This is a genomic window from Sphingomonas sp. BAUL-RG-20F-R05-02, assembly GCF_022662305.1.
Classification (GTDB): Bacteria; Pseudomonadota; Alphaproteobacteria; order Sphingomonadales; family Sphingomonadaceae; genus Sphingomonas.
This window is the reverse complement of the sequence record NZ_JAKNQH010000003.1, coordinates 55,432-110,373: the sequence shown is the minus strand read 5'-3', so window position 1 is coordinate 110,373 and position 54,942 is coordinate 55,432. Positions and strand designations below refer to the sequence as shown.

General features: G+C 66.8%; 62 protein-coding genes and 1 pseudogene (1 of these 63 only partly in view). 29 read left to right on the top strand and 34 right to left on the bottom strand.

Annotated elements, in window-relative coordinates; all coding sequences use genetic code 11:
* Positions 1-87 precede the first annotated feature (87 nt).
* Positions 88-594 carry a thioredoxin family protein gene (locus L8F97_RS08580; RefSeq protein WP_277924846.1) on the top strand — a complete coding sequence of 169 codons (507 nt, stop codon included), beginning with the start codon at positions 88-90 and terminating at the stop codon, positions 592-594.
* A gap of 111 nt (positions 595-705) precedes the next feature.
* Here the strand turns inward: L8F97_RS08580 and L8F97_RS08575 are convergent, their stop codons facing one another.
* Positions 706-2,298 (bottom strand): cisplatin damage response ATP-dependent DNA ligase, encoded by a 1,593-nt coding sequence (locus L8F97_RS08575; RefSeq protein ID WP_242148529.1) that lies wholly within the window; start codon positions 2,296-2,298, stop codon positions 706-708.
* Positions 2,299-2,364: 66 nt separating this feature from the next.
* On the opposite strand from L8F97_RS08575, the gene L8F97_RS08570 reads away from it, so the two are divergent.
* Positions 2,365-3,195, top strand: coding sequence for a metallophosphoesterase (locus L8F97_RS08570; protein WP_242148527.1), 831 nt, complete (start codon positions 2,365-2,367; stop codon positions 3,193-3,195).
* A 28-nt stretch (positions 3,196-3,223) separates the two neighbouring features.
* On the opposite strand, the gene L8F97_RS08565 is transcribed toward L8F97_RS08570, so the two are convergent.
* Positions 3,224-3,715: a Dps family protein gene (locus tag L8F97_RS08565; protein ID WP_242148525.1), complete on the bottom strand. Its 492-nt coding sequence runs from the start codon at positions 3,713-3,715 to the stop codon at positions 3,224-3,226.
* A 99-nt stretch (positions 3,716-3,814) separates the two neighbouring features.
* Complete coding sequence (locus L8F97_RS08560) at positions 3,815-4,369, bottom strand: TMEM165/GDT1 family protein (RefSeq protein WP_242148523.1); 555 nt, start codon at positions 4,367-4,369, stop codon at positions 3,815-3,817.
* Positions 4,370-4,567: 198 nt separating this feature from the next.
* On the opposite strand from L8F97_RS08560, the gene rpmG reads away from it, so the two are divergent.
* Positions 4,568-4,735, top strand: a complete 168-nt coding sequence (gene rpmG, locus L8F97_RS08555; RefSeq protein WP_069203621.1) for a 50S ribosomal protein L33 — start codon at positions 4,568-4,570, stop codon at positions 4,733-4,735.
* 78 nt (positions 4,736-4,813) lie between these two features.
* Here rpmG and L8F97_RS08550 read toward each other — a convergent pair whose 3' ends face one another.
* Positions 4,814-5,182, bottom strand: coding sequence for a response regulator (locus L8F97_RS08550; protein ID WP_242149065.1), 369 nt, complete (start codon positions 5,180-5,182; stop codon positions 4,814-4,816).
* A gap of 42 nt (positions 5,183-5,224) precedes the next feature.
* Between L8F97_RS08550 and L8F97_RS08545 the strand changes: the two genes are divergently transcribed.
* The 3 genes from L8F97_RS08545 to L8F97_RS08535 are packed head-to-tail and all read left to right on the top strand — an operon-like array spanning position 5,225 to position 6,628.
* Positions 5,225-5,509, top strand: coding sequence for a DUF3572 domain-containing protein (locus tag L8F97_RS08545; RefSeq protein WP_242148521.1), 285 nt, complete (start codon positions 5,225-5,227; stop codon positions 5,507-5,509).
* Positions 5,506-6,129: an HAD family hydrolase gene (locus tag L8F97_RS08540; RefSeq protein ID WP_242148520.1), complete on the top strand. Its 624-nt coding sequence runs from the start codon at positions 5,506-5,508 to the stop codon at positions 6,127-6,129. Before L8F97_RS08545 ends, L8F97_RS08540 begins: the two co-directional genes overlap by 4 nt.
* Positions 6,130-6,163: 34 nt before the next feature.
* Positions 6,164-6,628 carry a RidA family protein gene (locus L8F97_RS08535; RefSeq protein WP_242148518.1) on the top strand — a complete coding sequence of 155 codons (465 nt, stop codon included), beginning with the start codon at positions 6,164-6,166 and terminating at the stop codon, positions 6,626-6,628.
* Positions 6,629-6,668: 40 nt separating this feature from the next.
* Here L8F97_RS08535 and L8F97_RS08530 read toward each other — a convergent pair whose 3' ends face one another.
* On the bottom strand, positions 6,669-7,307 hold the full coding sequence (locus L8F97_RS08530; RefSeq protein ID WP_242148516.1) for a TlpA family protein disulfide reductase: 639 nt from the start codon (positions 7,305-7,307) through the stop codon (positions 6,669-6,671).
* Between L8F97_RS08530 and argH the strand changes: the two genes are divergently transcribed.
* The 4 genes from argH to L8F97_RS08510 are packed head-to-tail and all read left to right on the top strand — an operon-like array spanning position 7,306 to position 10,957.
* Positions 7,306-8,694, top strand: coding sequence for an argininosuccinate lyase (argH, locus tag L8F97_RS08525; protein WP_242148514.1), 1,389 nt, complete (start codon positions 7,306-7,308; stop codon positions 8,692-8,694). The two genes, L8F97_RS08530 and argH, sit on opposite strands and share 2 nt — an antisense overlap.
* A complete protein-coding gene (locus L8F97_RS08520) occupies positions 8,691-8,930 on the top strand; it encodes a hypothetical protein (RefSeq protein WP_242148512.1) in 240 nt (79 codons plus the stop codon). Before argH ends, L8F97_RS08520 begins: the two co-directional genes overlap by 4 nt.
* Before the next feature lie 12 nt (positions 8,931-8,942).
* A complete protein-coding gene (gene lysA, locus L8F97_RS08515) occupies positions 8,943-10,205 on the top strand; it encodes a diaminopimelate decarboxylase (protein WP_242148510.1) in 1,263 nt (420 codons plus the stop codon).
* Positions 10,202-10,957, top strand: coding sequence for a bifunctional precorrin-2 dehydrogenase/sirohydrochlorin ferrochelatase (locus L8F97_RS08510; protein ID WP_242149063.1), 756 nt, complete (start codon positions 10,202-10,204; stop codon positions 10,955-10,957). Before lysA ends, L8F97_RS08510 begins: the two co-directional genes overlap by 4 nt.
* Positions 10,958-10,963: 6 nt before the next feature.
* Here the strand turns inward: L8F97_RS08510 and L8F97_RS08505 are convergent, their stop codons facing one another.
* The 18 genes from L8F97_RS08505 to L8F97_RS08420 form a co-directional block, all read right to left on the bottom strand.
* Positions 10,964-11,362 (bottom strand): flagellar protein FliS, encoded by a 399-nt coding sequence (locus L8F97_RS08505; RefSeq protein WP_242148509.1) that lies wholly within the window; start codon positions 11,360-11,362, stop codon positions 10,964-10,966.
* Positions 11,359-12,870: a flagellar filament capping protein FliD gene (fliD, locus tag L8F97_RS08500; RefSeq protein ID WP_242148507.1), complete on the bottom strand. Its 1,512-nt coding sequence runs from the start codon at positions 12,868-12,870 to the stop codon at positions 11,359-11,361. The genes L8F97_RS08505 and fliD overlap by 4 nt, the downstream gene beginning before the upstream one ends.
* A gap of 65 nt (positions 12,871-12,935) precedes the next feature.
* The gene (flhB, locus tag L8F97_RS08495; RefSeq protein WP_242148505.1) at positions 12,936-14,069 is read right to left on the bottom strand and encodes a flagellar type III secretion system protein FlhB; all 1,134 of its coding nucleotides are present in this window, start codon (positions 14,067-14,069) and stop codon (positions 12,936-12,938) included.
* On the bottom strand, positions 14,069-14,848 hold the full coding sequence (fliR, locus tag L8F97_RS08490) for a flagellar biosynthetic protein FliR (RefSeq protein WP_242148501.1): 780 nt from the start codon (positions 14,846-14,848) through the stop codon (positions 14,069-14,071). Before fliR ends, flhB begins: the two co-directional genes overlap by 1 nt.
* Positions 14,845-15,114, bottom strand: coding sequence for a flagellar biosynthesis protein FliQ (gene fliQ / locus L8F97_RS08485; RefSeq protein ID WP_242148499.1), 270 nt, complete (start codon positions 15,112-15,114; stop codon positions 14,845-14,847). Before fliQ ends, fliR begins: the two co-directional genes overlap by 4 nt.
* Positions 15,115-15,118: 4 nt before the next feature.
* Positions 15,119-15,985, bottom strand: coding sequence for a flagellar type III secretion system pore protein FliP (gene fliP / locus L8F97_RS08480; protein ID WP_242148498.1), 867 nt, complete (start codon positions 15,983-15,985; stop codon positions 15,119-15,121).
* Positions 15,982-16,242, bottom strand: coding sequence for a flagellar biogenesis protein (locus tag L8F97_RS08475; protein WP_242148496.1), 261 nt, complete (start codon positions 16,240-16,242; stop codon positions 15,982-15,984). The genes fliP and L8F97_RS08475 overlap by 4 nt, the downstream gene beginning before the upstream one ends.
* 7 nt (positions 16,243-16,249) lie before the next feature.
* Entirely contained in the window at positions 16,250-16,540 is a 291-nt protein-coding gene (gene fliN / locus L8F97_RS08470) for a flagellar motor switch protein FliN (protein WP_242148494.1), read from the bottom strand.
* Positions 16,537-17,484, bottom strand: coding sequence for a flagellar motor switch protein FliM (locus L8F97_RS08465; protein ID WP_242148491.1), 948 nt, complete (start codon positions 17,482-17,484; stop codon positions 16,537-16,539). The genes fliN and L8F97_RS08465 overlap by 4 nt, the downstream gene beginning before the upstream one ends.
* A 6-nt stretch (positions 17,485-17,490) precedes the next feature.
* Positions 17,491-18,090, bottom strand: a complete 600-nt coding sequence (gene fliL / locus L8F97_RS08460; protein ID WP_242148489.1) for a flagellar basal body-associated protein FliL — start codon at positions 18,088-18,090, stop codon at positions 17,491-17,493.
* Positions 18,091-18,104: 14 nt separating this feature from the next.
* Positions 18,105-20,351, bottom strand: coding sequence for a flagellar hook-length control protein FliK (locus L8F97_RS08455; protein ID WP_242148487.1), 2,247 nt, complete (start codon positions 20,349-20,351; stop codon positions 18,105-18,107).
* 72 nt (positions 20,352-20,423) lie between these two features.
* Positions 20,424-20,849 carry a hypothetical protein gene (locus tag L8F97_RS08450; RefSeq protein ID WP_242148485.1) on the bottom strand — a complete coding sequence of 142 codons (426 nt, stop codon included), beginning with the start codon at positions 20,847-20,849 and terminating at the stop codon, positions 20,424-20,426.
* Positions 20,850-20,859: 10 nt separating this feature from the next.
* Positions 20,860-22,185: a FliI/YscN family ATPase gene (locus L8F97_RS08445; protein ID WP_242148483.1), complete on the bottom strand. Its 1,326-nt coding sequence runs from the start codon at positions 22,183-22,185 to the stop codon at positions 20,860-20,862.
* Complete coding sequence (locus tag L8F97_RS08440; protein WP_242148481.1) at positions 22,185-22,958, bottom strand: FliH/SctL family protein; 774 nt, start codon at positions 22,956-22,958, stop codon at positions 22,185-22,187. The genes L8F97_RS08445 and L8F97_RS08440 overlap by 1 nt, the downstream gene beginning before the upstream one ends.
* Positions 22,951-23,964 carry a flagellar motor switch protein FliG gene (gene fliG, locus L8F97_RS08435; RefSeq protein ID WP_242148479.1) on the bottom strand — a complete coding sequence of 338 codons (1,014 nt, stop codon included), beginning with the start codon at positions 23,962-23,964 and terminating at the stop codon, positions 22,951-22,953. The genes L8F97_RS08440 and fliG overlap by 8 nt, the downstream gene beginning before the upstream one ends.
* Complete coding sequence (fliF, locus tag L8F97_RS08430) at positions 23,961-25,703, bottom strand: flagellar basal-body MS-ring/collar protein FliF (RefSeq protein ID WP_242148477.1); 1,743 nt, start codon at positions 25,701-25,703, stop codon at positions 23,961-23,963. The genes fliG and fliF overlap by 4 nt, the downstream gene beginning before the upstream one ends.
* Before the next feature lie 3 nt (positions 25,704-25,706).
* Positions 25,707-26,057, bottom strand: a complete 351-nt coding sequence (gene fliE / locus L8F97_RS08425; protein WP_242148476.1) for a flagellar hook-basal body complex protein FliE — start codon at positions 26,055-26,057, stop codon at positions 25,707-25,709.
* The gene (locus L8F97_RS08420; protein ID WP_242148475.1) at positions 26,054-27,358 is read right to left on the bottom strand and encodes a sigma-54 interaction domain-containing protein; all 1,305 of its coding nucleotides are present in this window, start codon (positions 27,356-27,358) and stop codon (positions 26,054-26,056) included. The genes fliE and L8F97_RS08420 overlap by 4 nt, the downstream gene beginning before the upstream one ends.
* A gap of 293 nt (positions 27,359-27,651) precedes the next feature.
* Here L8F97_RS08420 and L8F97_RS08415 point away from each other — a divergent pair, with 293 nt between their 5' ends.
* Both L8F97_RS08415 and L8F97_RS08410 read left to right on the top strand, forming a co-directional pair.
* Complete coding sequence (locus L8F97_RS08415; protein WP_242148474.1) at positions 27,652-28,473, top strand: flagellin; 822 nt, start codon at positions 27,652-27,654, stop codon at positions 28,471-28,473.
* 259 nt (positions 28,474-28,732) lie between these two features.
* Entirely contained in the window at positions 28,733-29,554 is an 822-nt protein-coding gene (locus L8F97_RS08410; protein ID WP_242148472.1) for a flagellin, read from the top strand.
* Between the two features lie 468 nt (positions 29,555-30,022).
* Here the strand turns inward: L8F97_RS08410 and L8F97_RS08405 are convergent, their stop codons facing one another.
* The 8 genes from L8F97_RS08405 to L8F97_RS08370 form a co-directional block, all read right to left on the bottom strand.
* Positions 30,023-30,769, bottom strand: coding sequence for a FliA/WhiG family RNA polymerase sigma factor (locus L8F97_RS08405; protein ID WP_242148471.1), 747 nt, complete (start codon positions 30,767-30,769; stop codon positions 30,023-30,025).
* Positions 30,766-32,844, bottom strand: a complete 2,079-nt coding sequence (flhA, locus tag L8F97_RS08400) for a flagellar biosynthesis protein FlhA (protein ID WP_409929020.1) — start codon at positions 32,842-32,844, stop codon at positions 30,766-30,768. Before flhA ends, L8F97_RS08405 begins: the two co-directional genes overlap by 4 nt.
* Before the next feature lie 9 nt (positions 32,845-32,853).
* Complete coding sequence (locus L8F97_RS08395; RefSeq protein WP_242148469.1) at positions 32,854-33,705, bottom strand: lytic transglycosylase domain-containing protein; 852 nt, start codon at positions 33,703-33,705, stop codon at positions 32,854-32,856.
* A 65-nt stretch (positions 33,706-33,770) separates the two neighbouring features.
* Positions 33,771-34,088: a flagellar protein FlgN gene (locus L8F97_RS08390; protein WP_242148468.1), complete on the bottom strand. Its 318-nt coding sequence runs from the start codon at positions 34,086-34,088 to the stop codon at positions 33,771-33,773.
* On the bottom strand, positions 34,085-34,366 hold the full coding sequence (gene flgM / locus L8F97_RS08385; RefSeq protein WP_242148466.1) for a flagellar biosynthesis anti-sigma factor FlgM: 282 nt from the start codon (positions 34,364-34,366) through the stop codon (positions 34,085-34,087). The genes L8F97_RS08390 and flgM overlap by 4 nt, the downstream gene beginning before the upstream one ends.
* Before the next feature lie 62 nt (positions 34,367-34,428).
* A complete protein-coding gene (locus tag L8F97_RS08380) occupies positions 34,429-34,950 on the bottom strand; it encodes a flagella basal body P-ring formation protein FlgA (RefSeq protein WP_242148465.1) in 522 nt (173 codons plus the stop codon).
* Positions 34,950-35,552, bottom strand: coding sequence for a flagellar motor protein MotB (locus tag L8F97_RS08375; RefSeq protein ID WP_242148464.1), 603 nt, complete (start codon positions 35,550-35,552; stop codon positions 34,950-34,952). The genes L8F97_RS08380 and L8F97_RS08375 overlap by 1 nt, the downstream gene beginning before the upstream one ends.
* Complete coding sequence (locus L8F97_RS08370) at positions 35,549-36,226, bottom strand: motility protein A (RefSeq protein WP_242148463.1); 678 nt, start codon at positions 36,224-36,226, stop codon at positions 35,549-35,551. Before L8F97_RS08370 ends, L8F97_RS08375 begins: the two co-directional genes overlap by 4 nt.
* Positions 36,227-36,439: 213 nt before the next feature.
* Between L8F97_RS08370 and flgB the strand changes: the two genes are divergently transcribed.
* The 15 genes from flgB to L8F97_RS08295 all read left to right on the top strand — a co-directional run bounded on the left by flgB (position 36,440) and on the right by L8F97_RS08295 (position 49,645).
* The gene (gene flgB, locus L8F97_RS08365) at positions 36,440-36,790 is read left to right on the top strand and encodes a flagellar basal body rod protein FlgB (protein ID WP_313931946.1); all 351 of its coding nucleotides are present in this window, start codon (positions 36,440-36,442) and stop codon (positions 36,788-36,790) included.
* Position 36,791: 1 nt separating this feature from the next.
* Positions 36,792-37,199, top strand: a complete 408-nt coding sequence (gene flgC / locus L8F97_RS08360) for a flagellar basal body rod protein FlgC (protein ID WP_242148461.1) — start codon at positions 36,792-36,794, stop codon at positions 37,197-37,199.
* Between the two features lies 1 nt (position 37,200).
* Complete coding sequence (locus tag L8F97_RS08355) at positions 37,201-37,890, top strand: flagellar hook assembly protein FlgD (protein ID WP_242148460.1); 690 nt, start codon at positions 37,201-37,203, stop codon at positions 37,888-37,890.
* Between the two features lie 33 nt (positions 37,891-37,923).
* Entirely contained in the window at positions 37,924-39,186 is a 1,263-nt protein-coding gene (locus tag L8F97_RS08350; protein ID WP_242148459.1) for a flagellar hook protein FlgE, read from the top strand.
* 7 nt (positions 39,187-39,193) lie between these two features.
* Complete coding sequence (flgF, locus tag L8F97_RS08345) at positions 39,194-39,943, top strand: flagellar basal-body rod protein FlgF (RefSeq protein ID WP_242148458.1); 750 nt, start codon at positions 39,194-39,196, stop codon at positions 39,941-39,943.
* A 12-nt stretch (positions 39,944-39,955) separates the two neighbouring features.
* A complete protein-coding gene (gene flgG, locus L8F97_RS08340) occupies positions 39,956-40,744 on the top strand; it encodes a flagellar basal-body rod protein FlgG (RefSeq protein ID WP_242148457.1) in 789 nt (262 codons plus the stop codon).
* A 5-nt stretch (positions 40,745-40,749) separates the two neighbouring features.
* A complete protein-coding gene (locus L8F97_RS08335; protein ID WP_242149060.1) occupies positions 40,750-41,439 on the top strand; it encodes a flagellar basal body L-ring protein FlgH in 690 nt (229 codons plus the stop codon).
* Positions 41,440-41,501: 62 nt separating this feature from the next.
* The gene (locus tag L8F97_RS08330; protein ID WP_242148455.1) at positions 41,502-42,611 is read left to right on the top strand and encodes a flagellar basal body P-ring protein FlgI; all 1,110 of its coding nucleotides are present in this window, start codon (positions 41,502-41,504) and stop codon (positions 42,609-42,611) included.
* Positions 42,608-42,943 carry a rod-binding protein gene (locus tag L8F97_RS08325; protein WP_242148454.1) on the top strand — a complete coding sequence of 112 codons (336 nt, stop codon included), beginning with the start codon at positions 42,608-42,610 and terminating at the stop codon, positions 42,941-42,943. The genes L8F97_RS08330 and L8F97_RS08325 overlap by 4 nt, the downstream gene beginning before the upstream one ends.
* On the top strand, positions 42,940-44,280 hold the full coding sequence (gene flgK, locus L8F97_RS08320) for a flagellar hook-associated protein FlgK (RefSeq protein WP_242148453.1): 1,341 nt from the start codon (positions 42,940-42,942) through the stop codon (positions 44,278-44,280). The genes L8F97_RS08325 and flgK overlap by 4 nt, the downstream gene beginning before the upstream one ends.
* 10 nt (positions 44,281-44,290) lie before the next feature.
* The gene (gene flgL, locus L8F97_RS08315; protein ID WP_242148451.1) at positions 44,291-45,202 is read left to right on the top strand and encodes a flagellar hook-associated protein FlgL; all 912 of its coding nucleotides are present in this window, start codon (positions 44,291-44,293) and stop codon (positions 45,200-45,202) included.
* A 102-nt stretch (positions 45,203-45,304) separates the two neighbouring features.
* Positions 45,305-46,168 (top strand): flagellar motor stator protein MotA, encoded by an 864-nt coding sequence (gene motA / locus L8F97_RS08310; RefSeq protein WP_242148449.1) that lies wholly within the window; start codon positions 45,305-45,307, stop codon positions 46,166-46,168.
* 40 nt (positions 46,169-46,208) lie between these two features.
* Entirely contained in the window at positions 46,209-47,114 is a 906-nt protein-coding gene (locus tag L8F97_RS08305) for a flagellar motor protein MotB (protein WP_242148447.1), read from the top strand.
* A gap of 17 nt (positions 47,115-47,131) precedes the next feature.
* Positions 47,132-48,496, top strand: coding sequence for a glycosyltransferase (locus L8F97_RS08300; protein WP_242148445.1), 1,365 nt, complete (start codon positions 47,132-47,134; stop codon positions 48,494-48,496).
* 57 nt (positions 48,497-48,553) lie between these two features.
* Positions 48,554-49,645 (top strand): GNAT family N-acetyltransferase, encoded by a 1,092-nt coding sequence (locus L8F97_RS08295; protein WP_277924860.1) that lies wholly within the window; start codon positions 48,554-48,556, stop codon positions 49,643-49,645.
* A 10-nt stretch (positions 49,646-49,655) separates the two neighbouring features.
* Here the strand turns inward: L8F97_RS08295 and L8F97_RS08290 are convergent, their stop codons facing one another.
* The 3 genes from L8F97_RS08290 to L8F97_RS08280 are packed head-to-tail and all read right to left on the bottom strand — an operon-like array spanning position 49,656 to position 53,985.
* Entirely contained in the window at positions 49,656-51,254 is a 1,599-nt protein-coding gene (locus L8F97_RS08290; protein ID WP_242148441.1) for a hypothetical protein, read from the bottom strand.
* 10 nt (positions 51,255-51,264) lie between these two features.
* Positions 51,265-52,713, bottom strand: coding sequence for a hypothetical protein (locus tag L8F97_RS08285; RefSeq protein WP_242148439.1), 1,449 nt, complete (start codon positions 52,711-52,713; stop codon positions 51,265-51,267).
* Between the two features lie 51 nt (positions 52,714-52,764).
* Positions 52,765-53,985, bottom strand: a complete 1,221-nt coding sequence (locus L8F97_RS08280; protein WP_242148437.1) for an argininosuccinate synthase — start codon at positions 53,983-53,985, stop codon at positions 52,765-52,767.
* Positions 53,986-54,116: 131 nt separating this feature from the next.
* On the opposite strand from L8F97_RS08280, the pseudogene L8F97_RS08275 reads away from it, so the two are divergent.
* Together L8F97_RS08275 and L8F97_RS08270 are read left to right on the top strand one after the other, a co-directional pair.
* Positions 54,117-54,716 (top strand): annotated as a pseudogene (locus tag L8F97_RS08275) (helix-turn-helix domain-containing protein); the annotation flags it as partial.
* A gap of 157 nt (positions 54,717-54,873) precedes the next feature.
* Positions 54,874-54,942 carry the start of a hypothetical protein gene (locus L8F97_RS08270; protein ID WP_242148433.1) on the top strand. It continues 381 nt past the right edge of the window, so only the first 69 of its 450 coding nucleotides appear in the window; the start codon lies at positions 54,874-54,876; its stop codon lies off the right edge, out of view.

The following is a 54,942-nucleotide window of genomic DNA, read 5'->3' as shown; positions in this document are numbered from 1 at the left end:
CGTGCTTTAGGGCGCGCCGGGTTTTTGTATGTTGGCTTGGGCGCAAGCAATCCCGATATCGATGCTAGGATATTTCGGGAGCTCATCATGATCCGCCGCGCTGTTGCAACTGCCGCCTTGTTGTTCGCCGCCCCTGCCTTCGCGGCACCCGCGCCGCACATGCCGATCACCAGCTTCGAACAGCTCGCCAAGCCGCTGCCGCTGCCATATGACGAACAGGCCAATGCCAGGGCGGCCGTCGCCGCCGCGAAGGCGCGCGCGAAGGCGGGGCACAAGCTGCTCATCATCGATCTCGGCGGCAACTGGTGCCTTGACTGCCGCATCCTCGCCGGCACGATGGACGTACCGACGCTCAAGACGTGGCTCGCGCGGCATTATGAGATCGTCACGGTCGATGTCGGCCGCTTTGACAAGAACCTCGATATCCCGGCGCATTACGGCATCACCGATCGTTTGAAGGGCGTGCCGAGCCTGCTGGTGGTGGACCCGAAGACCGATAAGCTGCGCAATGCCGGCCGCACCGCCGCGCTCGCCGACGCGCGCTCGATGAATCCGCAAGGCCTCGCCGACTGGCTGGCGAGCTGGACCCGCTGAGGCGGATCAACCTAAGCGGCGGAACTCACGCGCCCAGGTCCACGAACGGCTAAGAACGATGCGCCGGGCGCCCTTACGCCTAGGCACCGGCGCAATGGGCGCGAGCCGGCTTCACGTGATGAGCTTGCGCAACCCCGCCACGGTGTCCGCCTCTGCGGCCGGCTTGTCGGTGCGAATCCGGGCGATGCGGGGGAATCGCATCGCCACGCCGGATTTGTGTCGCTTCGATTCGTGGATCGAATCGAACGCAATCTCCAGCACCATCGTCTTGTCGACTTCGCGGACCGGGCCGAACCGCGCGGTGGTATGCGCCCGCACGAAACGGTCGAGCATCTTCATCTCGTCATCGGTGATGCCGGAATAAGCCTTGCCGACCGGGAGCAGTTCGCCGTCTTCGGTCCAGCAGCCAAACGTATAATCCGAGTAGAACGACGATCGCCGCCCGTTGCCGCGCTGCGCATACATCATCACGCAATCGGCGGTGAGCGGGTCGCGCTTCCACTTGTACCACAGGCCGACTCGCCGCCCCGATACGTAGGCCGAATCGCGCCGCTTGAGCATGACGCCCTCGATGGCGCCGTCGCGCGCACCGGCGCGGATCGCCTCCAGCGCGGTGAAATCGGGCGCGGCGATCACCGTGCTGACGTCGAAACTCTCCGCCGGCAGCGTTTTCGCGAACGCTTCCAGCCGCGTACGCCGCTCGGTCCACGGCCGGTCGCGCACATCCTCGGTGCCGTCGAACAGAATATCGTACAGCCGCACGAACGCTGGCGACTCGGCCAGCATTTTCGCCGAGACGATCTTGCGCCCGAGTCGTTGTTGCAGCGCGTTGAAGCTGGCCGCGCCCCCCTCTTCAGTGGCATGGCCCTGCGCATCGCCCTTCACCATCAACTCGCCGTCGAGCACGCCTGGCACGACGAAGGCGCGCGTCACCTCGGGGAAACTGCGCGTGATGTCGTCGCCTGCGCGGCTGTAGAGCCGTGTTTCGCCCGCGACATGGACGATCTGAACGCGAATGCCGTCCCACTTCCACTCGGCGGCATAGTCGGCGAGATCGACGCGCCCGTCCTCCAGCGGATGCGCGAGCATGAACGGGCGAAACACCGGCGTGTCGGCAGCGGTCGGCTGCGCACCCTCGCCTTGCGCCCACGCGAACAGCGTAGCGTAAGGCGGATCGATCCCGTGCCACAGCTCCTCGATCGTATCGATCTCGAGATCGAACGCCTGCGCCAGCGCGGTCTTGGCGAGCCGTCCCGAAACACCGATCCGCAGTGCCCCCATTGCCATCTTGAGCAACGCGAATCGCTCGTTCGCATTTAGCCGGTCAAGCATCGCCGCGAGCGCCGCCGGTGCGTCAGTGCGCGACAACGACCCGAGTCGCGTCACCACCGCCGAGAGTGACAGCGCACCGGTGTCGCGCGGCGGCACGAGCGGGTCAGGCCACAGCAACGACACGGTTTCGGCAGTATCGCCGACATAGTCGCGACTCATCGCGAACAGCACCGGATCGACACGTTCTTCGACCAGAGTGCGGATCAGCGCGGGCTTGATCGCAGGCAGGTCGAGATCGCCGGTCAGCACCGCCATCGCCCAGCCCCGATCGGGATCCGGGGTGGCGCGCAGATAATCCACGATCAGCTTGAGCTTCGCGTTGCGCGACCGCGTGTAGATCAGCGAATCGAGGAGGTGCGCGAAAGCTTGCATGGCGGATCAACCCTGCGCGCGGCGTGCGGGTTCCGCCAGCGCTTTGCGCCTGTTAGCAGGTGCAGCATGCGCCGCCTGCTCTTCGCCCTGTCGCTGCTTGTCGCCGTTGGGTTGACGGTGGCGGCCTACGCCTTTGCCGAAGCCCGCCGCGATCCGGTGGTGCGACGCGCGACGATCGCACTGCCGTTGTGGCCAACGGGCGAGCGGCCGATTCGCGTTGCACTGCTCAGCGACCTTCATCTTGGTTCGGCGGCGAGCGACGCAGCACGACTGCGCCGCATCGTCGCACAGGTCGATACGTTGCGACCCGATCTGATCCTGATCGCGGGCGACTTCATTTTTGGGGACCGCGAGGATGGGGCCGTCCTGCACGGCCCGGCAATGATCGCGCCGCTGCGCGCGCTACGTGCCCCGCTCGGCGTGATCGCGGTACTGGGCAACCATGATTATCACACCGGCGCCGAGGTGGTGCGGCGCCAGCTACAAGCGGCGGGCATCCGCGTGTTGAGCAATCAGGCGGCACGGGTCGGGCCGTTGTCGATCGGCGGGATCGATGATTCGGTCACTGGCCACGCGAAGGTGGTGGCGGCGGCGAACCTGACGCGCAAGACACCCGGCGCGCGCGTATTGCTGACGCATTCGCCCGACGTGGCGCGTTTCCTCGCACCGGACATGACGCTGCTGCTCGCCGGGCACACGCATTGCGGGCAGATCGTGCTGCCGCTGATCGGCCCGATCGCGGAGGTGTCCGCACCACGATACCGGTGCGGCATCGTGCGCGAAAAAACACGCACGGTGATCGTGACCGCCGGCATCGGCATCAGCGGCGTGCCGTTCCGGCTCGGCGCGCCGCCCGATCTGTGGCTGCTGACGCTAGGACCAAAAGCAGCGCGGTAACCGTCGGGCGGTACCGCGCCGGTGCGGGTCAGGCGTTGCGGCTGGCCTCGAACAGGAACCAGGCGCGCTCCTCGGCCTGATCGGTCCAGTCGTCGAGGATGCCGCTGGTCGCGTTGTCCTTGGCCTCGTCGACGATATCCTTGGCTTCACGCAGCTTCTCGACGAGCTTGAGGTTATCCTCGCGCAATTCGATCAGCATCCGTGCGGCCGGCACGAAGTCCTCGTTGTTGTCCTGGATCGACTGATGGCGCGAAATGTCGCCGATCGAGCGCAGCGTGGTATTGCCGGTCTTACGCACGCGTTCCGCGATTGCGTCGGTCGTGCCGATGATCTGCGCAGCCTGATCGTCGAGCATCAGGTGGTAATCGCGGAAATGCGGACCGGACACGTGCCAGTGGAAATTCTTGGTCTTCAGGTACAGCGCGAACGAGTCGGCAAGGATGCCGTTCAGGGCCTCCGCAACCGTCTTGGCGGCGTTGCTCTTGATATCGGTCGGGGTTTTTAGCGCTTCGTCGGTCACGGACGGCTCCTGTAAGGTGATGATTGTTGCGGTAACGGTTCGATAACCGAAACGCTCCGTTCCTATCGCCGCAAGTTTGCGATCGCCGTGATCGAGCGATCAGATCAATCGCAGCGCTGACAGGCCGGAGACAATGCCGACCGCACAAAGCAATACACCGGTGCCAAAGCGGATGGCGCGAATCGGCAGTCTCGCCCGCACGGCCTCGCCCGCCAGCACGGCAGCAGCGCTGACCAGGCCGGCGCCGAGCGTCGCGCCGACCGCCGCCAGCACCGGCGCATCGCTGCGCGCGGCGAAGGCAAGCGTCGCGAACTGGGTGCGATCCCCGAAGGCGAGGATGCCCATGCCGAGCAGGCTGGTGGCAAACGCCCCGATTCGCCATTTCTCCAGCCGATCGGGGGGCTTGAGGCGCCCGAACGCGCCCGCGCCTGCCGAGATCAGCGCCATTGCCAGCAGCAGCGCGCGCGCGTTCGGCGTCAGGTGCGCGGCGACGATGCCGCCGCCATAGCCTGCGATGCCGTTGCCGATCGCCAGCGCGACCAGGCTCGCGACGATCACCGTGCCGCGCCGTTCGAATCGGTCGCCGAGGATCGCGGCGAGCCACGGCGTCCGGTCGCCAGCCTCGATCAGGATCGCGGCGACGAATGCCGCCATCAGCGCATCCATACGCGGTTCAGCCTCGGATTATCGGGGTCGTCATGGCCGCCTGGCTGCACCGCGCAAGGTATCGGTGGCGTTAACGCACCCGCATCCGCTTGACATTTCGCCGACGCTCCGTCATCGGGCTTCGCCTGAGGGGCGGCCCATGCGGCCGCCTTTGATCGTTTTACCGTATTTGCAGGATTAGGGCTCATGGCCAAGCCGACCACCGTCAAGATCAAGCTCATCAGCTCGGCTGACACCGGCTTCTTCTACGTCACGAAGAAGAACCCGCGCACCAAGACCGAGAAGCTCAGCTTCAAGAAGTATGACCCGGTCGTGCGCAAGCACGTCGAGTTCAAGGAAGCCAAGATCAAGTGATCTGACGGACGGTCGCATGGCCGCTTGAGGATTGACATTGCGAGCCGCGGGGTTGCCTCCGCGGCTTTCTTCGTGCGCTTAGGGTGCGATCAGCGCGTTGACCGCTGCCACGAATCGCATCAGCGAGATTGGCTTGGAAATATACGCGTCCGCTCCAGCGCTGCGGATCCGCTCCTCGTCCTCGCGGCCTGCATAGGCCGTCACTGCCATGATCGGGATTTCACGCAGCGCCTCGTCGGCCTTTAGCTGGGTAATGATCTCGAAACCGCTGACATGTGGCAATTGGATGTCGGTAATGATGAGGTCTGGCGCGAACGCACGCGCGCACGCCACCGCCTCGCGTCCGTCGCGCAGTCCCTCTGTCACGAAGTCGTGGGCGCGCAGCAGATCGCAGAAAAGTTTGAGGTTGAGTTCGTTGTCCTCGACAACGAGCACCCTTTTTGCCACGTCCCAGCCCACCTCAACCGAATTGAAAGCGCTGGTTACTGAATGCGCGCGCCCGATACAAACCCTGACGCCACCCAATTGGCGCTGCAAGCGCTGGTGTGGACGCTCGCCGAACCCGACCGGGCGCTCCGGCTGCTCGAAACCACCGGCCTGATGCCGGCCGATCTACGCGCGCGCGCCGGCGAACCTGCCGTGCTGGCGGCGGCGCTCGGCTTTCTTGAGGCACACGAACCCGATCTGATCGCCTGTGCCGAGGGCCTTGGCGTAAAGCCCGAGGCGATTGTCGCCGCGCATGCCGAACTCGAAGGCGGGTGGTTCGAGGCATGAGCCGCCCGCTGCTCATCACCGATTGCGACGAAGTGCTGCTGCACATGGTGCGGCATTTCGGCACGTGGCTGCGCGAATCGCATGACGTGACGTTCGACTATAGCGGACCGGACATGTTTAACGCGATGACACGCGCCAATGGCGAACGGCCCAGCACCGAGGAGATGTGGGGCTATCTCGGCGGTTTCTTCCCGGCCGAAATGGAGCGGCAGACGCTCGTGCCGCATGCGCGTGAGGCGCTCGTCGCGCTCGGGGCGGTAGCCGATATCGTCGTACTCACCAACTTGCAGGATCATGTCCGCGAGGCACGGATCGAGCAACTTGCCGGTTTTGACATCAACCTCCGCGTCGTGACCAACCAGGGTGGCAAGGGCGATCCGGTCGGTCGACTGGTGGCGGAATATGTTGCGAACGTCGCGGTGTTCGTCGACGATCTCGCCGTGCATCATCAATCGGTCGCGGCCCACGCGCCGCACGTCCACCGGCTGCACATGATCTCCGAACCCGATCTCGCGCCCAACGTGCCGCCAGCGCCGCACGCCAACGCCCGCATCGATGACTGGCGCGAGGCGCAGGCGTGGATCGCCGCTCGCTTCGCCGCCGGCCTGCCCGCTTCCTGACCCACCCGCTCCCTGACACCACGAGAGACCGACCATGACCGACGTTATCGACCGCAAGCTCGCCGAACTGAACCTCACCCTGCCCGCCGCCGCCGCGCCGGTCGCGGCTTATGTCCCGACGGTCGAAGCGGGCGGCATGCTGCATGTGTCCGGCCAGCTGCCGTTCGATAACGGCGCGCTGATGACCGGCCGCTTGGGTGAGGATCGCGACGCCGCCTATGGCGCAGACGCCGCGCAGAAGTGCGCGCTGATGGTGGTCGCGCAGATCAAGGCGGCGCTCGGCGGTCTGCACCGCGTCGAGCGGATCGTGAAGCTCGGCGTGTTCGTCAATTCGGCGGCCGACTTCACCGATCAGCCCAAGGTCGCCAACGGCGCGTCCGAGCTGATGGTCGCGCTGTTCGGAGAGGCCGGCAAGCACGCCCGCAGCGCGGTCGGCGTGCCCGTCCTGCCGCTCGGCGCGGTGGTCGAGGTCGACGCGATCGTGAAACTCGCCGACTGATCGGACGGGATCGCCCCGGCGCGGAGCCGGGGCGGCCCGCTTATTTGGCTTCGGCCAGCAGTACCTGTGCGCTCGGCGTTGTCCAGTCCATCCCGCCGACCATGCGCCACACTTCGTGGCCGGTCGAATCGTACAGGATGCTGGTCGGCAGGCTGGCGTTGAACGCGATGCTCAGGCCAACCTTGGCATCGAGATAGGGTTGGAGGTGGCGGAAACCGTTCTTGAGGAAGAACGCGCTGACCGCCGCACGGTCCTTGTCTTGGCTGATCGCGGCGACGCGCATTCCCGCCGCCGCCTTGTCGAGCGTCGGCATCTCCGCGACGCACGGGCCGCACCATGTCGCCCACAGGTTCACCAGCACCGGCTTGCCCTTGAACGCGGCGATCGTCATCGGTGTGTCGTGCGCGTCGACGAAGCTGACGGTGGGTGCGGCCTCGCCCTTGTGGCTGCGGTCGATCGTGCCGATCGTGTCGACCGGCACCTTTTCACCCTCCTTCGGCGCGGACGTCGTATTGGCGTCAGCTCCCGGTTGCGCGGCGGCGGGCAGCGCGGCGGGGGTCGCCGAGGGGTCGGCCTTCGGGACGGCTTGCCCCCGGGTGGAGTCTTGCTTATCGCCGCAAGCGGCCAAGCCTAGCAGCGCCACGGCAGGGAGCAGCACGATCGTCGAGCGTAAGGACATGAAGGACGCATCCAATGCGATGTGGGGCGGCCGTTTCGCGGAAGGGCCCGCGGCGGTCATGCGCGAGATAAATGCCTCGATCCCGTTCGACAAGCGCTTGTGGCGTCAGGACCTCGCCGGATCGCGCGCGCATGTCGCGATGCTGGGCAAGACCGGTATCGTCGCAGCGGAGGATGCCGCCGCGATTTCCGCCGGGCTCGACACCGTCGCCGCGCAGTACGAAGCGAACGGCGTCGCCGAGGATATGGTCCTCGAAGACATTCACATGCAGAGCGAGGCACGGCTCGCCGAGGCGATCGGCCCGGTCGCGGGGCGGCTGCACACCGCACGCTCGCGCAACGATCAGGTCGCGACCGATTTCCGGCTGTGGGTGCGCGATGCGATCGATCAGGCCGATGCCGCGCTGAAGGGCTTTCAGTTGGCGCTGCTCACCCGTGCCGAGGAGCATGCCGACAGCGTGATGCCCGGCTTCACCCATCTGCAAAGCGCGCAGCCGGTCACGCTCGGCCATCACCTGATGGCGTATTTCGAGATGACCGCGCGCGACCGCAGCCGCTTTGCGGACGCACGCGCGCGCGGCAACCGCAGCCCGCTTGGCTCGGCGGCGCTGGCCGGAACGGGCTTCCCGATCGACCGCGACATGACTGCCGCCGCACTGGGGTTCGACGGGCCGACGCGCAATTCGCTCGATGCCGTGTCCGACCGCGACTTCGCGATCGAATATCTCACCGCCGCCGCGCAGGTGTCGCTGCATCTGTCGCGGCTGGCCGAGGAGTTCATCCTGTGGGCGTCACAGCCGTTCGGTTTCGTGTCGCTGTCGGATCAATGGTCGACCGGCTCGTCGATCATGCCGCAGAAGCGCAACCCCGATGCCGCCGAACTGGTGCGCGGGCATAGCGGGCGGATCATCGGCTGCCTCACCGCGCTGATGGTGACGATGAAGGGCCTGCCGCTGGCGTACTCAAAGGACATGCAGGACGACAAGCCGCCGGTGTTCGAGGCGCATGATCTGCTCGGGCTTTCGATCGCGGCGATGACCGGGATGGTCGAGAGCGCGACGTTCCGCACGCCCCGCATGCGCGCCGCTGCCGAAGCGGGCTTCTCGACTGCGACCGACCTTGCCGACTGGCTGGTGCGCGAAGGCGGCATTCCGTTCCGAGAGGCGCATCACATCACCGGCCGCGCGGTAAAGCTGGCGGAGGAACGCGGCATCGCGCTCGACGCGATCCCGCTCGACGACCTCAAGGCGATCGATGCACGCATCGACGATCGCGTATTCGGCGTGCTGTCGGTGGATGCCTCGGTCGCCAGCCGCACCAGCTTCGGCGGCACCGCCCCCGCCCGTGTCCGCGCGGCGATCGCGGCAGCGCGGGAGACGCTGGCATGAAGCGGCTCGTTCCTCTCGCGGTGCTGATAATGCTCGGCGGCTGCGGCGCCGCCAACGATCTGCGCCCGACCAGCACGCAAAAGCCGCTCGTCACCCCCTATGGCGCGCGCACCACGCCGACCGCGACACAGTTGCTCACCCCGTCGAGCCAGGAACGCCCCGAACGCAGCGACGAACTGCTCAAGAAATCGGATACCCGACGCGGCGACGAGTTCGACCTTCCACCCCACAACTGAACGGCAAACCCGATGGATCATTTCGCGCTGGTCGATGGCGCCCTGCACTGCGAAGGCGTGTCGCTGGAGCGCATCGCGGCGGAGGTCGGCACGCCCGTCTACGTCTATTCCGCCAGCGCCTTCACGCGCCAAGCCGAGGTGTTCCGCGCCGGCCTTGCGGGGGTGAAGCGCAAGCACCTCGCCTATGCGATCAAGGCCAATCCCAACCTCGCCGTGCTGCGGTTGCTCGCCAACGCCGGCTACGGTGCGGATGTGGTGTCGGGCGGCGAACTCGCGCGCGCGATCGCGGCGGGCATTCCGGCATCCGACATCGTGTTCTCGGGCGTCGGCAAGACCGTGGGCGAACTGACCAAGGCGCTCGATGTCGGGCTTGGCCAGTTCAACCTGGAGCTTGAGGAGGAGGGCGTCGTGCTCGCGCAGATCGCCGCCGCCGGTGGCACGGTTGCGCAAGCCGTGCTGCGTGTGAACCCGGATGTCGACGCCGGCACGCACGCCAAGATCTCGACCGGCAAGGCGGAGAACAAATTCGGTGTGCCGATCAGCGAGGCGCGCGCGATCTTCGACCGGCTGGCCGGCCTGCCGGGCCTGAACCTGCGCGGCGTGGCGATCCACATCGGCAGCCAGTTGTCCGACCTCGCCCCGCTCGAGGCCGCCTATCGCCGCATCGGCGCGCTGGTCGCGGAGCTGCGCGGCGCCGGGCACACGATCACCCATGTCGATCTCGGCGGTGGTCTCGGCGTGCCCTACAAGGCGGGCGACGTGTTCCCCAGCCCCGAGGCGTATGGTGCGATGGTCGCGCGCGTCACTGATGGTTGGGACGTGACGCTGATGTTCGAACCCGGCCGCGTGATCGCGGGCAATTCGGGCGTGCTGCTCACCAGAGTGATCTGGGTCAAGCCCGGCGTCACCAATCCGTACGTGATCGTCGATGCCGCGATGAACGACCTCGCGCGCCCGGCGATGTACGACGCGTGGCACGATTTCGAAGCGGTACGCCCGACTGGCGAACGCATGACCGCCAACATCGCCGGGCCGGTGTGCGAGAGCGGCGACACATTCGCGATGGCGCGCGACATCGACGTGGTGAAGTCGGGCGATCTCGCGATCTTCCGCACCGCCGGCGCCTATGGCGCGACGATGGCGAGCACGTACAACAGCCGCGCGTTGGTGCCCGAGGTGCTGGTCAGTGGCGATCGTTACGCGGTGGTGGCGGACCGTATCCAGCCCGAGACGATCCTCGCCGCCGAACGCCTGCCGGAGTGGCTGACCGCGTGACGCTCGCCAGCCTGCCGATCTTCGTCGCGGCGCGCGGTCGGGCGGTGATGCTGGTGGGGAGCGGCGAACCTGCGGCGGCCAAGCGCCGCCTGCTGGAGCGCGCCGGTGCGGTACTGGTCGGCGAGGACGGGACGGCGGCCCTCGCCATCGTAGCGATCGAGGATGATGCGGAGGCGCACGCGACGGTCGCGCGGCTGAAGGCGCGAGGCATCCTCGTCAACGCGGTCGACCGGCCGGCGTTGTGCGATTTCACGCTGCCTGCGATCGTCGATCGCTCGCCGGTGATCGTCGCGATCGGCACCGGCGGCGTCTCGGCGGGGCTGGCCGCGGCGCTGCGCCAGCGGCTGGAGGCACTGCTGCCGCCGACGCTCGGGCGGCTTGCCGAGGCGCTGTTCGCCGCCCGCGCCGCGATCCGCGTTCGCTTCCCCGATGCCGGCGCGCGCCGCATGGCGCTGGGTGCGGCGTTTGCGGAAGGTGGCGCGCTCGATCCGTTGGCGGCGAACGCCGGCGTGGACGCTTGGCTCGATCAGGCGGCAGAGGCCAGCGGCGGCACCGTGCACATCCGGCTGCGTTCGGATGATCCCGACGACCTAACGTTGCGCGAGGCGCGCTGGCTCGCGCAGGCGGAGCGGGTGGTGGCGGACGGCGACGCGCCCGAGGCCATTCTCGCCCGCGCCCGCGCCGATGCGTCGCGAATGGATGCGCCGCCCGGCGAGGAACAACCCGGGCTGACGGTGATCGTCACGCGCTAGCGTGCGTTACTGCGCGCGCACCGATCGCCATGCCTCGGCAATGTCTTCCATCGTATCGGCCACGCTTCGGAACGGCGCGGGATCAAGGCCGATGCTGGCGTCGATGATTGTTTTCCGCGCACCCGCATACACCCGTGACAGTGTCTTCGCGACATCGCCACCGGCATCGAAGTCCAGCCCCGCCTCCAGCGCGAACAGGATCGCGGTGGCCTGTGTCACCTTGCGGCTGCGCATCTCCAGGTTGCGCGCCTCGACTGCCCACGCGACGCTGCGCAGCGCGCGCACCAGTTCTTCATAAAGCAACTGCACCAGCGCCGGGCCGTCGGCACCGCCAGCGCGGCCGACCACGTCGATCTGCCGGTACATCGCCTCCGGGTCGCGCCCCAACGTCGTCGCGTACATCATCCGTTGCTCTGCGCATTCCACGCCGCAATCTGCGCGCTGAGGAAGGTCTGGGTGGATTTGTACGCGGCAACTTTCGAATCCATCGCGGCGAACTGCTGTGTCAGCCGTGTCTTCATCGTCGCCGCGTCGTTGGTCGCCTGCGTCTCGGCGGTGGTAACCGTCGTCTTGGCGGCGGTATAGGTCTTGGTGCTGGCGGCGAGACCATAGGTGCTGCTCTGCGCCGCGAGCGTGATCGACTGGAACGCGGCGTTGAGGCCGTCGCCGCTCGACAGCACGCCGGTCGAGAACATCGCCTCGACCGCATCGGGATAGTTGGTCATCGCGCTGGAAAGTTGCGTTGTGTCGAGCGTCAGCGAACCGTCGCGATTGGTGGCCACCCCCAACTCGGCGAGCGTCGTCGGCGTGCCGGCCGGCTGGTTCCGCAACATCGGCAACAGCGTGAGCCCGCGCAGCGACTGCCACAGCGCGTTGGTGGCGGTGTCGTTCTTGAGCGGCCCGGTGATTGGGTCGAGCTGCGTCTTCAGTTCGGTCTGGATCTGGTTGTAGGTGGTGACGAAATCGCTCATCGCCTGCTTGATCGCGGCGGTCGGCTGCGTGGCTCCGAGCGTCACCGGATTGCCGATCGACGCGGAGGCGAGGTTCAACTGCACGCCGTCGATCAGGTCCGACACGGTGTTGCTGGCACGCTCGACGCTCACGCCGTCGAGCTTCAGCTGGGCGTTGCCGGCGGCGCTGTTGATGGTCGTGCCGCTCGGATTGACCCCGACGTTGAACTGCTGGAGCGCGGGCGAATCCCCCGACACGGTGAAGGCGCTTGCGGCGCCGGTCGCGCCCTTGATGCTCAGCCGCGCGGTCCCGTCGACATCGGTGATGACGCTGGCGGTGACGCCGGTCTTGGCGAGGTTGATCGCCTTGGCGATACCGTCGAGCGTGTTGTTGCTGTCGTCGATCGTGACGTTGATCGCGGCCGCGCTGCCGGCGGTGAACGCGCTCATCGCGCCATTCGCGACGGTGGCGGTACCAAGCGTGATGGTCAGCGTGCCGGTACCGACGGTGGCGGTGCGGCTGGCGAACGTGGTGTTGCTGATCGCGGATTGTGCGGTGGCGAGCCGGTCGACCTCGACCGTCGCCGAGAGGTCAGCGAGTTTCGCACCCGACAGCGCGGTCGCGGTGAGCACGCTGCTGTTGGTGCTGGTCGGCTGCGCGGCGAGCGTACCGCCCTTCACCAGCGCATCCAGCGACGAAGCGAAACCGGTCATGTCGCTCTGCAACTGCGCGATCGAGGAGATCTGCGTGGTGAGCGCGTCTTCCTTGGTCTTCAGCGTGGCGTTCTTGGCGGCGAACGATGCCTGCACCAGCGAGTCGACCAGCGCACCGGTATCGATTCCCGACCCGCCGCCGAGCGTCTGAACGATCGAGGAACCGTTGAAACTGCTCGACGTCGAACTGGTGGAGTTCGTCGTGCTCGCCGTACTGGTCGAGCTGGTGCTGCTCGTCGTCGTGGTCACGCTTTACTCCCGGTGCCGTACTCCATCGTAGAACGACCGGCGGCAGCGAAAGCTTAGCGGTGTTCTCACCCCTGCTTGACGCCATTCTCGTCGAAGCGTGCGCTTGGCGGCACCAGCACATGCGGCGCGGGCGCGGTGCCGCCGGCTTGCGTGTTGAGCCGGAACACGAACGCCAGGATCGTCGCGATCGCATGGTACAGATCGTCGCGCACCTCCTGCCCCTCGCGGCTGGTGTAGTAGACCGCGCGCGCGACCGAGGGGTATTCCAGCACCGGCACGCGCGCTTCCGCCGCCAGTTCGCGGATCGCCAGCGCGGTGACGCCGCGCCCCTTCGCCACCACCACCGGCACCTGATCCTTGCCGCTGTCGTAGCGCAAGGCGACCGCGAAATGCGTCGGGTTGGTCAGCACGACATGCGCCTCGCTCACCGCCTTGCGCATGCTGCGGGTCGCCATCTGGTGCTGGCGGGCGCGCAAAGCGTGCTTGGCCTCGGGCGAGCCTTCGGTTTCCTTGTTCTCGTCCTTGATCTCCTGCTTCGACATGCGAAGCTTGCCGAGCAGTTGGATGATCTGGATCGGCACGTCGACGCCGGCGATCAGCACCAGTCCGAACGCCATCGCGAACAAGATGCCCATGAACGTGCCGCCGAGCGCGCCAATCGCGGTGGCGAAATCGGACGACACCAAGGCGATCGAGGTCGAGCGTACCGACCACAGCATATATACGCCGATCGCGCCGAGCAGCGCGACCTTGAGCAGCGACTTGCCGAGTTCGATCCACCCCTTTGGCCCGAGGATGCGCGCGAGGCCGGAGGCAGGGTTCATCCGTGACGGCTTGGGCGCGAACAGGCTGGCGTTGAAGCGCAGCGAGCCCAACCCCGCCGAACTCGCCACCGCCGCGACGATCGTCATCGCGAACAGCGAGATCAGCGCGGGTGCCAACTGCCAGCCGCTCGCCTCGAGCGGCCGCCACGGTTCGAAATCGTCGATATCGGCGCGGCCGAAGGCGAGGCTGGCGGTCATCACGCCCTTGCACGCGCCCACCAGCGAGGGGCCGAACAGCATCAGCCAGCCGCAGCCGGCGAGGATCACCAGCGCCGTTGCCAAATCGCGCGAGCGGAGGACGTCGCCCTTTTCGACCGCGTCCTTCTTGCGCTTTGCGGTTGGTGCTTCTGTCCGTTCGCCGGCATCCTCCGCCATCAGCCGAGCACCAGAGTCTGCATCGCGCGGAGTGCCTCGTCGATGATGACCTGCATGTAGTCGCCCATCGCCGGGAACGCGATCGCGAGGCTGATGACACCGACCAGCAGGCTGGCGGGCAGCCCGATCGCGAACAGGTTGAGCGCCGGGGCCGAGCGCGACACCATGCCGACGATCAGGTTGAGGCAGAACAGCAGGAAGCCGACCGGCAACGCCAGCAACAGCCCCGCCGCAAAGATATAGCCGCCGAAGAACACGATATTCTCAAGCTGCGCCGGCGTCAGCCACGCATGACCGGGCGGCAGCACCGTATAACTCCGCACCAGCAACTCGACGAGCACGAGGTGGCCGTTCATCGCCAGAAACAACAGCGTCAGCATCATCGAGAAGAACTGGCCGAGCGCGGGCGTGGAATGGCCGTTCTGCGGATCGATCGCACTTGCGAAGCTGATTCCCATCGACGTGCCGATCAACTCGCTGGCGAGAGTCGGCGCGGCAAACGCGATCTGCAACACGAAGCCGATCGCAAGGCCGACCAAAGCCTCCGCCAGCACGGCAAGAATGGTTACGGCCGAAAAGATGTTGGCGGGTGGCGTCACCGGGTGCGCGGCGAGCACCAGCACGCCGATCGCGCCGGACAGCGACACACGCACGATCAGCGGGATCGACACCGCGCTGAACACCGGCGCGGCGATGAACGCCGCGCCAATGCGGATCATCACGAACAGCAGCGCCCACAGCTGCGGTTCGATCGAAAGGCCGAACCCGAGCTGGCTCATCGTACGAGGTCTGGGATCCGCTCGAAGATGCTGATCGTGAAATCGCTGATGAGGCCAAGAATCAGCCCGCCGAAAATCGCGATCGCCACGCCGACTACAATCAGCTTGGGCACGAACGACAGCGTCGCCTCGTTGATCGAGGTCGCAGCCTGAACCATGCCGGTGATAAGGCCGGCAAGCAGCGCCGGCACCAGGATCGGCGCGGAGGCGAGCGCGATCACCCACATCATCTGGTTCGCAACGGTGAGGAAGTAATCAGCGTCCATTGGTTCAACTCACGAACGAATTGGCGAGGCTACCCATCGTCAGCGCCCAGCCATCGACCAGCACGAACAGCAGCAGCTTGAAGGGGAGCGAGATGATCGTCGGCGACAGCATCATCATGCCGAGCGCCATCAGCACCGTCGCGACGACGAGATCGATCACGATGAACGGCAGGAACACGAGGAAGCCGATCTGGAACGCGGTCTTGAGTTCACTGGTGATGAACGACGGCAGCAGCACCGAGAAGGGAATGTCGTTGGCGCTCTGGTACGGCCCGCTCTTGGCGATGCCCGCGAACATGGTGATGTCCTTCTTGCGGGTCTGTTTCGCCATGAAGCTGTGCAGCGGCACGGCGGCGCGCTTGATCATCTCGGTCGCGCTGATCTGGCTGGCGGCGTAGGGCTGGATTGCGGTGGTGTTCATCTCGTTGATAACCGGCGCCATCACGAAGAACGACAGGAACATGGCGAGGCCGACCAGCACCTGGTTGGGCGGCGTCTGTTGCAGCCCAAGCGCCTGCCGCAGGATCGATAGCACGATGAGGATGCGCGTGAAGCTCGTCATCATCAGCAGGATGCCGGGCAATACCGTCAGCAGCCCCATGATGATGAGGATCTGCAAGGAAAGCGCGAGCGGCGCGTTGCCGCCGCCAAGGTCCTTCAGCGCATGATCCACCGCATCGCCCGCGCCGGGGACGGCGGGCGGCGTCACCGCCGGCAGCGTTTGCGCAAAGGCGGGATGCGCGACGATCAGCGTGAACACCATGCCGAGCACGACCAGCAGCAGCTTGGCGAGCAGTCCGCCCTTGCGGGCCGGAGTTGCCGTCTTGAACAGCGCCGGTCCTTTGCCCTTGCGCGTCACCGTCACGCTCATTTGGTCACGTCCCCGCGATCCACCAGCGCGACGCCCGCGCGGCTGACCGAGACGAGCAGCTTGCGGCCCTCGAACTCCAGCACGGCGAGTTTGACGGTGGGGGAGATCATCATCGTCTCCTTGACCGCCAGCATCCGGTTGGCGGGTTGGCCCGGCATCCGCGATTCGAGTTTGCGCCACAGGTACAGGCAGCCGACCATCAGGCCGCATACCAGCGGCAACAGGATGACGAGCTTGAGGATGTAGGACCACATCATGACTGGATCAGGCCCGCTTGTCCGGGGAGACCAGCTCGGTCATCCGCACGCCGAAGCGGTCGCCCACCGTCACCACCTCGCCGCGCCCGATCAGCGTACCGTTGACCAGCACGTCGAGCAGTTCGTTGGCGTGGCGATCGAGTTCGATCACGCTCGATTCGCCGAGCGCGAGCAGTTCACGCAGCGTCAGGCTGGTCGAGCCGATCTCGACCGTCAGCTTGACGTCGACATCCTGCAACAGCCGGAAGTTGGCGGCGACGCTCGCCTCGGCGGCAAAGGCGCCGGTCATGTCGTTCATTGGTCTTCCTCGTGAAATGCGCGAAGGGTGTTGAGGCGGATCGCCGCCTTGCCGTTGGAGGTGCCGACCGTGCCGGTGCCGAGGCAGTCGCCACCGACCATCACCGGCACTTCCGCGCCGACGCTGATCGGGATGACGTCACCCGCCTTCAATTCCATCAGCACCGCGAGCGAGATCATCGGCTCGGCCAGCACGGAGCGGATCGGAAAACGCACGTTCATCGCCGCGCGGGTCAGACCGGCGCGCCACGTCGGGTCAGGCTCGGCGGTCTTGCCGTGGACCTTGCCGGTCAGCGACGGCGCGAACGGTTTGAGGCCCGACACCGGATAGAGCAGGTCGATGAAGATCGGCTTCTCGCGCCCCGAGGCAAGCCCGAAGCGCGTGACGACGACCGCATCGTCGCCATCGAAATCGTGGATCAGCGAGGGGTTCGCCTCTGGATCTCCGGCGGCGAACTCAAGTCTGGCGAGTGGCTCCCACGCCTGCCGCAGCGGCTCGGCGAGCATGTCGCCGATGCGCGCGACCAAGGCCTCGGCGGCTGGGGTGAACTCGCTCGGCATCTCAGCCGGCGCGCTGCCGGTCCCGCCGAAGAACAGGTCGAGCAGTTCCAGCACGAACCGCCCGTCGAACACGGCGAGCGCCTGTCCGGCCGCCCCCCGCACCGACGTCATCGCCAGCGGCTGCCACGCGGTCAGCCCGTCCGGCCGCTCGGCGCGGTAATCGGTGAAACGCTGCACCACCAGCGGCTCCGCCCAGGTGCGAAGCTCCCGGCGGAGCAGCGGCTCCAGCACCCCGCCCAACCCCCGCGCCAGCCGCGCGGAGAGATGCTGCAACGTGTGCAGATCGCCGAACGGGTTGAGGTTCGCCGACCCCAAAGCGCCGTGATCCGCCGCACGCGATCGCTCGCGCCGTTCGCTTGTCAGGGGTGAAGAGCCGTTAACCATGCATCTTCACTGAACAACAAAATTGGTAAAGTAGACGTTACCAATCCCGCCGAATCCCTCTTTTTGCTGCAATGTATCGTTAATTGCCTTGGCCAGCCGCTTCTGGAGCTGCTGTTTGCCCGCACTGGTGAACACCTGCTCCTCGGTCGTGTCGCCAAGCGCCATCAGGATCGCCGATCGCACCGCGATCTCGTTGGTTTTCAAATTCGCGATCACGCTGTCGTCGTACGGCGTCGACACCGCGAGGCCGACCTGGATGAAATGCGTACTGTCCTGGAGGTTGGAGGTGAACTCCTTGTCCATAGCGTAGTAATTTGACGCGTATTTGTCGCCGCCCTCGCCCGTAGGGGGTGCGTTGCCGCTCGATCCACCCTCCTTTGCGTCGCCACTTGCACTGACGCGCTTCTGCTCGCTTTTGGGAACGAGCTTGGGGCCGGCCGGCTCGGCCCTCGCCGCAGCGCCGCCGAAGAACCCGGCCTTCGCCGCGAACAAGCCGCCTGCCACGCCGCCGCCGACCAGCACCAGCAGTCCGACGCCCAACATCAGCATCTTCATCATGCCGCCCTTCTTCTTGGGCGCCTTGTCGTCGGCCTTTGCGTCACTCATCGGTCAAGCTCCTGTCAGGCGAGCCGGGCATCTTCGCCGGCTCCCTCAATTGTGGTGGGAATGAAAACATTGGCGGTGGCTGGAGCCTGGCGCTGCGGCTGGGGCTGCTGCCCGCTTCCGCTACCCGCGCCGCCGGTGCCGCTATCCACGGTTGCGCCCGCGATCCGCACGCCGCGTTGATCCGCGAGCTCGACCAGACGCGGCTGCGCCTCGGTGAGCAGCGCGCGCGTGGCCTCGGTTTCGGCGGTGAAATGGACGTGCACGGCATCGCCCGAGCGTCGCACCGCCACATCAACCCCGCCCAGCGCGTCGGGCACCAGCCGGATGTGCGTGTCGTTCGCATTCGCGTCGTCCCGCAGCGTTTCGATATGGTCGATCATTTTTTGCAGACCGGTATCTCCGCGCAGATCGAGCGGCACATGGCGGGTCTCGCCAGTCGGCTGCACCACGTTCCGCAACGCGACTTCGGTGGTCAGCCCCGTTTGTGGAACGATTGGATCGGCAGCCGCCTTCTTGCGATCGTCATACTTGATCGGATCCATGCCAAGCGCGGCGACGTCGACGGAAACCGTTGGCGTGGCGCCCCGCGCAGGCTGCGGCTGGGCCTGTATCGCCACCGGCGCTACCGCGACGTGCAGCGCTGCGCCGTGGTCCGCGGCGCGAAACAGGTCAGATGGCGTGGCGCGAAGCGCGGCGTCACCGACCACCGCTGTATTCGAAACGTCGGAAGAGCCGATGCCCCCTGATACGGGATCACGCACGACGATCGCGGGCTGCGGGTCGGCCATCGCCGGCGCGCCAAGCGCGCCGATGACCGGGGCCGGCTTGGCGATACCCACCTGGACCGCCGCTGGCGCGACCGGCGCGTTCGGCAACAGCCCGGTAGGCAACCACAACAGTCGAGGGTCGAGGGTCGACGGGCTGGCCGGGCGCTGCGGCTGGGACTGCCGCCCGCTTTCGCTACCCGCGCCATCGGTGCCACTATCCACGCTAGCGCCGGCGATCCGCACGCCGCGCTGATCCGCGAGCTCGACCAGACGCGGCTGCGCCTCGGTGAGCAGCGCGCGCGTGGCCTCGGTTTTGGCGGTGAATTGAACGTGCACGGCATCGCCCGAGCGTCGTACCGCCACATCCACCCCGCCGAGCGCCTCGGGCGCGAGCCGGATGTGCGTGTCGTTCGCATCCGCGTCGTCCCGCAGCGTTTCGATATGGTCGATCATCTTTTGCGGACCGGTATCGTCGCGCAGATCGAGCGGCACATGGCGGGTGTCGCCGGTCGGCTGCGCCACGTTCTGCAACGCGATTTCGGTAGTCAGCCCTGTTTGTGGAACGACGGGATCGGCGGTCGCCTTCTTGCGATCCTCATGCTTGGTCGAGTCCGTGCCAAGCGCGGCGACGTGGACGGAAACTGTCGGCGTGGCGCCCCGCGCAGGCTGCGGCTGGCCCTGTGACGCCACCGCGACGTGCAGCGCTGCGCTGTGATCGGCGGCGTGGGACAGGTCAGATGGCGTAGCGTGCACCGAGGCATCGCCGATCACCGTCTTAGCAGCCATTTCAGGGATGCCGGTGTGGCCCAACACGGGATCGCGCGCGACGATCGCCGGCTGCAGGCCGGCCGGCACCGGCGCGCCAAGCGTCTCGGCAGCCGGCGCTGGCTTGTCGAAACCCACCGGGACCGCCGCTGGCGCGACCGGCGCGAACCGCGCGTTTGGCAATAGATTGGGTAACTTGGTGCCAACCGCGGCGGCGGCCACCGCCGCTTTACGCGCGCTGACAAAAATGCCGGTGTTATCCGAGACGGGATCGCGCACGACGATCGCCGGCTGCAGGGAGGCCGGTGCCGGCTTCGCGCTACCCGCCGGAACCGCCGGAACCGCCGTGAACCGCGCGTTTGGCAACAGATCGGGTAACTTGGCGCGAACCGCAGCGTCGCCGACCACTGCCTCACGCGCGCTGCCGGAAACGCGGGTGTCGTCCGACATGGGATCGCGCGCGACGATCGCCGGCTGTAGATCGGCCGGCACCGGCGCGCTCGGCGACAGCCCGGCAGGCGACCACCGCAGCGATTCGAGCATCGCCGGGGCGGCAGGATCAGCAGCGGTACCCGGCAAGGCCTTGCCGCCGTCGGCTTCGTCTTGCCGTTGCGGCGGTGCGACCAGGTTGCCGTCGTCATCACCACCGCTCAGCGCGGCCAGCGCCAGCGCGAAGCTGCCATCCGCATCCCCACGCGGCGCGCGGCGACCATCGGCAAGCGCGGACATAGTTTGACTGACAGGCGAAAGCGCGACCATTGACCCCCCGATACTCCACGCCCGCAGGCGCTCAGGCGTGGATCAGCAAGGATCGTGCCGGATTTTGCGCGACGGCGGTGCCGCTTCCAGGGCGCGGATCTCCTTGAGCGCGGCCTCGGCGGCGGCACGCTCCATCAGCTTTTCGATCGCGCTCTGGTCGCGCTTGGCCTCGCGTGTCGCCTCGGCCGCGCGGGCTGCCACCGCCTGCGCCGCGCGCACGCGGCCCTCGGCGGCTTCGGCGCTATGGTGCAGTCGCTCGCGGAAGTGCGCGGCCGCGACGAGCGACACACCGGCGGTAGGCGTCGGACTTGACGTAGGCGCGACGTCGCCGGCAAGCTGCGCAATGCGCGCGCGTAGATTCGCCTCGCTGGCGACGCGGGCGTGCGCCTGCGCCTCATCGGCGCGCACCAGGCCGAGTTGCAAGGTGCGGACGCGCAGCAGGCGTTCGAGTTTCTTCTTATCGGCCATTCAACGCAGCCTAACCGTCACCGAACACGCCCGTCAGTTCCCCCACCGCATCGGCCAGCGGCACCATCTCATCCGGGTCCTGCTTCACATATTCCATAATCGCGGGATGACACGCGAGCGCTGCGTCGATCGCCGGATCCGCTCCGGCACGATACGCGCCCATCAGCACGAGGTCGCGGTTCTCCTCATAAGTGGCGAGGTGTCGCCGGAGCGTCCGCGCCGCCTGCTGGTGCGGCTTTGGCGTGATGTCGGTCATCACCCGGCTCACCGAGGGACCGATGTCGATCGCGGGATACACGCCACGCTCGGCAAGCGCGCGCGAGAGCACGATATGCCCATCAAGGATCGAGCGCGCCGAATCCACCACCGGGTCGTTGCCGTCGTCACCATCCGCCAGCACCGTGTAGATCGCGGTGATCGAGCCGCCGCTGTGCACGTCGGTGCCGGCACGCTCGATCAGGTTGGGCAGCATCGCGATCGCCGAGGGTGGATAGCCGCGCGCCGACGCCGGTTCACCCAGTGCTAGGCCGATCTCACGCCCGGCGTGCGCCACGCGGGTAAGGCTGTCCATGATGAGCAGCACCTGCTTGCCCTCGGCGCGAAACGCCTCGGCGATCGCGGTGGCGCGCAAAGCCCCACGGATGCGCAACACCGGCGAGTGATTGGCCGGCACCGCGACCACGACGGCGCGTTTACGCGCTTCCCCCGCTACCTTGGTTTCGAGGAAGTCGGCCACTTCCCGGCTGCGCTCGCCGATCAGGCCGATCACGATCACGTCGGCCTTGGCGGCGCGCACGATCATGCCGAGCAGCACCGATTTGCCGACGCCCGATCCCGCCATGATGCCGATCCGCTGCCCCTGCCCGACCGTCAGCAATCCGTTGATCGCCCGCACGCCAACGTCGAGCGGCTGCAGCACGCGGCCACGATCGAGCGGGCTTTGCAGCTTGCCCGCCAATGGCCAGCGCCCGGCGCCCCGGATCGGGCCGAGCCCGTCGATCGGCTTGCCCGCACCGTCGAGCACCCGCCCGAGCAGCGCCGCGCCGACCTCCGCCTCGCCCGGTTCGCCGACCGGTCGCACCGGCATCTGCGGCAACAAAGGCGCGGGGCCACCAAGATTCATCAGCAAGGTACGACCGTTTCGGAAGCCAATCACCTCGGCCTCGACGCCCACGCCTTTCGCGCCGATCTGACACACCGTCCCGACCGGCAATGACAGTCCGACCGCCTCCATCAGCAGCCCGTCATACGACGCCAGCCGCCCCGACACTTTCGGCGCGGGATCAAGGGCAAGACCGAGCGACTCGAGATAATCGCCGGTAAATCGGTTGAGCATCAGGTCTCATCCCCCGGGACGGCGACCCGTTCGATTGCGTGGGCAAGCTGTTCGAGCCACAGTTCCGGCCCGTCCTCGACGATAGTCGAGGCGGCCTCGAGCACGAAGCTGCCGCGCGCGACGCCAGCATCGCCGACCGCGAACACGCTGGCCGGCAGCTTGCCCTCCAGCAGCGCGACGTCGCCGGGGTTGACGCGCAGCATAGCCGATTCGGTTTGGTCGCTCAGCAGGTCGGTGGCGGCGGTGATCCGCTTGGCCAGCCGCTCCGGCGCGACGCCAATCTCGCCGACCAATTGCGTGACGAGATACAGCACCGTCTGCCGCAGCCGGCGCGCGACCGCCTCGCGGTCAAGCCGGCTGCCCGCCTGCAACGCCGCGCCGAGCTGCGCCAGCAGCGTCTGGTCGCGATCGGCTACCGCGCGCGCCTCGGCGAGCGCATCGGCATACCCCGCGTCATAACCGGCACTACGCGCGACTTCGACCGGATCGACGAAGAGGCTCGGGCCGATGGGCTCGGCCTCCGGCTCGAACGGGTCCCAGCCCTCGGTGGGATCGGCGGCGGGGTCGGCTGGTGAGAAGTGGCGTGGACCGTCCGGCGCGGAGACGCCGTGTGCGACCGCCTCGTCACGCGCGGTAAAGGCGGCGGTATAGGCCGCCGCGATGCCGCGCGCTTCCGCCGCCGCAAAGCCCGGCATGACATCAAACGCGCGTTGCAACGCTTCGCCAAGGGCATCGTGACGCGCGGTAGCAAGGCCGGAGATGAAGTTAGACATAATCGTCCTCGCCTCCGCCCATCTGGATCGTGCCGTCCTTGGCAAGATTGCGCGCGATCTGGATGATGACCTTTTGCGCTTCCAGCACTTCGGAGAGCTTCATCGGCCCGCGCGATTCCATTTCGTCGCGAATACCGTCGGCGGCGCGCGCCGACATGCAGCCCAGGAACCGGTTCCGCGCCGCCTCGTCCACGCCCTTCAGCGCCCGGGTCAGCACATCGCCGTCGATGTTGCGGATCAGCGTGCCGAGGTTCTTGTCGTCGAGGTCGAGCAGGTTGTCGAACACGAACATCGCCTCCTCGATCGCCTTGGCGACTTCGCGGTCGATCTTGAACAATTTGGGCATCACGCGCTGCTCGGTGGTTTTGCGCGCGGACGACATGATCTTCGCCGCCTCCTTGGTGCCGCCGAGCGTGACGCCCGCGCCGCCCTGGGTCTTGCCCGAACGCTTGGCCAGCACGGTGCGCAGGGTATCGACCGCCTCCGGCGTGATCGGCCCGAGCCGCGCGATGCGGTGCAGGATGTCGGGCTGCACCGCATCGGGCAGCAACTCAAGCACCTGCGCGGCGACGGCGGGATCGAGGTTGGCGATCAGCACGGCGGCGATCTGGGGATGCTCCTTCTCGATCGTCGCGGCGATCTCGGGCGCGTCGAGCCAATCGAGCAGGTCGATCTGGCAAGCATCCTGCGCCGGCACGATCCGCGCCAGCACGCTGTCGGCCTTTTCGCGGCCGAGCGCCTTGGTCATCACCGATTCGATCTTGGGGCGCGGATCGAAGCCGATCGTGGTACGCTCGCGCGCCTTGTCGATGAAGTCGTCGAGCACGCTCTCCACCTCGGCCTCGCTCACGTCCGCCACCGCGAACATCGCCTTGCCAAGCTGGCGGACTTCCTCGGGTTCGAGCTTCTGGAGGATGGCGGCGGCTTCTTCCTCGCCGACCAGCATCATCAGCACGGCGGCACGCTCGACACCGGTATAGGTGCGCATCGGGGTCATCGCATTCATGATTTCGCATCCGCCCTGATCATGTCGCGCACCGCCAGGGCCGCGCGCGCCGGGTTGTCGCGGGTGAAGCCGCGCACCATGTCGATCCGGTCGTCGTAATTGACCGCACTCTCCAACTCGCCGATCGACACCGGCGCAGGCGGCGTGACGACCTCATCCTCCTCATCGACCCCGCCGTCGGTCGGCGTGCCATCGGCGCGCACCGCCAGCCTCGCGTCCGGATCGATCGCCGCGTCCGGCTTCTTGAGCAGCGCCTTGGCGAGCGGGCGTACGCCGAGGAACAGCACCAGCAGCGCGATGACGATGGCGGTGACGTTGCGGGCGATCACCGGCAACCAACCGGCATCGTACCACGGCTGCTTGGCGTCGAGTTCGGCCGAGCCGGCGAACTTGCGGCTGATGACGACGACCTGATCGTTGCGGCTCTGGTCAAAGCCGACCGCCGTCCGCACCAGTTGGGTGATCTGCTGGATCTCCATTGCCGAGCGCGGCTTGGCGCCATCGGGATCGCGCAGCAGCACCGCCACCGACAGCCGCTTGATGCCGCCGGGCGCACCGCGCGTCACCGACACTTCCTTGCCAAGATCATAGGCGCGGGCGAACTGGTCGCTCTGCTTCATCGCATCGGTGATCGGGCCGCCGGGCGTCGTCGTCGCGCCGGGCGTGGCCGCGCCGGGCGCGGCCCCCGCCGCCGGGGTCGGCTGCGGCTGCGGCACGCTCAGTTGCGATGCGGGCGGCGGCGTGTTCGACAGCGCGCCGGGGATTCCGCCGGGCGCGGCGGTGTCCTTCTGGTTGCCGGTCCACTGGCCCTGTTCGGCGCGGAGCGTGCCGGTCTTGTCGTAGCTTTCACGCGTCGCCTGAGTCTCGTCGAGATCGACATCGGCCTGAATCTCGGTGGTGAAATTGCCCGCGCCGACCAAAGGCGTGAGCAACTGCATCACCTGCGCGCGGTACTTCTCCTCGACGGTACGCTGGAACCGCACGCGCTCGTCGGTAGCAGCACCAGCGGCGCTCTGATCGCCCTTGGTGAGCAGCCCGCCCATCTGATCGACGATCGTCACCGCATCCGGCTTCATCCCCGGCACCGACGAAGCGACGAGGTTGACGATCGACGACACCTGCGCATCGCCAAGCGAGCGGCCCGGCTGTAGCTTGACGATGACCGAAGCCGAAGGTGCGGCATTGTCGCGCACGAAGACGGAGGCTTCCGGCATGGCGAGATGCACCCGCGCCTCGGCGACCGCGTCGATCTCCTGGATCGAACGCGCCAGCTCGGTCTCGCGCGCCTGCCGCAGCCGCTCGCCCTCCACCGCGCGGGACACGCCCATCGGCAACTGGTCGAGGATCGCATACCCGCCCGGCGCTGCCTTGGGCAGGCCCTGTCCGGCAAGCAGGATACGCGCGCGCGAATAATCATCCTCGTTAACGGTCAGCGCACCGGTGCCGCCGTCGATGTGCGACTTGATGTTGGCGGCATCCAGCGCCGCCGTCACCGACGCTTTGTCGGCATCGGGCAGCGCTTGAAACAGCGTCTTCTGCGTCGGCGTGGCGAGCATCAGCCACGCGAGTCCGGCGGCGACGACAAGGCCGACCAGCAGCGCCATCGGCAGGCTGCGTCGAACCGCCGGCTGCGCTAGCAGGCCCTGCATCTGCCGCAGCGGATTGGCGAAGCGTTCCGGCACGAGCGCGGCGACGGGGTTCGCAATCGTCTGATTGGGGGGGGTAAGAGCGTTGCTCATCGTTTATACCGGCATGCTCATGATGTCCTTGTAAGCGGACAGGATCTTGTTGCGGACCTGCAAGGTCGCCTCGAAGCCGACCGACGCCTGCTGGCGGGCGAGCATCACCTTGGCGATGTCGACCGTCTCGCCGCGTTCGTAGGATTCGCTGATCTTGGCGGCGTCGTTCTGGCCCTGGTTGACCGCCTTCAGTGCGTCTTCCATCGTCGAGCTGAAACTCGCCGACTTGGCCTCCGTCGCCGGCGCCGCCGCGTCGGTGGCACTCGCGCGGGACAGCGCCTGATTGCGTTCGAGGATCTGCGATCGGAGCGCCATCACCCGGTCGACACCCATCGCGCCGGAAATCGCGGTCATGCGCTCATCACCCGGGCATGTGCACGGGTGATGTCCTCACCCTGCTCGCGCGCCTTGGCGAGGCGGTAGCGCAATGTGCGTTCGGAAATGCCGAGCCGCCGCGCCGTCTCTATCCGGCTGCCGCCGCATGCCGCCAGCGTGTCACGGATCGCCTGGAACTCATGCATCTGCACGATGTTGCCGAGCGTCGCCGGCTGTGCTGGCGCTTCGCCTTGCGCGACCGGAAAGGCGATGACCGGCACGGGCGTCGGATTGGCGGGCGCGCTCGGCCGATCGAACAGGATGTGCTGTGCCGCGATCGTGTCGCCGCCGGCGAACAACAGCGCGCGCTGGATCACATTCTCCAGCTCACGCACGTTGCCGGGCCAGGCATGATCCATCAGCACCGCGATCGCGGAAGGGTCCAGCCACGGCACCGTCTTGCGGTTGCCGGCATGGCGCAGCACCAAGGTTGCGGCGAGCGCGGGGATATCCTGCGGGCGATCGGCCAGCGGCTTGGTGGTGAGCGGGAACACCGACAGGCGGTAATAGAGGTCGGCGCGGAACCGGCCCGCCGCCACCTCGTCCTGCAAGTCGCGGTTCGCGCAGGCGATCACGCGTACGTCGACCGGGATCGGCACCGATGCGCCAATCGGCACCACCTCGCGTTCCTGAAGCGCACGCAGCAACTTGGCTTGAAGCTGGATCGGCATCTCGGCGATCTCGTCGAGCAGCAAGGTGCCGCCATGCGCCGCGCGGAAGAACCCCTCGCCGCCCGACGATGCACCGGTGAACGCACCCTTCTGGTGGCCGAACAGCATCGCCTCCAGCATCGCTTCGGGCAGCGCCGCGCAGTTGATCGCTACGAATGGCTTGTCGCGCCGTTCCGAGGCGAGGTGGATGGTGCGCGCCAGCACCTCCTTGCCGGTACCGGTCGGGCCGTTGATGAGCACGGTGATATCCGCCTGTGCGACCCGCTCCGCCAGCGCATACAGCGCGAGGCTCTCGGGATCGGCGGCAGTCGGCGCTTCGGCTTCCGCCACCAGCGCCCGTACGAAGGCGTTGCCGACCGCCGCATCGCTGCTGTCATACCCGACGCGCGCCGGCGCACCATCGCGCGAGGGGGTCACATACCGGCCGTCCTCTCCCAGGATCACGGTGCGCGCCGGCGCAGCGACCGGTTCGCCGTCCGCGACGAGATAAATTTCGCCCGGCTGCGGCTTGCCGCCGGCAGCGGCAACATTGAACCCTTGCGCACGCAGCGACGAAACGAGCGTGAATTTCTGCCGGAGCACGGCGGCCGACGGAACGATGGAGCGCATGAACTTCCCCTTTGACGGGACATGAAATGCGTCAATTCTGGTAAACGACCGGTTAAGCACTTTGCCGCCCGGCAAGATATTTCCGCGCTTACGCGTTATTTCCGGGCGCGCCCGCGTAGAACGGTTGCCGCCAGTTCGGAGGTTTGCCCGGCAAAAAACGGCAACCGGCAAGGCGTCGCCGCCGATCGGCATTTTTTCGCCTAAAGCTCGGCAAGGTCCTGCCGTTTCTCCTCTTGTCAGCTTGGCTCTCCGCATCGGGTGGGGGCGGTGAAGCGGCAATGGAGTTTTAGCAAATGACCGTCATCGGAACCAATGTCGCGGCGCTGCGCGCTGCCAGCGCCTCGAACTCGGCCTCGTCGATGTTGCAGACCGCGCAGCAGCGCCTCTCGACCGGCAGACGCATCAACTCGGCGCGCGACGACGCCGCCGGCCTCGCCATCGCGACGTCGATGCAGTCGCAGATCACCGGCATGAACCAGGGCATCCGCAACGCCAACGACGGCATCTCGATGGCGCAGACCGCCGAAGGTTCGCTCGATGAGGTGACGAACATGCTCCAGCGCATGCGCGAGCTGAAGGTCCAGTCGGCCAACGGCACCTATTCGACCAGCGACGTCGCCAACATGAAGACCGAGCAGGACGCGCTCGCCTCGCAGATCACCAGCGTCGTCAACAACACGCAGTTCAACGGCAAGAACCTGTTCGACGGCACGGCCGGCAGCGCCGGCGCGGTGACGATCCAGGCCGGCGCCAATGCGTCCGACACGGTCACACTGAACCTCGCCAACCTCAAGACCGACACCGATCTCGCCAAGGTTGTGGCAAGCGGCGCGTCGGTGGCGGGGGCAAGCCTCACCGACTACGACTCGGCGATCGCCAAGATCGGCACAACGCGCGCGGGCCTCGGCGCCACCGAGAACCGGCTGACGTCGGCGGTGAACAACCTCACCACCAACTCGACCAACCTGGCAGACGCGCAGAGCCGCATCCAGGACGCCGACTTCTCGACCGAATCGACCAACCTCGCCAAGGCGCAGATCCTCAGCCAGGCTTCGACCGCGATGCTCGCGCAGGCGAACCAGTCGACGTCGAGCGTGATGTCGCTGCTGCGGTAAAAGCGGCACCAGACTTGCCGGCCGTGTTCGGCACGCATCCCCCGGGCGTCCCGGGGCCGGCAAGCGATCCTCCACGCGCCAGCGTATCCGGCGCGGGATCGCGCGAGACCCCGGCGGCTTTGCCGTCGGGGTCTTCATCGGTGGAACAGCACCTGCACTTTTCGCTTAAGGCGATTTCGAACCGGTCGTTTCTGGTCTCGACGGCTCAGCCCTCCGCCAGGGGGCGGCGGGGTCACGTCGGGTAATGGAGACACGAACCATGACTGTTATCGGCAGCAATATTTCCGCGCTGCGCTCGTCGAGCGCCTCGAATAAAGCCTCGATGATGTTGCAGACCGCACAGGAGCGGCTGTCGACCGGCAAGCGCATCAACTCCGCCAAGGACGATGCCGCGGGCCTCGCCATCGCCACATCCATGCAGTCGCAGGTGACTGGCATGAACCAGGGCATTCGCAACGCGAACGACGGCATTTCGATGGCGCAGACGGCGGAAGGCTCGCTCGACGAAGTCACCAATATGCTCCAGCGCATGCGTGAGTTGACGGTACAGTCTGCCAACGGGACCTATTCGACCAGCGACCTGTCGAACATCAAGCTCGAGCAGGACGCACTCGCCAGCCAGATCAGCAACGTACTGGCCAACAGCCAGTTCAACGGCAAAAACCTGTTCGACGGTTCGGCCGGAAGCGCTGGCGTGGTCAGCATCCAGGCCGGCGCCAACGCGTCGGACAGCGTCACCATGACGCTGCCGAAACTGACCACAGACACCAATCTCGCGAAGGTCGTCACCGGTGGCGCCTCGGTGGCAAGCGCAACGCTGGCCAATTACGACACCGCCATCGCCACCGTCGCAACCGCGCGCGCCAGCCTCGGCGCGACGGAGAACCAACTGACCTCGGCGGTGAACAACCTCACCACCAACTCGACCAACCTGTCCGACGCGCAGAGCCGCATCCAGGACGCCGACTTCTCGACCGAATCGACCAACCTCGCCAAGGCGCAGATCCTCACCCAGGCTTCGACCGCGATGCTCGCGCAGGCGAACCAGTCGACCCAGAGCGTGATGAAGCTGCTCCAGTAAGCTCCAGCGAAGGCTTCGGCGCCGCCCCCTTCGGGTGTTGGAGCCGCACGCGAGCTTTCTAGATTACGAGAGCGATGCACAACCCCGGTGGCCGCGAGGCTGCCGGGGTTTGTGTGTTTGGGTGTGTAAGCTCCGTGTCTCCTGCTCGGCCCTTCCCCGATGCAGAACCGGGCCGGTCCGCACGGCGAGATCCGTCACCTCGGCGTAAGGCTTTACGCTGGGCTTTGGCCATTCGGGGTCGAAACTCTGCGTTGGCGCGTCGCGCACGCCGGCGACGCTGCCATCACGAAATCGACAGACGAGTGTTGCTGATGCCGGCTATCGTCGCCGGCTGGACGTCGCGTGACGCAGCGCCGGTGCTTGGTCGTCGCTCCAGCCAGAGCGCCGCGACAGTATCACCGACGGCGCACAACCGTGTTCCCAGGCCGACGCGTAACGCTGATCCGGCCCCGCAGCGCCGCAGCCCGCTCAAACCCGCCGCGCGAGCGCCTTCTTCAGCCGATCGTGCGCGGACTTCTTGATCTGACAGACCCGCGCCGCGCCGACGCCGAGCACTTGCCCGATTTCCTCTAGGTTCAGTTCCTCGACATAGTAAAGCTGCACCACCTGCGCCTCACGCTCCGGCAACGCGGCGATCGCGCCGACCAGCGCGGTCCGCAGATCCGCGTCGGCAAGCTGCTCGAACGCATCCGGTTCTTCGCTCGCGAACCACGGGCCCTCGTCCGAATAAATGTCGTCGATCGGCTCGAACCGCACCGCCTCGGCGGCGGCATAATCGATCCGCATCTTGTCGGGCGTTACGCCCAGCCGCTCCGCGATTTGGGCTTCGCTTGGCGCCTTGCCGAACTCAGTCGTCATCGCTGCGAGTGTCTGCTGGTACAACCGCCGCCGCTGCATCGCACCGCGCGTGAGGGTAGCTTGACGGCGCAACGCATCGATCATCGAGCCGCGCACGCGCGTAACGAGATATTGCTCGAACGGCACCGCCCCACGTTCCTCGAAAGCGCCTGCCGCCTCGACCAGCGCGACCAGCCCGATCTGGACGAGATCCTCGACCTCGACCACGCTGCTCATGCTGCCGTGGATGTGCCAGGCGATGCGCCGCACCAGCGGCATATGTTTGCGCGCCAGCGCGGACACGTCGCGCGCGGCGCCCGGCGCATAGGTGAGCGGCGTCGCATCCGCGAACGCCTGTCGCATCGGCAGCGCGCTCATGCCGGCAGCGCCCCGGGCGCGCCGATCACGGCGACGACTTCGACCGCCTTCTCCTCGGGCACCTCAAAGAAGCTCATCACCGGTGTGTCGGGCAGGCAGGTGCGCACCAGCTTGCGGATCGCGACGCGGATCGAGGGCTGCACCACCAGCGCGAACGGCTTGGCCTCGGCGATCAAAGGCTGCGCGGCGCGTTGCAGCGCATCGACGATGCGGCGGCCGAGATCGGGTTCGATCGTGTGGCGGCGCGCGGTATCGGCGCGCATCGCCTGGCCGAGCAAGCCTTCCAGTTGCCCCTCCAGCGTCATAACCCGCAGCGGCTCGCGCACGCCGCACAATTTGGAGATGATGAGCCCGCCGAGTTCGGGGCGGATCAGTTCGATGATCTCGTCCGCGTCGAGCGACTTCTGCGCGGCGACGGCGATCGCCGCGGCGATCCGGCGGAATTCCTTCAAGGGTATGTTCTCCGCAAGCAGGCCGCGCAGGACCTGGGTGAGCGTGGTGAGCGGCAGCGGGCTGGGCGACAGCGCCGCGACGAGATTGGCGGCGCGTTCCTTGAGGCCATCGAGCAGCGACTGCACTTCATCGGGGCCGAGCAGTTCGGAGGCATGACTGGCGAGCTGGTGGTTGAGATGCGTGGCGACGACGGTGCCGGGATCGACCACGAGATACCCCGCGCCGGTGGCGGCATCGGTATCGCCGGTGGCGATCCACACCGCGTCCAGCCCGAAGGTCGGGTCCTTCGCCTTCTTGCCGCGCAGTTCGCCGACGGCTTGCCCGGTATCGAGCGCGAGCATCTCGTCGGGCGATACGCTGTCCTCACCAACCACGACACCGCCGACGACAATGCGATAGGTGTACGGCGCAAGGTTGATGTCGTCGCGCACCCGCACCTGCGGCACGACGAAGCCGAGATCCTTGGAAAGCTGCCGCCGCACGCCGGTAATCCGCGCCATCAAGGGCGAACCGCGCCGTTCGTCGGCAAGCGGCACGAGGCCGTAACCGATGTCGAGATTGACCTGCATCGCATCGGTCACCTCGTCCCAGCCGATCTTGGAGAGATCAGCGGGCGCGACCGGCGCGACCACTTCGGCGGGGGCGGGGCGGCGCGCGATCTGGCGCAGCTTCCAAGCGCTGAATCCCGCGAGCGCGGCGGCGGGGAGGATCACCAGATGCGGCATCCCCGGCAGCACGCCGAGCAGGCCGAGGATGATCGCCACCGGCGTCCACGTCCGTGCTGACCCGAACTGGCTGCCGATCTGGCCCGCCAGATCCATGCTCGACTTCACGCGCGTCACGATGGCGGCAGCGGCGATCGACAGCATCAGCGACGGAATCTGCGCGACGAGCGCGTCACCGATCGCGAGCAGCACGTAATTGTGCGCGGCATTGGCGATCGTCATGCCGTGGCTGACCGGGCCGAGGATCAAACCGCCGATGATGTTGGCGGCGAGGATCAGCAGGCCGGCGACCGCATCGCCCTTCACGAACTTGGACGAACCGTCCATCGACCCGTAGAAATCCGCCTCGGTGGCGACGTCGATGCGGCGCTGCTTGGCTTCCTCAGGCGTGATCAGGCCGGCGTTCAGGTCGGCGTCGATCGCCATCTGCTTGCCGGGGAGCGCATCGAGCGTGAAGCGCGCGGACACTTCAGACACGCGGCCCGCGCCCTTGGTCACCACGATCATGTTGATGATGACGAGGATGGTGAACACGAACAGCCCGACAACGTAATCGCCGCCGATCAGGAAGGTGCCGAACGCCTCGATGACGTGGCCCGCCGCGCTCTCGCCCTCATGCCCGTGCACCAGCACCACGCGGGTCGAGGCGACGTTGAGGCTCAATCGGAACAGCGTCGCGAACAACAGCACGGTCGGAAAGGCGGAAAAGTCGAGCGGCTTCTGCGCGTTGAGCGCGACCATCAGCACGGCAAGGCTGATCGTGATGTTCATGATGAAGAACACGTCGAGCAGCGCCGACGGGATCGGCACCACCATCAGCACGACGAGCATCAGGATCGCGACCGGCAGCGAGGCCTGCCGCGCGAACGGACCGATAGCCCCGGATTTGAGCGCCATAGCCATCCGTTAGCCCCCCATGCTCGCAAGCATCATGTACGCCAGCCGCGCCGTATTCGGCGTGGGGCGCAGCAGGCTGGCGGTTTCGGTGCGGCCGCTGTTGAGCCGGTCAATCGTCGCGCGCGCCCAGCTTGCCGCGTCGGCGGTGCTGGTCTCGGACGCGCCGGGGATGACATCCGCGCCATCGCCGAGCTTGGTAGCGGCAAGCTGGATCGGCGGGATGGCGATGCCGCCCTGCCCGAGCTTGTCGGTGAAACGCGCGTAGATTTGCGCAAGCGTACGAGGCTGGCCGGCGGCGGTGTAGAATACCGAGCGGTTGGCATGCGCGGCGGTCGGAAACATCGCCGCGCCGCTCGCATCCGGGTTTTGCGCCATTGTCTTCAGGAACGAGCGCGCGCCGCCCAGCCCCAGGAAATGCGCCATGTAGAGATCGGTGCTGGTGGCATCGCGGCCGATCGAGCTTTCGATTGCAGTCTTGTTGTCGCTGGCATGCTCCGCCGCCATCAGCGACGCGGTCTGCGGGTCGTTACGAAGGTCGAGGATCGCGCGGCGCGTCGCCGGGTCGCTCACCGTCATGCGGCCGCTGCCGCTGGTGGAGATCGCGTTTGCCGCCCAGTCGAGGCCATGTTCGGCGCCGTGCTGCTTGACAACCTTCAGCCAGCTTTGTTCGATGAACTGGTAGAGGCCCGATGCGCTCGACGCAGCCGAATGGGCATTGGCGCGCATCCCGCTCTCAAGCTGCGCCTGCCCCATCAGATAGTGGAAATCGACGCCGGTCTTCTGGCTCGCGAAGGCGATCGCGGACTGGATCGACCCGCCCACGTTGCTGCCTGTCGTCGATGTAAGCGGATTGAACGGCATTCTTCCCCGGCTGATAGCCCTTGTACCGGGGCATCACAGCAAGGGGCGTGCCAGTCTCCTAGGAATCAGGCGTAGGCGGCGATACCCGCGCTGCGCCGGTAGCCGGGACCGACGCCCCCGGTCAGATTTTGCAGGCGGCGGCGAACATTTGCCGCCATCAAATTCACGTAGATCCGGCACGTCTCGTTCAGCCGGTTGGCCTCCTCGGCAAGATCACGCAGGTCATCGCCAGCCGGGCCGTTGCCGAGCCGGGCGAGATCCTCGATGTGGCCAAGCTTGTCCGAGGTTGCCCGTTCCAGCGCGGCGGCGTCGTTCGCCTTCAGCGCCGCAATCTCGGCATGGAGCGATTCGATCACGCGGATCAGCGCATCGCGACGGATCATTTCGACGTCCACTCCTGCTTCATCGTCAGCATCCGGTCGGCAATCGCGTCCGGGTCGATCCTGTAACTGCCGTTCTCGATCTGCGCGCGCAGCGCCGCCACCCGCGCGGTATCGACCGGTGGCTGTGCCGCCGCTTCTGCCGCGACGCCCGAAAGCTGCGGCACCGCGCCAAGGTCATCGCCCCGCGCGACCGTCTTCGCCGCCGAGGCGACGCGGGTCACCGATGCGACCGGACGGCCGTTCGATGACAGGGGTTTAGGACCGATCGACTGAACCACGCGATACACCTCGGGTTTCACACAAGAGGTATAACGGCGGGCATCGCGCAAAGTTTAAGGATTTATCCTTCCCAACCGGGCAGCGTCACCTGGCCGGTCGCGACGGCGATGGTCTGCACGGGCACGCGCGACTCCTCAACCTTGATGAGCACGCGGCCACCTTCGGGTGCGTCACCCATCGCGATGCCTTCGCGCGTGATCGAGAAGCCGGGCGATCCCGCCTCGATCGTGACCGGATCGCCGCGATGGATCACCACCTCCGCCTTTGCCAACGGCGCACCGGCGGCGGCGCGTGCCGCCGGCGCGGTCGCGGCGGCGGTGACGGGGACGAACAGCCGCCAGTCCGGCCCGCTGCACGTCACCACCACCGCATCATGCGTGTCGGAACGCCACGACAGCGACACCATCGGGCAAGCGGCAAGTTTGAGCCGCCCGTCCACCGTGCTGCGCGCGCCGCCCTCAGCACCGATCGGCCGGCCGGTGAAGGTCGCGACCGCACGGTCGATCGTGGCGGTATCCTGAAACGAGGTCGCCGCCAGCGCAGGGCTGGCAACAAGCAGGAGCGGCAAGATGAAATAGCGCATCATGGTTTCCCGGATGGTCGATGAGGAATGGCGGCAAGATCGGACGGTATCGCGGCATCATCTTGCCGGGTGCCGGCAAAGCCGAGCGTGACCAGCACGTTACGATGGCCATAATCAGGCTTGGGCGCGCCGACGATGGTCATACGCCCGGCCGGCACCGCACGCGCGGCGGCGACCGCGACGGCAACCGCGCGTGCACGATCGGCGGCAAGGATCGCGCCGCTGCCGCTGGTCGGGTCGACATCGGCCGCCGAACCATCGACCGAACCGGTGATCCGCAACGTCACGCGCGGGTCTCGGGCCGCCTCGCGCGCCCAAGCGACGAGGCTGGCGGGCGTGCTTGGCAACACCGCCGAACCGGGCGCGAAATCGAGCATTGCGGCGGCGGCAAGCGGCATCGGATCGGGCGTTTTCGTCGCCTCGGGCGCATGGGTCGCGCCGAAGCCGGCGCGGATACCCTGCGCGAGCGCCTTACGGTCGAGATGCTGGCTCGCCTGTAGAAAAACGAAGAAGCCGACCAGCAGCAGCGCGAGATCGGCAAGCGTCATCAGCCACGCCGGGCGGCCGGAGGCGCTTTCGGGGAAATCGTCGTCGAGCGTCATGCCGCATCGACCTCGGCGAGCTTGGCGAAGGTCGCCGGGCGCGGCTGCTCGCGGATCGCCAACGCGACCAGCGGCGCCTCCAGCCGCAACCGCTCCATCGCCTCGCCCCGCGCCTGCCGCCGCAGCCGCGCCGCGATCGGTGCCGCGACGAGATTGGCGAGCAGCGCGCCGTACAACGTCGCCAGTAGCGCCACCGCCATCGCCGTGCCGATCGCACTGGGATCCTGCATCTTCACGAACATCGCAACCAGACCGACCAGCGTGCCGACCATACCCATCGCCGGCGCAAGCTCGGCCATGCCCGCCCATACATCGGCGGCGGCGACATGCCGGTCGATCCGCGCGCGGCGCGCGTGGCGGAGCAGTTCCTCGACCTCGGCCGGTGCGCGCCCATCGACGATCGCAGCAATCGCGGCGGCAAGATCGGGATCGGCGATCACCGAACGATCGAGCGCCACCACCCCGTGCCGTCGCGCGATCCGGCCCAAGGCGGCGATCTGATCGACCAGCGGGGTGGCATCAAACCGCCTGCGCGTGAGCGTCGGCAGCGCGGCAATCGCGCGGCCAAGATCGGCAAACGCGGTCCGCAGCACGGTCGCCAGCAGCGTACCGCCGCCAACGATCGCAAACGCGGTCGGATCAAGGAACGGCGCGAGGGTGAAAGTGTCGGTCATCGCCTGACGCGTTGCAAAGCGCGGGCCAGTTGCCCCGGCCGCTCCAGCAGGATGAACGCTGGCACCGTGGCCGGCAGCGACCGGCAGGCCTTGCCGGCCGCCCGGCAATCCTTTGCCGCCGCTTGCCGCCATTCACCGGCGAACACGCTCGAACGGCAGTTGGCACGGCGTTTGCTGTGTTCCCCGCGCAATCTTGCGCAGGAGTTCGCCCCGGTGGCCGACAATACGCTTTTCGGTATCCACGCCAACGCTCTCGAAGTGCGCTCGCAGCGTATGGGGGTGCTTGCCTCGAACATCGCCAACGCCTCCACCCCGGGCTTCAAGGCGAAGGACATTGACTTCCAGTCGGCCTTGTCCTCGCTGGAAAGCGGCAGCGGCGTGGACAGTGGCATGGCGGCGGCGACCAAGTATCGCGTGCCGAACCAGCCGTCGATGGACGGCAACACCGTCGAGCTCTCCAGCGAACAGACCGCCTTCGCGGAAAACGCAGTGCAATATCAGACCACCTTGTCGTTCCTGAACGGCCGCATCGCGCAGGTCACCCGCGCGCTGAAGGGGGAGTAAGATGTCGAACCCGCTCACCATCTTCCAGGTCGCCGGGCGCGCGATGTCCGCGCAGCTGGTGCGGATGAACACCACCGCGTCGAACCTCGCCAACGCCGGCGCGGTCGCGAGCAGCGCGGACACCGCCTACCGCACGATCAAGCCGGTGTTCCGCACCGAGTATGACAATGCCAGCGGCCTCGCCACCGTCAACGTCGAGCAGGTCGTCACGGCGGGGCAGGACCCCACCAAACGCTATGATCCCGCCAGCCCGATGGCCGACAAGGACGGCAACGTCTGGGAAAGCGCGGTCGATGAGACGCGCGAGATGGTCGACATGATGGAGACCTCGCGCAGTTACCAGAACAACGTCGAAGTGATGCAGACCGCCAAGTCGCTGATCCTCGATACCCTCAAGATGGGACGATAAGATGAGCGACTTCGACACGACGCTGTCCAGCCTCGGCATCAACAGCACGAGCAAGACCGCCGATGCAACGACCAGCAACACCACCAGCGGATCAACCACGCTCGGCCAGTCCGATTTCCTCAAGCTGCTGACCGCGCAGCTCAACAATCAGGACCCGTTCAGCCCGGTCGACAACACGCAGATGGTCGCGCAGATGGCGCAGATCTCCACCTCATCCGGGGTGAGCGACCTCAGCACCACGCTGAAGTCGATCGCGACCAAGCTCAACAGCACCAGCACCAGCGACGCGGTGTCCTTTGTCGGCAAGACCGTGCTGACCGCCGGATCGACCGCTTACGGCCGCAGCGCGGGCGGCATCGCCGGCGCGGTCGAACTCGGCGCGGCGGCGAGCGACGTGAAGGTGACGATCAGCGACGCCAGCGGCAACCCGCTCAAGACCTTGTCGCTTGGAAATCAGGCGGCCGGCACCGTGAAATACGATTGGGACGGCACCACCAGCGGCGGCACGGCGGCAGGCTCCGGCCCGTTCACCGTATCGGTCGCCGCGCAGAACAACGGCGCGACCGTCAAGGCGACCGGCCTCGTCTGGGCGCCGGTCGAATCGGTGTCGGTACCCTCCTCCGGCACGCCCAGCCTCAACGTCACCGGCATCGGCACCGTCGCGGTCAGCGACGTTCGCCAGGTCGGCTGATCCCTCTAAACCCCTCGCCCAAGGAACACGCACATGACCTTCTACACCTCGCTGTCCGGCCTGCAGGCGGCACAGACCGACATGTCGACCATCTCGAACAACCTCGCCAACGTATCGAGCGACGGTTTCAAAAAAACCCGCAGCGATTTCGCCGACGTGATGGCTACCAACTTCTACACCGACCCCAAGACGCAAGTCGGCATGGGCGTCAAACTGACGCAGAACGTCCAGCAGTTCGGCGAGGGTAACCTGAAGACCACCGGCGGTGCGCTCGATCTGGCGATTTCCGGCGATGGCTTCTTCACGGTACAGACCGGCAGCGGCAGCAGCGGCGCGCAGGCCTATACCCGCAACGGCAGCTTCACGGTCGGGCAGGATCACACCATCATCGATTCGCAAGGCAGCGCGCTGCTCGCCTTTCCGGTCGATGCATCCGGCAACGTGACGGCGACCGGCGCCGACGGCCTCGCCAAGGTGACGATCCCCACCACCAGCGGCACACCGCTCCCCACCTCGAAGGTGACGCTCGACGTCAATTTCGCCACGGGCGCGGCAGCCCCGGCCGCAACGTTCGACCGCAACACCCCGTCGACCTACAACAACTCCGCCATTACCACGATCTACGACAGCGCCGGCAACGCGCAACCGCTCACCAATTATTTCGTCCGCGACACCAAGGCCGATACCGCGACGTCGACCGGCTGGACGATGTATTCCTATGCCGGCGACCAGCAGCTTACCAGCGGCGGCGCGGCCGGGGTGCCGGTCAGCTTCGACACCAGCGGCACGATGACCGCGCCGTCGGGCCCGACCAGCTTTGACGCGTTCACCGCGTCGACAACCGGCATTTCGCAAAGCCTCTCGATCGATCTCGCCGGTTCGACGCAGAAGGCATCGACCTTCTCGGTCGCCGCGCGCAGCCAGGACGGCGCCTCGGTCGGCCAGTTCTCCGGCATCAGCGTCGGCAAGGACGGCGTTATCACCGCGAGCTTCTCCAACGGCGACAGCAAGGCGCTCGGCAAGGTCGCGGTCGCCAACTTCACCACGCCGACCGGCCTGCGCCAGCTCGGCAACAGCTACTGGAGCCCGACCGGAATTTCAGGCCAGGCATCGCTCGGCGCGCCGGGGGATAACGGCTTCGGCGGCCTGCTGTCGGGCACGATCGAGGGTTCGAACGTCGACATGACCGAGGAGCTGGTCAACCTGATCGCGGCGCAGCGCAACTTCCAGGCGAACTCGAAGGCGCTCGATACGCAGAGCCAGCTCATTCAGACCATCGTGCAGATCCAGGGCTAAGCCTTAGATGGACAAGCTGGTCTACACCGCGGCGACGGGCCTCAAGGCGCACATGCAGGCGCAGGCTGCGATCGCCAACAACATGGCGAACGCGGCGACGATCGGCTTTCGCGCCGATCGCGCGCTGTTCGACCGCGTGAACCTGACCGGCGAGGGCTTCGACAGCCGCATGCCCGCCTCGGAGGAGGTGCTCGACATCGACCGCACCGCCGGCGCCATCACGCAGACCGGCCGGCCGCTCGACATCGCGATTCCCGGCGAAAGCTGGCTCGCGGTGCAGGCGCCCGACGGCACCGAGGCGTACACCCGGCGCGGCGACCTTCAGGTCAACGCGTCGGGCGTGCTGGAGACGGGAGACGGCTTCCCGGTGATCGGCGCGTCGGGCGGCCCGATCACCGTTCCGCCCGCGCAAAGCATCAAGGTCGCCGAGGATGGATCGCTGATGATCGTCCCCAACGGCGGCGACCCGACGCGCCCGCAGATCCTCGACAAGCTGAAACTCGCCAGCCCCAAGGGTAGCCAGACCGTCAAGGGCCTCGACAATCTGCTGCGCGTCAAGGGCGGAGGCGTGCTGCCGCAGGACATGGACGCCAAGGTCGAGGGCGGTGCGCTTGAACAATCCAACGTCAACATGACGCAGGCGCTGGTCGACATGATCGAGAACCAGCGCAGCTACGAGGTTCAGGCGAACCTGATGAAAGAAGCCAAGACGATGGACGAGAGCGCCGCTTCGGTGATGCGCGTCTCCAGCCAGTAAGGGAAAAAGACCATGACCAGTGCAGCCATGCATATCGCCCGCACCGGGCTAGACGCGCAGGACATGCGGATGCGCGTGATCTCGAACAACCTCGCGAACGTCAACACCACCGCCTACAAGGCGGATCGCGCCAATTTCGAGACGCTTGCGTACCAGACGATCACCGCGCCAGGGTCGCCCAGCACCGCGGAATCAAACTATGCAACCGGGCTCAACCTCGGCACCGGCGTGCGCATCCAGGGTACGTCGCGGATCGACACGCAAGGGTCGATGCAGACCACCGGCAGCAGCCTCGACATGGCGCTCGACGGGGACGGCTATTTCCAGGTGCAGATGCCCGGGGGCACGCTCGGCTACACGCGCGCGGGCAATTTCTCACGCTCGGCCGAAGGGCTGCTCGTCACCTCGGAGGGGTATCAGGTGCAGCCCGGCATCACCATTCCGGAGGGTGCATCCTCGCTGACGATCGGCACCGACGGCACCGTCTCGGCGATCGTGCCGGGGCAGACCACCGCGACGCAGCTCGGCCAGATCCAGGTGGCGAGCTTCCCCAATTCGGCGGGACTGGCGGCGAAGGGCGACAACTACCTCACCGAAACCGCCGCCAGCGGCACCGCCAATCTCGGTGTGCCCGGACAGGACGGGCGCGGCAACGTGCGGCAGGGGATGCTGGAGGCGTCCAACGTCAACGTCGTCGAGGAACTGGTCGACATGATCGAGACGCAGCGCGCCTATGAGGTCAATTCCAAGATGATCTCCGCGACCGACGACATGCTCAAATACGTCAACCAGAACATCTGATGGGCATGTCGATCCGCTTCGCCACCGGTTTCTGCGCCGGTTCGGTGCTTGTCCTGCTGCTCGCGCCCGCCACGGCAGACGCCAAGCTGTTCGGCACCAAGAAGCCGCCGGTCGATTATTCGACCGTCATGGCGAGCGTGCCGGATGCGCCGCCGCCCGCCAACGGCGCGATCTTCCAGGCCAGCACCGGCTATGCCGCGCTGTACGAAGGCGCGCGCGCGCGCCGCGTCGGCGATGTGCTGACCATCGTACTGGTGGAAAGCACCGCCGCGTCGAAATCGGCCAGCTCAAAACTCGGCTCCAGCGGCGGGCTAAGCATCACCCCGCCGACGACAGGGTCGCTGTCGCTGTTCCAGGGCACCGACGCGAGCATCAGCGGCACGCGCAACTTCACCGGTCAAGGTGCCACCGACCAGTCGAACTCGCTTTCCGGCGAAGTCAGTGTGACGATCAGCAAGGTGCTGCCCAATGGCACGATGCTGATCCAGGGCCAGAAGCGCGTCACGCTCAACCGCGGTGACGAATTCGTCCAGATCAAGGGGCTGATCCGCGCCGCCGATATCGACGCGAGCAACCGCGTCCCCTCCACCCGCGTCGCGGACGCGCAGATCGCTTATACCGGCAAGGGCGACATCGCCCGCGCGAGCCGGCAAGGCTGGCTCGGCCGGTTCTTCTCCGTCGTCAGCCCGTTCTGACGCGGCGTAATTGGCATGTCTCTTGCTTTAACTCAGGCATGATGCCCCCCGAAAGGTTCTCGATGTTACGCTTGCCCCCGTTCGTGCTGATGTTGCTGGCGGCGTTGGCCACGGTGGTGGCGACGCCGGCGCGGGCGGACCGGATCAAGGATCTCGGCACGTTCCAGGGCATCCGATCGAACCAGCTCACCGGCTATGGGATCGTCGTCGGCCTGCCCGGCAGCGGCGATGATAATCTCGAATATACCATCCAGTCGATGAAGGCGGTCGCCTCGCGCTTCGGGTTGCAACTGCCGCCCAACGTCAACCCAGGCCTCAAGAATGCGGCGGTGGTGATGGTCACCGCCGATCTGCCGCCCTTCGCCAAGCCGGGCCAGCGGCTCGACATCACCGTCGCGTCGATGGGCAAGGCGAAGTCGCTGCGCGGTGGCGCGCTGATCCTCACACCGCTGATCGGTGCGGACGGCCAGATCTACGCGATGGCGCAGGGCAACCTCGCCGTTGGTGGCCTGGGTGCAGAGGGCAAGGACGGATCGCAGATCGTCATCAACGTCCCCTCCACTGGTCGCATTCCCGAAGGCGCCACGGTGGAGCGCGCCGTGCAGACCGGGTTCGAGACCGCACCCAACCTCACCTACAATCTGACCCGCGCCGATTTCACCACCGCGCAGAACGTCGCCGCCGCGATCAACGGTCGCCTCGGCACCGGCACCGCCGAGGCGACCGACGCGGTGTCGGTGAAGGTGCGCGCCCCCGTCGGCGGCGATATCCGCGCCGCGCTGATGAGCGAGATCGAGAATCTCGACGTGGTCGCGGCCGAACCGCCGGCGCGCGTCATCGTCAACGCACGCACCGGCACCGTCGTCATCAATTCGAGTGTCCGCGTCGGCAGCGCCGCCGTCACCCACGGCAAGCTCACCGTCCGCATCGACGAGAAGCAGGGCGTCAGCCAGCCCGCGCCGTTCGGCCAGGGCCAGACCACCAAGGTGCAGAAGAGCGCCGTCGCGGTCGACGAGGAAAAGCACCCGATGTTCCTGATCCAGCCCGGCCCGAAACTCGCCGACGTGGTGAAGGCGGTGAACGCGATCGGCGCGTCCCCGGCCGACCTCGTCGCCATCCTCGAAGCGCTCAAGGAAGCCGGCGCGCTCAAAGCGGATCTCATCATCCTGTGACCGACATCGCCCCCACTTCCTCCGCATCCGTCAGCGGCATCGGCCGAGACACGAGCCGCCTCGCCACCCGCGCCAACCTGGAAAAAGCGGGCAAGCAGTTCGAGGCGACATTCACCTCGATGATGCTGAAATCGATGCGATCGACGCATCTCGCCGACGATCTGTTCTCCTCCAAGGCGCTCGACACCTTCAAGGACATGCAGGACAAGCAGATCGCGCAGACCTGGGCGGACAAGGCGCCGCTCGGCATCGGCAAGGCGATGACCGACTTCCTCGCCAAGTCGCAGGCCAATCTCCAGCCGGCCACCGCGCCTGAGGCCAAGCCGAAGTGAGCGACCTGCTCGGCATCGGCGCCAGCGGGGTGCGCGCGTATCAAAGCGCGCTTACCACCGTGTCCGACAACATCGCCAACGCCACCACCACCGGCTACACCCGCCGCACGACCACGCTGAACGAGGTGGTGTCGGCCGACGGGGTCACGTCGCGCGCGGCCGTCGCCGTGAACGGCGTCGCGGTCGCCGGCACCGTGCGGCTGGCCGATGCGGTCAAGGCTGCGGACGTGCGCGCCACCAGCGCCGATCTCGCCAAGAGCGAGGCCGGCGTCACCACGCTTACCAGCATCCAGAGCGCGCTGACCGGCAGCGCGGTCGGTGATCGGCTGGCGGATTTCTTCAACGCCGCCACCGCCGTCGCCGCCGATCCCACCGCCTCCGCGCCGCGCTCGACCATGCTCGAAGCGGCGAGTTCGGTGGCGAGCGCCTTCACCGCCACCGGCAAGGCGCTCGACAACGTCGCCGCCGATCTCGACGTGACGGCGGAGAACGCCGTCGAGACGCTCACCAGCCTCGGCACCGCGCTCGCCAAGGTAAACGACGGCCTCGGCCGCGCCACCGCCGGCACCAGCGGCGCGGCACAGTTGCAGGACCAGCGCGACCAGATCCTCGACCAGATGAGCGCGATCAGCGACGTGTCAGTCACCACGGATGCCGCCGGCCGCGCGACCGTACGGCTGGGCGGCGCGAGCGGACCGACGCTGGTGTCGGGCAACAACGCGGGCGCGATCACCTATGTCCGCAACGGCGGCAGCGTGTCCTACGCGGTGCATTACGCGGGGGAGATCAACACGCTCACCCCAAACGGCGGCGCGCTCGCCGGCGTCAGCGACGGTGCGCAACGCATTGCCGATGCCCGCAGCCAGCTCGGCGCGATCGCCTCCGGCTTCACCAGCGGCGTCAACGCCGTGCAGGCACAAGGCGCAGACCTGAACGGCACCACCGGCGCGGCGATGTTCGCAACCGGCAGCACGCCTACCGACATCACACTCGCGCTCACCGACCCGAGCGGCATCGCCGCCGCCGCCGTCGGCGCAGGCAAGCGTGACAACAGCAATCTCGCCGCGCTCGCGTCGCTGCGCAGTTCCGGCGCATTCGAGAGCGACATCACCACGCTCGTCTCCGACAGCGCCGCCACCCTCGCCAGCCGCAAGACCATCGCCGACGCACAATCCTCGATCCGCGATGGCGCGGTGGCGGCGCGCGATGCGGTGTCCGGCGTCAACCTCGACAACGAGGCGGTCGATCTGATGCGCTTCCAGCAGGCCTATTCCGCATCGAGCCGCGTCATCCAGGTCGCGCGCGACACGTTCCAGTCCATCCTCGACATCCGCTAGGCCGCTTCGCATGCAGATCAGCACCAACCAGTTCTATTCGAACACCGCCTCGCTGCTGCAGAAGCTGACGGAGAAGACGAACGATATCCAAACGCAGATTTCGACCACGAAGAAATATGCCGCGCCCTCCGACAATGTCGTCGCGTATCAACAACTTGCCACGATCAAGCAGAGCGCCGCGGACAACACCGCCTATGCGTCGAACGTCAGCCTGGCGCAGAGCCTTCTCCAGCAATCGGACTCTGCGTTGACCTCGGTGGAAAGCGATCTCACCAAGGCGTCCGAACTCGTCACGCAGGCGAACAGCGACACGTTGAGCGATGCCCAGCGCAAGACGATCTCGACGCAATTGAAGAGCGTGATGGACGATCTCGCCAGCCTCGCCAATACGCGCGATGCGCGCGGCCAGCCGCTGTTCGGCGCCGCCACCGGCGACAGCGCGGTTACGAAGAACGCCGATGGCACGGTGAGCTTCACCGGCACCGGCACGCCGGCCAGCATCCCGATCGGTGATGGTGCCTCGATCCAGCCGACCGACAGCGCCGAACACGTGTTCGGCGGCATCGCCACGCCGGGCGGCACCAGCGATATCTTCTCGATCCTGTCCAAGTTCACCGCCGCGCTGGATGCGGGCGGCAGCGTGACTGCGGCGGCGGGCGAGGCCGGCACATCGCTGAGCGCAGCGCTGACGCAGGTGACGGGCGTCCACGGCGCGGTCGGCGCGCGCGCGGCACGGCTCGATCTCGTCTCCTCGACCATGAAGACCGCCGCCACCGATCTCGAGGCGACCCAATCGGGCATCGAGGATACCGACATCAGCACCGCTGTGATCGACCTGCAGAAGATGTCGACGGCGTTACAGGCCACGCAGGCGAGTTTCACCAAGCTGAGCGCGCTGTCGCTGTTCGATTACCTGAAGTGACGCGGCACCGGTAACGCGATGGCGACGAATCGCGATTAAGCAACGGCCTTACCGGTCGTTCCTTATACCGAGCACGTAGCGACTAAGAGGACTTCAACACCCATGTTTCCGGTCATCGGCCTCGTCGTCCTCCTCGTCATGATCTTCGGCGGTTTCGCGATCACCGGCGGCGCCCTCGGCCCCGTCATGGAGGCGATCCCGCACGAGATGATGATCATCGGCGGCGCCGCGGTCGGCGCGCTCATCATCGGCAATTCGATGAAGGAGCTGAAGGCGCTCGGCGGTGGCCTCGGCAAGGTGTTTAAGGGACCGAAATACAAGAAGCAGGATTATCTCGACACGATCTTCCTCGTGTCGAAGCTGATGAAGATGCTGCGCACCGATGGCCCGATCGCGCTGGAACCGCATGTCGAAGATCCGAAATCGTCCGCGGTCTTCGCGGAATATCCGCGCCTGCTGGCGGACCACACGCTCGTCAACCTGATCGCCGATACGCTGCGACTGGTGGTGGTCTCCTCCGGCACGCTCGACGTGCATGCGGTCGAGGAGGTGATGGACAATATGATCAAGACCCACCACCACGAGGTCGAGGGTCCACAGGGCACGATCGCCGGTCTCGCCGATGCGCTGCCCGCGCTCGGCATCGTCGCCGCCGTGCTCGGCGTGGTGAAGACGATGGGCTCGATCGACAAGCCGCCCGCGATTCTCGGGGCGATGATCGGCTCGGCGCTGGTCGGCACGTTCATGGGCGTGCTGCTCGCCTACGGCATCGTCGCGCCGCTCGCCAACCGGCTGAAGCAGGTGATCGATGCCGATGCGGCGATCTACCATGTCGTCAAACAGATCATCATCGCCTCGCTGCACGGCCACCCGCAGCCGCTGGTGATCGAGGCGGCGCGCTCCGGCATCGCCCACTCCAACCAACCCGGCTTCGCCGAGGTGTTCGACGGTTTGCGGGGGCGGTGAGCGTGATCCTGCCCCGCATCCCTGAACGGAGTCGGTACTGATGGCGGCCGCACGCGCACCGCACGGCAACAACCAGCCGCCCAAGATCATCTACAAGAAGATCTATATCGAAGGTCACGGCGGCCACCACGGCGGCGCGTGGAAGGTCGCCTATGCAGATTTCGTGACCGCGATGATGGCGTTCTTCCTGCTGATGTGGCTGCTCGGTGCCACTAACGAGAAGCAGCGCAAGGCACTCGCCGACTATTTCGCGCCGACATTGGTCGAGCTGAAGCAGAATAGCGCCGGCTCGAACGGCATCTTCGGCGGCGATTCGATCACCGCGCGCGACAATTACCCGCATGGCGCCAAGCAGACCGGCACCCGGTCCATGACGATTCCGGTCAATGCGAACGGCGGGTCGCAGACCGGCAGCGGCCAGGCCGGCTCGATGAGAAACCGCGAGATCGCCGCGCAGGATGCGAAGAATTTCACCGCAATGCACCGCCGCATCGAACAGGAAATGGCGGCCAGCCCGAAACTGTCCAAGCTCGCTTCGCACGTCCGCTTCGTGCGCACGCGCGACGGGTTGCGCATCGATCTGGTCGACGACGCCGACTATTCGATGTTCGCGCTCGGCACCACACAGCTCGATCCCCAGGCGGCGACACTGATCGGCATGATCGCGGACACGGTGAAGACCATGCCCAACCCGATCATGATTCGCGGCCACACCGATAGCCTCGGCTATGGCGACCCGATGGCGATGAACAACTGGATGCTGTCGAGCGGCCGTGCCGAGGCGACCCGGCGGCGGCTGGAGTCCGGCGGCATACCCGAAACCCGTTTCTACCGCATCGAAGGCGTGGCAGACCGTGAGCCGATGATCGCCAACACGCCGACCGATCCGCGCAACCGCCGCGTCGCCATCACCCTGCTCTACCGCGCGGGTGCGTTCGGCGAGTGATCGCGCTGCGTTCGCCTGTGAGGCTCGCCGTGCAGGCGGTGCTTGCGGCGCTGTTCCTCTATTCGCTGGTATCGTTGCCCGGCTTCGGTGTGCGCTGGGGCTGGTCGGCAGGCGGATTTGCGCTGCTGCTCGGCTGGGCGGGTGCAGCGGCTGCGGGCGTTTGGGCGTTCGCGCGTCGTCCGCGCTGGCCGAGCCTCGTCGGCATGACGCTGGTGCTTGCGGCGCTGCGCTGCGGATCGGCGGCGATCGCCGACGGCCGCATCTCACCGGGCGATCCGCATGCCTATGTCGACCTTGCGCGCAACCTGCTGCTGCACGGAGATTTCGGTATCTACGACAGCGGATTGGGGACGTATTTCCACGCCTTCTACCCGCCGCTCTATCCGCTGCTGCTGGCCGGCTGGGGATCTGTGCTGGGGTTTTCCACAGCCTCTGTCCTAGTGTTCGGCACGGTGATAGACGGTGCCGCGGCGATGTTGATCGCGCTGCTGGGCCGACGCCTGGGGGACGGTGCCGCAGGGTGCCGTGCGGCATGGCTGTATCTGGTGTGGCCGTCCGTCATCTTTTCCGCCCCGCTCGCACAAAAGGAGGGGCTGTGTGCGCTGCTGGTCCTGGCGCTCGCCCATGCGTGGCTGCGTGCCGGCAGCGGCTGGCGCGCGGCGGCGGCGGTGGGCGTGCCGGCCGGACTGCTCGCTCTGACGCAACCGGGGCAAGCGCCGCTTGCAGCACTCCTCGGGCTGGTGCTGTGGCGACACGTCGGACTTGCGCGCATGGTGCGGCGTGGCCTTGCCGCCGTGCCATTCGCATGTCTGGTGATGGTGCCCTGGTGGCTGCGCAACTGGCTTGTTTTCGGCGCTTTCGTGCCGCTCACCAGCGCAGGCGGGGTCAGCCTGTGGGTCGGCAACAATCCGCAGGCGACCGGCAACTGGATGCCGCCGCCGCCCCAACTGCATGGCCTGCCTGAACGCGCGCTCGGCCCGCGGATGAGCGCCATTGCGGTGGCGTGGATCAAAAGCGAGCCGCTCGGCTTCATCCGTCTCACCGCCACCAAGCTGGTGCGCGCCTGCGGTGTCGGCATCTTCGGCGTGGTGCGGCTGGAGGCGATGGCGCCTACCATCCCGCGCCCGCTTGCCGCTCTGCTATGGCCGGTGTCGCACCTCGCCCATGCCGCGCTGCTCGCGCTGGCCGCGTGGCGCACGGGGGCACGCACGGTGCCGACCGCGCTGGTCTTGCTTGTCGTCGCATGCGGCCTGCAACTGGTGCTGTTCGGTGTATGGTTCGAGTTCGGCGAACGCCACCGCGAGTTCGTCACGCCGTTCTTGTTGTTGCTCCTGTGCTGGCGACCCGCGCCAGCGGTTGGAAAACCCGCGCCGACACCCTAGCTTGTCCAGGTGAGCAACACCCCAGTCACCGCCCGGATCGTCGACGGTGCCGCGGCCATGTCCGCCGCCGAGTGGGACGCCTGTGCCGGCAGCGACCATCCGTTCCTCGCCCACGCTTTCCTGTCGATCCTTGAGGAATCGGGCAGCGCATGTCCGCGCACCGGCTGGCAGCCCGTGCCGGTGGTGATCGACGGCGCCGACGGCCGGCCCGCCGCGATCGCACCCGCTTATGCCAAGAGCCACAGCCAGGGCGAATATGTGTTCGATCACGCTTGGGCCGACGCCTACAGCCGCGCGGGCGGCGACTATTACCCCAAGCTCCAGATCGCGGTGCCGTTCACACCTGCCCCCGGCCCGCGCCTGCTGCTGCGCGACCCGGCGCTCGCACCCGCGTTGATCGCCGCGCTGGAATCCGTGACCGACCAGCACGGCCTGTCCTCCGCGCACGCCACCTTCGTCACGCCGGATCAGGTGCCGCTGTTCGAAGCGGCGGGCTGGCTGATCCGCGAGGGCACGCAGTTCCACTGGCGCAACGAGGGCTATGCAAGCTTCGACGACTTCCTCGGCGCGCTTTCCAGCCGCAAGCGCAAGGCGATCCGCAAGGAACGCACCGGTGCTCTGGAAAGCGGGATCATCGTCCGTCACCTCACCGGCGCGGAACTGACCGAGGCGGCCTGGGATGCGTTCTGGGTGTTCTATCAGGACACCGGCGCGCGCAAATGGGGCCAGCCGTACCTGACACGGCAGTTCTTCTCGCTGCTTGGTGAGCGGATGGGCGATCACGTCCTGCTGATGCTCGCCGAACGGGATGGCCGCCCGATCGCCGGCGCGCTCAACCTGATCGGCGCGGATACGCTGTACGGCCGCTACTGGGGATGTACCGAGGAGGTGCCGTTCCTCCATTTCGAGCTTTGCTATTACCAGGCGATCGACGCCGCGATCCGCCTTGGCAAGACGGTGGTGGAGGCGGGCGCGCAGGGCGAACACAAGCTTGCGCGCGGCTATGCGCCGGTGCCGACCTGGTCGGCGCACTACATTCCCGATCCGAACTTCCGCCGCGCCATCGCCGACTTCCTGAAGCGTGAACGTGCCTCGGTAGAGAGCGACCAGGAATATCTCAGCGAACTTACGCCGTTCAGGAAGGCGTAGCCATGCCGCGTCATCGCCGAATGATCGGCGCCCGCAACTCGACATCGCTGACCACCGGCCCCGGCTTGCTGTGGTCGACCTTGTACAGCACGCTTGACCCATCGCGCCACACCTCGACCAGCCCGGTCGCGAGGCGCGGATCGTACGCGGGTGGCTCGATCAACCACACGTAATCGAACGCATTGCGCGGGAAGCGTGCCAGCGAGGTCGAGATCGGCCGCCACCATTCGCGCGGGCATTGCACGGCTGTCACGATCTCGGACGGGTCGTGCGCGTACCGCCGCGCCTTGGCATATTGGGTGGTCAGCAACTGCGCACCGGCCATCGACCATTGATCGTTGGAATACGCCAGCTTCCGCTCCAACGCGATCGCGGGGAGATGTTCGAGCCGCGAAGCGGTCCAGTCGCCGTAGCATTTCTCGCCCACGAACGACACCAGACGTGCTCCGCGCGGCAGATGATCCAGTGCCTTCAACTCGCGATCATACGTGGTCGCATAGATCCAGAAGCTCGCCGTTGTCGCTGCGATACGGATCAGGAAAAACGCCAGCCCCGCCGCCGCCAGCACCGCCGCGCCGCGCTCCGACAGACCGGGCTTGGGCCGGATCGCGATCACCGCGATGGCAATCATGAACGGCACCAGCCGCATGTCGGCATAGGCCGACCCGAACACGATCCGCGGCAGGAAGATATAGACCAGCAGCAGGAACAGCGCCGAAAGCCCGAGATTGCGGGAGTATTCGATGTTGGGGTCGCGAAAGCCGCGTACAAGGATCATCAGCAGCACCGCGAGGCTGGCGATGTCGAGCACCTCCCAACGATCCCGGAACACCATAACGATCCAACCGATCTTGGCGCGCCAGTTAAACCAGTCGGTCGTCAGGCCGCCGACATGGTCGCCGGTGCGCCAGAACACCATCAGCACCATCGGCAACGCCAGCGGCACGCAGGCGATCCCCGCGCGCACGGGCGCGTTCCACCAGCGCCGGCCCGCCGTCTTCCCGGCATCATGCTGGCGGATCAGTTCGGCGGAGAACGCCAGCACGCCGAGCGTACCCCAGCCGAACGTGTGGCACAGCCACAACAGGCACGACAGCGGCACGAACACGGCAGCGCGCAGGCCCACCCGCCCGAGCCGCGCCATCCGCAGCCACAACGCGAACAGGTTGAGCGCGATCGCCATCGACAGCTCGAAATTGACGAAGCCGAAGTGGAACGGGTAGCCATAAGCGAGCGGCAATGCGAACAGGGCGGTGGCAGGGATGCGGCCATGCACCTCGCGGGCGATCCACAGCAGCCCCGACACGGTGAGCGCGGGAATCGCCATCACGATCAGCTTCACCCCGAGTTCGAGGCCGAAGACCTTCGCCATCGGGATGATGAGCAGATCGATGCCGAGATTGCCGATCAGCGACCAGTTGAAGTCGTACCATTCCTTCAAAAACGGATTGTCGGCGAGCGCGATTTGCACGCGGTATCGCCCCATGTGCCCGGGCAGATCGACCAGCGGCGGAATGTCCGGGCGCAGCAACGGGATAATCGCGATCAGCGTCGCGGCAATCACGAACAGGCGTGTCTGCCACCAACGCGGCGCTAACTGGGTCTCCATCGCTGTGCTTCTAGCGAGGTGGCCGCGCGTGCGGAAGCGCGAACAGAACGTCACGCCCATCGCTCCACGCCAGCCGCACGTCGCCAAGCCGGGCGGGATCGATCTGGCCGGGCGTGATGAGCCAGATCAGGTCGTATTGCGTCCTCGGAAGGTCGGTCAGCGCCTGCGCGAGCGTGCGGACCTGCGGCCGATCGGTGCAGGGCGCATCCGTCACGATCTGCGCACGATCGAGCGCGACGCCTCGCAGAAGCGCCATGTCGGGCAGGAACTCGGTCCGCGGGGTCCGCCACGGCTGCACGCATGCCTGTCCGACGAACGCGGCCACGCGAGCGCCCCGGGGGACATGATCGAGTGCGGCGAGGTGGCGTGCCCAGTCGCGGTTTTCGGCGGCGAAGCTGGCGGTGCCGGCGACGGTGCGCACCACCAGAAATGCCAGCGCGGCCCAGGCGAGCTCCGCACGGCGGCGTTGCGGGACGCGCGCGTTGAAGCGGATCGACAGCAGCGCCAGCACGATCGCATAGGGCGCGGTGGCCATTGCCGCCCCACCCGGGCCGGACGGCACCGCCACCAACAGCACCAGCAAGCCGAGCGCGGCCGCGGCGAGCATCGGCGCGTGGATGAAACGGCGGTCCTGATAGCTGCGGTGGATCATCAGCGCGACCAGGACGATCGACGCCCAGTCCAGCAGCCGCCAGCGGTCCCGTAAAGCGCCAAGCACCCAGCCGGGTTTCAGCGCGAGCGCTGCCAGCCAACCGCCGTCCACCCCACCCGGCCACCACGCCAGCAGCATCAGCGCCGGCGGCGCGATAGGCAAGCAATTCACCGCCGCGCGCCAGCCGCTCTCCGCCCAGCCACGCCGCACCGTGTCGCGTTCGACCGCGCGGGCACGCACCAGTTCGGCCGCAAAGATCATTACGCCGAGACTCGCCCAGCCGAGCGGATGCACCGCGTAGACCACCGCCGACAGCACCACGAACACGCCCGCGCGGGTCTGCCGCCTCCGCGCCAACCGCATCCACAGCGCGACCATGTTGAGCGCGAGCGCCATCGCCAGCGCGACATCGACACGCCCGTGGAGAAAGGCCGGATGATAGGCGAACGGCAGCGCGAGATAGGCGACCGGCTGCACGCGGCCATGCGCCTCGCGCGACAGCCACAGCATCCCCGCCGCCGCGATCACCGCGACCGACACGGCGGCCAACTTCACCGCCGGCACCAGCCCGATCAACGGCGCGAGGCCCATAACGAGCAGGTCCGCCCCGCAAGGGCGCCCTGGCGCAAGACACCACGCGCCCGGCCCGGCGCCCGCGTCAAGCATCCCCCGGTAGCGCACGAGCGCCGCCGGCAGATCGGTCAGCGGCGGGATCGGCGGCCACAGCAGCGGCGCGGCGGCGAGCACCAGCGCAAGCGCGATGCACCACCGCGTTTCCCACCATGGACGAGGAACGGCAGTCAGCACGACGGAGCGACAGTCTTACGACCGCTCAGCCACGTCGAGTTCCGGTAGGTGTCAGCGCTCGTCGCGCCGCCCCAGCAGCCGCAGGCGCAACGCGTTCAGCTTGATGAAGCCCGCTGCGTCGCGCTGATCGTAAGCGCCCTGATCGTCCTCGAAGGTGACGACCTTCTCCGAATACAGCGAATAAGGCGACTTGCGTCCGGTCACGTACACGCCGCCCTTGTAGAGCTTGAGCCGTACCGTGCCGGTCACCTTCGCCTGGCTGTGGTCGATCGCGGCCTGCAACATCTCGCGCTCGGGCGAGAACCAGAAGCCGTTATAGACCAGCTCGGCATAGCGCGGCGCGAGTTCGTCCTTGAGATGCGCCGCGCCGCGATCGAGCGTCAACTGCTCGATACCGCGATGCGCGAGGTGGTAGATCGTGCCGCCCGGCGTCTCGTACATGCCGCGCGACTTCATGCCGACAAAGCGGTTCTCGACCAGATCAAGCCGGCCGATGCCATGCTTACGGCCCAGCTCGTTGAGCGCGGCCAGCAACGTCGCCGGCGACATCGCCTCACCGTTGAGCGCGACGCCGTCGCCGCGCTCGAAGTCGATCGTGATGACCTCGGGCTCGTTGGGCGCGTCCTCGGGATTGACGGTGCGCGAATAGACATACTCGGGCACCTCCTGCCACGGATCCTCGAGCACCTTGCCCTCGGACGAGGTGTGCAGCAGGTTGGCATCGGTCGAGAACGGCGATTCGCCGCGTTTGTCCTTCGACACCGCGATCTGATGCTGTTCGGCGAACTCGACGAGGCGCGTGCGGCTAGTAAGATCCCACTCGCGCCACGGCGCGATCACCTTGATATCGGGGGCGAGCGCGTAATAGCCCAGCTCGAAGCGGACCTGATCGTTGCCCTTGCCGGTCGCGCCGTGGCTGACCGCGTCGGCGTTCACCATCCGCGCGATCTCGATCTGGCGCTTGGCGATCAGCGGCCGCGCGATCGAGGTGCCGAGCAGGTACAGCCCCTCGTACAGCGCATTGGCGCGCATCATCGGGAACACGTAATCCTTGACGAACGTCTCGCGCAGATCGTCGATGAAAATGTGCTCAGGCTTCACGCCGGCCGCTTCCGCCTTCTTGCGCGCCGGTTCGAGTTCCTCACCCTGGCCGAGATCGGCGGTGAAGGTGACGACCTCGCAATTATAGGTCTGCTGGAGCCACTTGAGAATCACCGAGGTATCGAGGCCGCCCGAATAGGCGAGGACGACGCGATTGATCTGATCGGACATGGGCAGCTCCGGCGAGAAAGGGGTTGCCCGCGCCTCTAGGCGGCAGTGGCCACCTTCGCAACCGTGATGCGCGCCGACAGCGATGGCAGGAAGGCCCGCACGGCAATTGCGATAGGAAACACGAAGACGATCCAAGTCATTCCGTCTCCACGCTGGCGTCCTCCTATAGTCATGGTAGCTTGGCGCAGATGCAGGACGCGATAAACCGGCTAACCCCGAAACAATCCCAATGTCTCGCGCTTGTCGCCGAGGGCATGACGAGCAAGGAGATCGCCCGGTCGCTCGGCCTCTCCGCGCGTACAGTCGACGATCATGTCGAGAAGGCCAGGATCAAGCTCGGCGCGCCGACACGACAACGCGCTGTCGCCATCTTTCGCGCCCAACAGGCCGTGCCGTCGACACCGTATCAATTACGGTGTGAGCCGCCGGCAGTGGACGAATCGGCCATGCCCGAGCCAATCAACGCTCCGACATCGGGGCTGAACGACAGCGGGGCGGTGCCTTTCGGGCACTTTCCCGCAGTCGCGACGTCACAACCTTCGTCACGCATACCGGAAGCCGTTTATCATCCATCGTCGACCCTGACCGTCACCATGCAAATCCTTGCCATCGCAGCAGCCATCGCGCTGATCGCGCTGGCGAGTCCGCAACTGATCCGGGGCGCCGAGGCGATAGCGGACTTCATACTCAAGACCACGCGAACGGACCGGGGGATCCACCTCCCCCGGTAAAGGGAAGCTCATGTCCGCACCTTATGCACTATCCACTCTTACAGTCGCGATACGCCAAGATCGCTGTCGCCCCGATGCGACATCCTCGCACATGACGTGCGCCATCTTCGCCTGATGGCCGCTTGACCGGCCCGAGGCATCCTGCTTCCGCCCGGTCATGCTTCACACCGCTATCCAGATCTATGTGAATGCTTTCCTGCCGCTGTGCCTGCTCACGCTCGGCGCG

Coding starts and splice junctions, on each gene's coding strand:
- L8F97_RS08505 (WP_242148509.1), bottom strand. CDS start 11,362: ATGATGTACGCGACGACGTTGGGGCGCGACCCGGAGGCGATGTACCGG.
- fliE (WP_242148476.1), bottom strand. CDS start 26,057: ATGACCGCGATTTCCGGCGCGATGGGTGTCGACCGGGTGATGGCGCTC.
- rpmG (WP_069203621.1), top strand. CDS start 4,568: ATGGCCAAGCCGACCACCGTCAAGATCAAGCTCATCAGCTCGGCTGAC.
- L8F97_RS08405 (WP_242148471.1), bottom strand. CDS start 30,769: ATGAGCGCGCTGCCGATGCGACAGGCGTTCGCGGATGCGACGCCGCTC.
- L8F97_RS08280 (WP_242148437.1), bottom strand. CDS start 53,985: ATGTCCGATCAGATCAATCGCGTCGTCCTCGCCTATTCGGGCGGCCTC.
- L8F97_RS08330 (WP_242148455.1), top strand. CDS start 41,502: ATGTTACGCTTGCCCCCGTTCGTGCTGATGTTGCTGGCGGCGTTGGCC.
- L8F97_RS08450 (WP_242148485.1), bottom strand. CDS start 20,849: ATGGCCGATAAGAAGAAACTCGAACGCCTGCTGCGCGTCCGCACCTTG.
- L8F97_RS08455 (WP_242148487.1), bottom strand. CDS start 20,351: ATGTCCGCGCTTGCCGATGGTCGCCGCGCGCCGCGTGGGGATGCGGAT.
- L8F97_RS08520 (WP_242148512.1), top strand. CDS start 8,691: ATGAAGCGGCTCGTTCCTCTCGCGGTGCTGATAATGCTCGGCGGCTGC.
- L8F97_RS08540 (WP_242148520.1), top strand. CDS start 5,506: ATGAGCCGCCCGCTGCTCATCACCGATTGCGACGAAGTGCTGCTGCAC.
- fliG (WP_242148479.1), bottom strand. CDS start 23,964: ATGAATGCGATGACCCCGATGCGCACCTATACCGGTGTCGAGCGTGCC.
- L8F97_RS08545 (WP_242148521.1), top strand. CDS start 5,225: ATGCGCGCGCCCGATACAAACCCTGACGCCACCCAATTGGCGCTGCAA.
- L8F97_RS08355 (WP_242148460.1), top strand. CDS start 37,201: ATGAGCGACTTCGACACGACGCTGTCCAGCCTCGGCATCAACAGCACG.
- L8F97_RS08440 (WP_242148481.1), bottom strand. CDS start 22,958: ATGTCTAACTTCATCTCCGGCCTTGCTACCGCGCGTCACGATGCCCTT.
- motA (WP_242148449.1), top strand. CDS start 45,305: ATGTTTCCGGTCATCGGCCTCGTCGTCCTCCTCGTCATGATCTTCGGC.
- fliQ (WP_242148499.1), bottom strand. CDS start 15,114: ATGGACGCTGATTACTTCCTCACCGTTGCGAACCAGATGATGTGGGTG.
- L8F97_RS08295 (WP_277924860.1), top strand. CDS start 48,554: ATGTCCGCCGCCGAGTGGGACGCCTGTGCCGGCAGCGACCATCCGTTC.
- L8F97_RS08410 (WP_242148472.1), top strand. CDS start 28,733: ATGACTGTTATCGGCAGCAATATTTCCGCGCTGCGCTCGTCGAGCGCC.
- L8F97_RS08570 (WP_242148527.1), top strand. CDS start 2,365: ATGCGCCGCCTGCTCTTCGCCCTGTCGCTGCTTGTCGCCGTTGGGTTG.
- L8F97_RS08465 (WP_242148491.1), bottom strand. CDS start 17,484: ATGGTTAACGGCTCTTCACCCCTGACAAGCGAACGGCGCGAGCGATCG.
- L8F97_RS08305 (WP_242148447.1), top strand. CDS start 46,209: ATGGCGGCCGCACGCGCACCGCACGGCAACAACCAGCCGCCCAAGATC.
- L8F97_RS08390 (WP_242148468.1), bottom strand. CDS start 34,088: ATGATCCGTCGCGATGCGCTGATCCGCGTGATCGAATCGCTCCATGCC.
- L8F97_RS08335 (WP_242149060.1), top strand. CDS start 40,750: ATGTCGATCCGCTTCGCCACCGGTTTCTGCGCCGGTTCGGTGCTTGTC.
- L8F97_RS08475 (WP_242148496.1), bottom strand. CDS start 16,242: ATGATGTGGTCCTACATCCTCAAGCTCGTCATCCTGTTGCCGCTGGTA.
- lysA (WP_242148510.1), top strand. CDS start 8,943: ATGGATCATTTCGCGCTGGTCGATGGCGCCCTGCACTGCGAAGGCGTG.
- L8F97_RS08420 (WP_242148475.1), bottom strand. CDS start 27,358: ATGCGCTCCATCGTTCCGTCGGCCGCCGTGCTCCGGCAGAAATTCACG.
- fliP (WP_242148498.1), bottom strand. CDS start 15,985: ATGAGCGTGACGGTGACGCGCAAGGGCAAAGGACCGGCGCTGTTCAAG.
- L8F97_RS08350 (WP_242148459.1), top strand. CDS start 37,924: ATGACCTTCTACACCTCGCTGTCCGGCCTGCAGGCGGCACAGACCGAC.
- fliF (WP_242148477.1), bottom strand. CDS start 25,703: ATGAGCAACGCTCTTACCCCCCCCAATCAGACGATTGCGAACCCCGTC.
- L8F97_RS08380 (WP_242148465.1), bottom strand. CDS start 34,950: ATGCGCTATTTCATCTTGCCGCTCCTGCTTGTTGCCAGCCCTGCGCTG.
- L8F97_RS08530 (WP_242148516.1), bottom strand. CDS start 7,307: ATGTCCTTACGCTCGACGATCGTGCTGCTCCCTGCCGTGGCGCTGCTA.
- flgG (WP_242148457.1), top strand. CDS start 39,956: ATGACCAGTGCAGCCATGCATATCGCCCGCACCGGGCTAGACGCGCAG.
- L8F97_RS08580 (WP_277924846.1), top strand. CDS start 88: ATGATCCGCCGCGCTGTTGCAACTGCCGCCTTGTTGTTCGCCGCCCCT.
- fliR (WP_242148501.1), bottom strand. CDS start 14,848: ATGAGCCAGCTCGGGTTCGGCCTTTCGATCGAACCGCAGCTGTGGGCG.
- L8F97_RS08370 (WP_242148463.1), bottom strand. CDS start 36,226: ATGACCGACACTTTCACCCTCGCGCCGTTCCTTGATCCGACCGCGTTT.
- fliL (WP_242148489.1), bottom strand. CDS start 18,090: ATGAGTGACGCAAAGGCCGACGACAAGGCGCCCAAGAAGAAGGGCGGC.
- fliN (WP_242148494.1), bottom strand. CDS start 16,540: ATGAACGACATGACCGGCGCCTTTGCCGCCGAGGCGAGCGTCGCCGCC.
- flhB (WP_242148505.1), bottom strand. CDS start 14,069: ATGGCGGAGGATGCCGGCGAACGGACAGAAGCACCAACCGCAAAGCGC.
- flhA (WP_409929020.1), bottom strand. CDS start 32,844: ATGGCGCTCAAATCCGGGGCTATCGGTCCGTTCGCGCGGCAGGCCTCG.
- L8F97_RS08395 (WP_242148469.1), bottom strand. CDS start 33,705: ATGCCGTTCAATCCGCTTACATCGACGACAGGCAGCAACGTGGGCGGG.
- L8F97_RS08415 (WP_242148474.1), top strand. CDS start 27,652: ATGACCGTCATCGGAACCAATGTCGCGGCGCTGCGCGCTGCCAGCGCC.
- L8F97_RS08445 (WP_242148483.1), bottom strand. CDS start 22,185: ATGCTCAACCGATTTACCGGCGATTATCTCGAGTCGCTCGGTCTTGCC.
- argH (WP_242148514.1), top strand. CDS start 7,306: ATGAAGGACGCATCCAATGCGATGTGGGGCGGCCGTTTCGCGGAAGGG.
- flgL (WP_242148451.1), top strand. CDS start 44,291: ATGCAGATCAGCACCAACCAGTTCTATTCGAACACCGCCTCGCTGCTG.
- L8F97_RS08575 (WP_242148529.1), bottom strand. CDS start 2,298: ATGCAAGCTTTCGCGCACCTCCTCGATTCGCTGATCTACACGCGGTCG.
- L8F97_RS08535 (WP_242148518.1), top strand. CDS start 6,164: ATGACCGACGTTATCGACCGCAAGCTCGCCGAACTGAACCTCACCCTG.
- L8F97_RS08290 (WP_242148441.1), bottom strand. CDS start 51,254: ATGGAGACCCAGTTAGCGCCGCGTTGGTGGCAGACACGCCTGTTCGTG.
- flgF (WP_242148458.1), top strand. CDS start 39,194: ATGGACAAGCTGGTCTACACCGCGGCGACGGGCCTCAAGGCGCACATG.
- L8F97_RS08375 (WP_242148464.1), bottom strand. CDS start 35,552: ATGACGCTCGACGACGATTTCCCCGAAAGCGCCTCCGGCCGCCCGGCG.
- flgC (WP_242148461.1), top strand. CDS start 36,792: ATGTCGAACCCGCTCACCATCTTCCAGGTCGCCGGGCGCGCGATGTCC.
- L8F97_RS08560 (WP_242148523.1), bottom strand. CDS start 4,369: ATGGCGGCATTCGTCGCCGCGATCCTGATCGAGGCTGGCGACCGGACG.